This is a genomic window from Kitasatospora sp. NPDC096077 (assembly GCF_040303245.1).
Classification (GTDB): domain Bacteria; phylum Actinomycetota; class Actinomycetes; order Streptomycetales; family Streptomycetaceae; genus Kitasatospora.
The window spans coordinates 1-57202 of the sequence record NZ_JBEOSV010000034.1 but is presented as its reverse complement, the minus strand read 5'-3'; the positions used below and the strand labels follow the sequence as shown (position 1 = coordinate 57202).

The following is a 57202-nucleotide window of genomic DNA, read 5'->3' as shown; positions in this document are numbered from 1 at the left end:
TCGTCGCCGCGGCCATGGGCGTCCCCGTCGTCAAGACCGGCTCCCGGGCCTACACGAGCCGCTTCGGCTCCATCGACCTGCTCGAACGGCTCGGCATCACGCCGACCACCTCGTACGAGCACACCCAGGAGGTCCTGGAGCGCTGCGGCATCGCCTTCGCCGGGTTCTTCGTTTACCCGCAGGAGGTCACCCTCCTCGCCCGGGCAGTGGCGCCGCTGGACATACGCCGACTGGGCTCCTTCGTCAACACGCTCGGGCCCTTCCTCGCCGACATGCCGGTCCGCGCGCAGGTGACAGGCGTCTCCCGGCCCCGGCACGTGGAGGGGTTGCGGCACGCCGCCGAGTACGTCTCGCGCGCCACCGGCCGGTTTGTCTGGCTGGCTGTCAACGACGCCGGCGCCGACGAACTGCTCGGGTTCACCGCCAACCAGGTCCGGGCCTACGAGGACGGGGTCGAGAGCGAGTTCGCGCTGACCCCCGGCGAGCTCGGGCTCGGCAGCGGCCGCCTGGCCGACCTCGCCGTCCCCGAAGGCGGCGTGGACCGGGCCGCCGAGTTGTTCCTCGACGTACTCGCCGGGCGGTGCAGCCCGACGGTCCGCGAGACGGTCTGCCTCAACGCCGCGGCGCTCGCCGTGGCCGGCCGGCTGACCGGCGACTGGCACGAGGCGCTGGCAGCCGCCGACGCGGCGCTGCGGGACGGCTCGGCCCTCTCCCGGGTCGAACGACTGCGGTCTCCGGAGGCTGCGCATGCCTGATGCCATGCCCGTCACGGCCCTGAATCCCGATGCCCGTCCCGGCTTCTTCGCCGGGCGGAGCCCGGGGCGGGCGGGACTGGCCGTGTTCGCCAACGCCGGCGACCCGCCCCTTGCCGCGCTGCCGGAATTCACCGCGATGCTCGACGAGAACGGTGTCGACTGCCTGGAACTCGCCGTCCCGTTCCCCGGATCCGTCACCGACGGGCCGGTGATCCGCCGCTCCGCCGACCGCGCGCTGGCCGGCGGTGTCACACCGGACTCCGTCCTCGACGCGGTGGCCGCCGTTCGGCCGGGCCTACGCCGGCTGCGCATCGCCCTGCTCGTGGACTGGAGCCACAGCGTTAAGGGCACCGATCTGGGGGACGTGGCGCGGTCCGTCGCAGACGCGGGCTGCGACGCACTGCTGCTGCACGGGCTGCCGCCCCGGCTCCGCGCCGCCCACTACGCGGCGGCGCGCGGCGCCAAACTGCCGCTCGTCACCACCTGCTACGCGGTCTCGAACCCGCAGACCGTTTCCGAGGCCGCCCGGCACGCCTCCGCCTACGTCTACCTGGTCGCCCACTTCGGCCGCAGCGGCACGAGCGCTGCGGCCAACCCGGACCGCCTGGCCGCAGCGCTGACCGCGCTTCGCGCCGAGGCCACGGCCCCGGTCGCGGTCGGCTTCGGCATCCGCACCCGGGCCGACATCGCCGCGTTGGAGGGCCTCGGCGCGGACGCGGCGGTCGTCGGCAGCGCTGGCGTCGCCCGGATCGAACAAGCCCTCAGTGAAGGGCGCGACCCCGTCGAGGAGTTCGCCTCCTTCGTACGGGAGCTGCTCCGCCCGTCCCCTGAATACCCTGCGAAAGGAAACCCATCATGATCATCCGCAAGCTCGACGAGGTCCGCAGCGTCGACTGGGGCAACGGCTTCAGCCGCCGGTTCCTCACCGAGTCCGACGGCCTCGGCTACACCGTCACCGACACCATCGTCCGGGCCGGCACCAAATCCCGCCTGGAGTACCGCCGCCACCTTGAGGCCTGCTACTGCATCGAGGGCAGCGGCGAGGTCGTGGACACCGCCGGCGACTCGCACCCCATCACCCCGGGCACCCTCTACGCCCTCAACGAGCACGACGCGCACTGGCTGATCGCCAGTCCGCACGAAGACCTCCGCCTGGTCTGCATGTTCACCCCGGCGCTGCGCGGCGACGAGGTCCACAACCTCGAATCCCCCGAGTTCTCCCAGTACTGATGACCATCTGGACCGATGACCAGCAGCGGCTGCGGGAGGGTCTGCAGCCGCTGCTCGGCAAGATCAGCGAAGGGCACGTCGAACGCGACGCCGAGGCGGTCTTCCCCTGGGAGCAGTGGGACCTGTTGCGCGCGACGGGAATCCTCGGCCTGCCCTTCGAGGAACGCTGGGGAGGGCTCGGCCAGGACCTCGTGACCACCCTGTACGTCCTGGAAGGCCTGGGACAGGGCTGCCGCGACGCTGGGCTGAACTTCTCCGTGACCAGCCACATCGTCAGCACCGGTGTCCCGCTTCAGCGGTTCGGATCGGATGAGCTGAAGGAACGCCACCTGCCGCGCCTGTGCTCCGGGGAGCTCATCGGCGCTCACGCCATCAGCGAGTCGGAAAGCGGCTCGGACGCCCTGGCCATGCACACCCGGGCGGTCCGCGACGGCGACTCCTTCGTCCTGAACGGCAGCAAGGCCTTCGTCAGCAACGGGCCCGTCGCCGACCTGATCACCGTCTACGCCCGGACCAGCGACCGCCTGGGCCCGCTGAGCACCACCGCTTTCCTGGTGGACCGCGACACCCCCGGCCTGACGGTCGGCAAGCCGATCCCCAAGATGGGGCTGCGCACCTCGCCGCTGAGCGAGCTGTTCTTCGACGACTGCCGCATCCCCGCCTCGCGGGTGCTCGGCCGGCCGGGCGGCGGCTTCCTCGTCCTGGACCACGTGATGCGCTGGGAGATCCTCTGCTCCTTCGCCGTCAACGCGGGGGAGATGCGCGACCGTGTCGAACGGTGCGTCGAGTACGCCCGCACGCGTACCCAGTCCGGCAAGCCGATCGGCTCCTACCAGGCCGTCTCCCACAAGATCGTGGACATGGAGATCGGTGTGGAGACCGCCCGCTACTGGCTGTTCTCCGCCGCTCGCAAGATCGTCACTGGCGAGAACGCCGCCAAGGACGTGGCCATCGCCAAACTCGTCACCAGCGAGGCGAACCTCGCCTCCGCGCTCGCCGCCGTGCAGATCTTCGGCGGCAACGGCTACATGGCCGAGTACGGCATCGAGAAGGAGCTGCGCAACTCGGTCGGCGGAACCATCTACTCCGGGACCTCAGAGATCCAGCGCAACCGCATCGCCTCGATTCTCGGCCTCTGAACCCGACCCCGAACGAAAGCGGATCACACCACCATGAACCTCCAGTCCGGAGCCGGATCCGGAGCCGCAGCCGTGGCCACCGAGGCCCTGGCCGCGACCGAGTTCATCGACCACGACAGCCCCGAGGTCCGCGCCTTCGTCCGCGCCCGCGTCCCGGCGAGCGCCACCACCCCCACCGAGCAGGCAGTGGCGCTGTACTACGCCGTGCGCGACGGCATCCGCTACGAGGTGTACGGAGCAGACCTGTCCCGCGAGGGACTGCGCGCGAGCCGGGTGGCGACCACGGGCTCTGGCATGTGCCTGCACAAATCGGTGCTGTACACCGCCGGCCTGCGCTCGCTGGGGATCCCCGCCCGCCTGGTCCTCACCGACGTGCGCAACCACCTCGCCTCCGACCGGCTCAAACGGCTGCTCGGCGGCGACGTGTTCCACCAGCACGGCCTGGCTGCCGTGCACCTGCAGGACCGCTGGGTGAAGGCGACCCCGGTCTTCAACCGGACGCTGTGCCGGCTGTACCGGATGGCCCCGCTGGAGTTCGACGGTACGGCCGACAGCCTCCACCACCCCTTCGACGAGCAGGGACGCCAGCAGATGGAGTTCCTGCGCTTCCATGGCGAGTTCGACGACCTGCCCTACGCGCGGGTCATCGCCGACCTGCGGGCCGCGCACCCGGGACTGTTCGAGGGCGAGTGCCCCCGGTTCGTCGGCGGCTCCCTTGCTCGAGACGCCCACGACACGGCGGCGAGGGCCTAGTGTTCGTCAAGGTCTGCGGTGCGACCACTGCCGAGGAGGTCCGGGCCGTCGCAGACGCCGGCGCGGACCTCCTCGGCCTGTGGCACGGCGTCTCCCGCGGCCGCGCGGACCTGCCCGCCGGGCGGCTGGCCGAGCTGGCCGCAGAGGCCCGGGCCACCGGCCGGCTGCGGTCCGTACTGGTCACCTTCGGCTCCGACCCCACGGCCCTGGCCCGGATCGCCGCCGGTGCCGGCACCGACTGGGTCCAGCTCCACGGCTACCAGCGGCCCGCCCTGGTCCGCGCCCTGCGCGCGGAACTCCCCGAGCGGGTGCACATCGTCAAGGTGCTGCACGTCCGCGGAGGTTCATGCCCAGAGGCGAGCCTGATCCGAGCCTACGAACGAGCCGGAACCGACCTGTTCCTACTGGATTCGGCCACCGACGACGGGCGGGTCGGCAGCACCGCGCACACCCTGGACGACACCACGGCGGCCGCCCTGGCCGACCGCATGGAACGCTCTTTCCTGCTCGCAGGCGGCCTGCGCCCGGACAACCGGGACCGGTTCGGCGCCACTCTCGCGCACCCCGGATTCCTCGGCATCGACGTGGATTCCGCCGTCCGGGGCGACGCCGGCCTGCTCGACGGAGCGCAAACGGCGGACCTGGTCCGCGCCTGGAAGACACCTTGACCTTCACCGAAGCGCTCACCTCCGCCGACCGCCCCCTGATCATGGAGGTCAAACGGCAGGACGCCGACGGCAACGACCTGCTGGGCGGCCGGTCGGTCGCCGAGGTCGTCGCCCGCTACGAGGAGGCGGGTGCACCCTGCATCTCGGTGGTCACCGGACACTGGTTCGGTGGCACCGAGGAGCTGCTCGCCGAGGTCGCCGCGCTCACCGACCTGCCCCTGCTCCGCAAGGACTTCGTCACCAGCCGCAGGCAGCTCGCCCGCACCCACGAGCTCGGCGCCTCGGCGGTCCTGCTGACCGCGAAACTGCTGCCCGCCGATATCTTGGCCCGGCTGGCCGGACACGCCCTAGAGCTCGGGCTAACCCCCTTCGTGGAGGTCGCCGACGAGGCGGAGGCCGCCGCGGTGCCGCGCGGACCCCACTGCGTGGTCGCCGTCAACAACAAGGACATCGCCACCCGCGAACGGCTCCCCGGAGACCCGGACCGCAGCACGGACCTGCTGCCCGCAGTACTGCGCACCGGTACCCGCTGCGCGGTGAGCGCCAGCGGCATCGCCGACCCGGTCCGGGCCGCCCGGCTGCTGGACGCCGGATTCCACGGCCTGCTGATCGGCACCGGCCTGCTGCGCGCGCCCAGCCTGACGGCATGGAGCGCGCGGCTGGACCAGGCCCGCGCCTGAGCTCCGCGCGGCATCGACCGCCCCTCGACGAACGCTCCAGTACGCCCCGTGCTGCGGTCCGCAGGATGGGGCCAGCAAGTGGTTCCCCGCCCGTGGGCACCCAACCCGAATACGACCACCCGGAGTTGAATGTGGACAGCGCGCTGTACAAGACGAAAGTCACCGACGCCTTCAACGAGGCCGCGGCGACCTACGACCGGCTGGGCGTGGAGTTCTTCACGCCGATGGGCCGCAGGCTGGTGGAACTGGCCGCTCCGCAGCCGGGCCAGCGGCTCCTGGACATCGGGTGCGGCCTCGGCGCCACCCTGCTGCCCGCCGCCACGCGGATCGGCCCGAACGGCACCGCACTGGGCATCGACATCGCGGAGGCGATGGTCGAGGAGGCCGGCCGGGAGGCCGAGCGCCAGGGGATCCGCAACGTCGAACTGCGCGTGATGGACGGCGAGCACCCCGACCTGCCAGCCCGCTCCTTCGACCTGATGCTCGGCAGCTACAGCGTGATCTTCCTGCCGGACGCCCGGGCGGCACTCGCCCGCTACGCGGGGTTGCTGCGCGACGGCGGCCGGATCGCCTTCACCAGCCCCGTCTTCACCCGGGACACCTTCCCCTTCCTGCCCCCGATGTTCACCGAGCTGATCCCGATGTCTCTGCTGGAGCACCTGCCATCGGCCTGGCATCCAGAGCAGCTGCACCAGCAGCTGCACTCCTGGCTGGAGACCCCCGCGGACCTCACGGCCGCCCTGGACAAGGCCGGCTTCACCGATGTGCGGATCACCGACGAGAACGTCCACATGACCGCGGTGTCCGGCGAGGCCTGGGTGGACTGGTCGCACACGCAGGGCATGCGGCTGCTGTGGCAGCACTTGCCCGAGGACGAGGCCGCCGCCCTGCGCACGCGGCTCATCACCGCCCTCGACGCCCTGCGCGAGAACGGCGGCCCCGTTCACATCGAGGTCCCCGTCCGCTACGTGACGGCCACCGTTGCCCGCTGACACACCGGACGAGGAAGGCGGGGAACGGAGCGTACGGAACGGCGCCCGGCCGGGATGTCCCGGCCGGGCGCCGTTCCGTACGTCGTCGACGTCCTCAGACCACCGACAGGGCGCCGTCCACCGCGAGGACAGTGCCGTTGGCGTACGCCGCCTCGGGGCGTGCCAGCTGCACGATCCACCAGGCGATCTCCTCGGGGCGGCCCACCCGGCCGGACGGGATCTGCCCGGCCACCTGTTCCAGGAAGTCCCGGTAGGCCTCCTCGGGCATCCCGGCCCGGACGCCGAGTCCGGTGTCCACGACACCGGGCGCGACGCCCACGCAGCGGATGCCGCGCGGCGCCAGTTCCACCGCCCAGGTCCGGGTGAGGAAGTCCAGCGCCACCTTGGCCATGCCGTAGACGGAGTTCTGCGGCCAGGCCCGGCGGCCCAGCGAGCCGGCCGAACTGACATTGACCACCACGCCCCTGGTCTCCTTCAGGGCCCCCAGGGCGGCCTGTGTGAGGAAGACCGGGGCCAGCAGGTTCGTGCCGAGCTGGGCCCGGACCGTGTCCCGCTCCAGACCGTCAAGGGCGACGAACCCGGTGACGGCCGCGTTGTTGACCAGCACGTCGATCCGGCCGAACTCCTCCAGCGCCCGCTCCACGATCAGCCGGGGCGCGTCCTGGTCGTCGACGTCCGCCGCCAGCGTCCGGATCCGCTCGTGGCCGGCCGCGGTCTCCTTCAGCCTCGCCTCGGTCCGGCCGACGACCAGCACCCGGGCGCCGTCCTCGGCGAACGCCCGGGCACTCGCCGCACCAATCCCGGTGCCGCCGCCGGTGATGATCACGCACTTGCCCTCGAAATGCGCCGCCTGCGTCATCATCACCCTCAGGAGCACAGGGCGATGTTGACACCGCGGATGACGGCCTGCTCGGCCTCCGGGCCGAAGTTCTTGTCACCGATGGTGAACGACAGCTGGACGCGGGCCGACAGGTCGCGGGTGGTGGCCGCGAATGTAGCGTAACCGGGGATGCCAGCGCCGTGGCCCCACAGGTCGAGGCCGGCGTCGTTCGCCAGCTTCATGATGCCCAGGCCGTAGCCGATGCCCATCGGAAGGTTCTCGATCATGTCCTCGGGCAGCGCCGTGGTCATCTCAGTCAGCTCCGGCTCGTCCAGCAGCTTTCCGCTGAACAGGGCCGAGAAGAAGGTGTCCAGGTCGCGGGTGGTGGAGATGATCTCCCCGGCGCAGCCGGCCTCGGAGGGGTTCATCAGCGTGACGTCCACCGGCTCGCCGCCGATCTGCATGTAGCCGCGGGCGTGCGGGCCGGGGATGTTCGGGTCGTCGCCCGGCAGCACCGTCTCGGCCAGCTTCAGCGGCTCCAGCACCCGCTCGGTGATCTCGGTGCGGTAGGAGCGGCCGGTGACCTTCTCGATGAGCAGGCCGATGACGAAGTAGTTGGTGTTGCAGTACGCGAACTTGGAGCCGGGCTCGAACTCCAGCGGCTTGGCCGCGGCGATGGCGATCAGGTCGGCCGGCTCATAGTGCTTGTAGCGGTCACGCAGGAACCGGTCGCCCGGCTTCTGGAACGAGTCCGAGTAGTTGTACAGGCCGCTGGTGTGCTGCATCAGGTTGCGGATGGTGATCTTCTCGCCGTACGGCAGCAGGCCGGGCAGGTAGCTCTCCACCGTGTTGTCGAGGACGATCTTGCCCGCGGCGACCAGCTGGAGCACCACCACCGACACGAACGGCTTGGTGAGGCACGAGACTCGGAAGCGGCCGTCGGCCGGCACCGGCCGGTCGGTGCCCAGCTCGGCGACGCCCGAGGTCACGACGAACGCGTCGTCGCCCCGGGCGACCCGGAACTGGACGCCCGCCGCGCCCGCCGCGACCAGGCGGTCAGCCGCGCCCTGCACGGCTTCCTGAAGAGCCGAAGTCATCTTGCGAAACCCCCATCGGGTAGCAGTCGTCACATGTCCGATCGGATCGAGCCTCTTCGCGCCCCGTGGAGGTACGCCGGAGCCTCGGTGGAGCCGGACGGCACACGGAACCTTCCGGCGGGCCTGGCCCGCCCACCGTTCCTCAGCGGACCTTCAACCGAGCCGCGAGTCGGTGCGGACAGACTCGGTGCGTCCGCCGAACGCGTGTGAGGAGACCGGCCGTGCCGTCACGCACCACCGCCCCCGTCATTGCCCCCGCTCCGCCGCCCGCCCGGACGGCGGAGATCGCCGACGGCGTCCACGCCTTTGTCCAGCCGCCCGGCGGATGGTGCCTGAACAACGCAGGCGTGATCGTCTCCGAGGGCCTGAGCGTCCTCGTCGACACCGTCGCGACCGAGTCCCGGGCCCGCGCCCTGCGGAAGGCCGCGCTGCGCCTCAACCCGGCTGCCCCGAAGGCCGTCGTCAACACCCACTTCCACGGCGACCACGGCTTCGGCAACTTCCTCTTCCCCGAGGCGCTGGTCGTCGGTCACGAGCGCACCCGCTCGGAGATGATCGCCTCGGGCCTGCACCTGACGGGTCTGTGGCCCGACGTGGACTGGGGCGCCATCGAGCTGGTGCCGCCGGCCGTCACCTACCGGGACGCCCTCACCCTGCACGTCGGATCGCGTCGTGCCGAGGTGGTGCACGTGGGGCCGCGCGCCCACACCTCCAACGACTCCGTCGTGTGGTTGCCCGAGCAGCGGGTCCTGTTCACCGGGGACCTGGTGATGGCGGGGGTGACCCCGTTCTGCCTGATGGGATCGATCGCCGGCTCCCTGGCCGCCCTGGAGCGGCTCCGTGCGTTCGGCGCGACCACGGTCGTGCCCGGCCACGGCCCGGTCTCGGGCCCCGAGGTCTTCGACACCGTGGAGGGGTACCTGCGGCTGGTCCGGGATCTGGCCGAGCAGGGCCGCGCCGCGGGCCTCACCCCGATCGAGACCGCCCGGGAGAGCGACCTCGGGCCGTACGCCGATCTCCTCGACCCCGAGCGCCTGGTGCCCAACCTGCACCGCGCCTATGCGGAACTGGCCGGCACCGAGGCCGCGCAGGCGCTGGCGATGCCCGTCATGGAGACAGCGCTGCGCGAGATGATCGAGTACAACGGTGGGCTTCCCTGCTGCCTCGCCTGAGGTCCCGGGCGCGGGGCGGCCCTCCCGCCGCACCGGCACGTGCGGGCAGCGCCACGCGCCGTCGGGCGTCCACCGCGGCACGACCCAGGCGTGCTGGAAGCCGTCGCGGAGGCGGCATCACCGGTGTCGGCATCGTGGTGGGAGAGACCGCCGCGGAGATCCGCGCGGCCGTCGGCGACGGGTCAGCGTTCAGCCTCGACGTGACCTACCTGCCTCAGGAGACGCCCCTCGGGCTCGCCCACGCCGTCCTGATCGCCCTGTCCGGGGGCGGCCTCCGGGACCGGTTCAGCGGCCGGACCCGGAGGCCGCCGTACGCCGGATCCGCGCGAGCAGGTCCGCCTGGGCCAGCAACTCCACCTCGTCGCCAGCGCCGCCCGGCCGGCCGTGGACGGCGGCGGCGAACGCGGTGAGAGTCGCCGCTGCCTGGTCCTCGGCCGGCAGGGTCACCGTCTCGGTGCCCGAGGCCCGTTCGAGAAGGAGCCGGGGGCGGTGGTCGGCGGCCGGGGTGAACGCCCGGTCCACCGTGATCCGTCCCTCGCTGCCCCACAGCTCGTACCGCGACCGGTAGGCGTGCTCCATGCCGAAGGTCAGCTGCGCGCTGACGCCGTCGGCCCGACGCAGCAGCGCGGCACCGGAGGTCTCCACCCGTCGCCCGGGGGTGGCCGACAGCACCGCGCCGGCCACGTCGAGCTCCGTGCCGAGCAGGTGCACCGCGGCCCGTACCGGGTACAGGCCGATGTCGGCGAGGCAGCCGCCGTCCAGCTCCGGGTCGTAGCGGATGTCCCCCTCCGGGGGCGCGGGCACGGTGAACGCGGCGTGCAGCACGCGCGGCTCCCCGATCGCCCCGTCGGCCAGCAGTCGGCGCACCGCCGCATGTTGGCCGTGGTGGACGAACATCGTGTTCTCGCGCAGCACCAAGCCCAGGGCCCGGGCCCGCTCCAGCAGCGCGCGGGTCCGCGCCGGGTCCGTGGTCAGCGGTTTCTCGGCCAGGACGTGCTTGCCGGCGTCCAGGGCCGCCGCGACCCATCGGGCGTGCAGCGCGGCTGGCAGCGGCAGGTAGACGGCGTCCAGCGAGGGATCGGCGAGCAGCTCCGCGTACCCGGTGACGGGCCGGGCCCCGTAGGGCACCGCCGTGGCCGCGGCCCGGTCGGCCGACCGGCTGGCGACGGCGCGCAGTTCCACGGCGTAATGGGCGGCCATCGCGGGCAGCATCCGGCGGCGCGCGATCCCGGCGCAGCCGAGCACGCCCAGGCGCAGTACCGGGTCGGCGGCCGGGCCCGTCCCGCGTGCAGGCGACGCGGCCGGGGTTCCATGGGAGGGAACAGGCATGGCGGGACTCCAGTCGTCCTCGGTCGGGCTCGAACGCGCCAACGGTGGCCGGGGCGGCTCGGTCCTGACTCGATCCCGGGTCAAGAGGGGGGCGAGCGGCGTCGGTGAGGCTGCTGGTGGCCGCTGCGGCTGTCGCGGCCGACCCCGTACGGGGCCCCGTCAGGGGGTCCGGACGATCCGACGAGGGGACCCCATGTTCTCCAGCACGACGGCATTCCACCGCTGGTTCGAGCAGGTCTGCGCGGCGCAGACGTACGAGGTGACGAGGGTGCCCGTGGACCGGCTGGACGGCTGGTCGCGGGAGGAGGGGACCGGGAACCTGGTCCACCGCAGTGGGCGGTTCTTCTCCGTCCGGGGCCTCGCCGTCACGCGTTCGGGCCGCGCCGTGGACGCCTGGCAGCAGCCGATCATCGTCCAGCCGGAACAGGGCGTCCTCGGCATCCTGGTCAAGGAGTTCGACGGAGTGCCGCACTGCCTGCTCCAGGCGAAGATGGAGCCGGGCAACGCCGTCCTGGTCCAGCTCTCGCCGACCGTGCAGGCCACCCGGAGCAACTACACCGGCGTACACGGTGGCCGCCCGGTGCCCTACCTGGAGTACTTCCTGACGCCGGGTCGCGGCCGGGTCCTGTCCGACGCCCTCCAGTCCGAGCAGGCGTCCTGGTTCCTCGCCAAGCGCAACCGCAACATGGTCGTGCAGACCGACGAGGACGTCCCGCTCCTGGACGAGTTCTGCTGGCTGTCCTTCGACCAGATTGCCGAACTGCTGCAGACCGACGACCTGATCAACATGGACACCCGTACGGTGCTCTCCGGAGCCGTCGGCCTGCGCCGGCCCGCCGGGGCGGTGGGCGCCGGGCCCGACCCGGACTCGTTCCAGGGCGCGCTGGCCGCCTCGTGGGAGCCGCAGGGATGGCGCCTGAACGGCACCACCGAACTGCTGCGGCACCTGGCGCTGGCCAAGGAGCGCTGCACCCTCACCCGCGAGGTCGTCCCGCTGGCGGACACCGTGCACTGGTCGACGCGCGACGGGGTCGTCGTCCACGACGAGGGCCGCCACTTCACCGTGCTCGGCGTACGGGTGCAGGCCTCCAACCGGGAGGTGTCCGGCTGGTCCCAGCCCATGTTCATGCCGAACAGCCAGGGTGTGGCGGCCTTCCTGGCGAAGCGGGTGAACGGGGTACTGCACCTGCTGGTGCAGGCACGCGTGGAGACCGGGGCGCTGGCTCGCGTCGAGCTGGCCCCGACCGTGCAGTGCCAGCCCGCCGACTACGGTCCGGGAACAGCGCCGGTGTTCCTGGACACGGTGCTGTCCGCCGGGCCCGACCGGATCCGGTTCGACACCGTGCAGTCCGAGGAGGGCGGGCGCTTCTACCACGCCCGAATCCGCTACATGCTCGTCGAGACGGACGAGGACTTCCCGCTCCAGGTGCCGCCGCAGTTCACCTGGATGACGGTGCGCCAGCTCATCGGGTTCGTCCGGCACGGCAGCCACCTCAACGTGGAGGCGCGCACCCTGCTCGCCCTGCTCGGCTTCCAGCCCGCCGCCCCGGCTGCGGTCTGCGAGCGGGCCCTGGCCGGGGCGGTGCCGGATCACCGGTAGGTGTCGGTGACCGCCAGGCAGTCCTCGTAGCGCGGGAGCATGCTCCGCGTCTGAGCCTCGGCCAGTTTGACGGCGTGGGTGTCCCGCTCCGACCGGGTCAGCGGGAGGCCCTTCGGCCAGGGCAGGGCCAGGGCCGGATCGAACGGGTCGAGGGACTGCTCCAGGCCCGGCCGGTAGGGGGACGACACCAGGTAGGACATGACGGTGTCGTCCTCCAGGGCCAGGAATGCGTGTCCCACCCCGACCGGGAGGTAGACGGCGTGGAAGGACTCGGTGTCCATCGCTACCGTGTCCCAGACGCCGAACGTGGGGGAGCCCAGCCGGAGGTCGATCACGAAGTCCATCGCCCGGCCCCGGGCGCAGTGCACGTACTTCGCCTGTCCGGGCGGGGTGGTGGTGAAGTGCACCCCGCGCAGCACCCCCCGCGCCGACCGGTTGTAGTTGGTCTGTACGACGGGCATCGGGTGGCCCACGGCCCGGGTGAATTCCTCGCCCTGGAGCGGGGAGAGGAATATCCCGCGCTCGTCAGCGTGCACCCGCGGCGTGAACTCGAAGGCGCCCTCGACCTTCAGCGCCCGCGCGGTGATCGGGGCGGCGGTGTCCGGGGCGGTGCGCCCGTCGGTCTTCATCTGTCCTCCTGGCAAGGGGTGTTCGGTGTGGCTGCGGTCCGCCACAGTGTGGGGAACTGCTCTTGAGCCCCAGTCGACGCCGGCGCAGGCCCGGTGGCTCCAGCGGTACCCGAGCCGTACTGCGGCCGGTGCCCCGAGCATCGGCGGCAGTACGCGGGCGGGGTGCGCGCCGCCATCGGATCAGCCACCGAGAAAGGTGAACGATGACCGTTCCCAGCCGCCGGAGCTTCGTCGCCGGCACGCTCACGGCGGGCGCCGCCGCCGGGCTCGCCGCCGTCGGCATCTCCCCCGCCCACGCCCAGGACACCACCGCCCCCGGACAACCCCCTGAGCCCGGGGGCGGTGGGTCGCTCGTCACCCCGCAGGACCCGCGGTACGCGGCCCTGTCGACACGTGGCAGCAACAAGCGGTTCACCGCGCGACCGGACGCCTTCCGGCTCGTCACCACCACCGAGGAGGTGGCGCGCGCGGTCGGCGACGCCGTCCGCGCGGGCAAGCGGATCGCGGTCCGCAGCGGAGGCCACTGCTACGAGAACGTCGTCGGCGACCCGGCCGTGCGGCTCGTCCTCGACCTCGGCGGGATGAACGCCGTCACCTACGATGCCCGCCGCCGCGCCTTCATGGTCGAGGCCGGCGCCCAGCTGATGGACGTCTACAAAAAGCTCCACTACGGCTGGGGCGTGACCCTGCCTGGCGGCGCCAGCGCGACCGTGGGCATGGGCGGCCACGTCACCGGCGGCGGCTACGGCGCGCTGTCGCGCGCCTTCGGCCTGGCCGCGGACCACCTGTACGCCGTCGAGGTGGTCGTCGTCGATGCGGCCGGCCGGGCCCGCAGGGTCGTCGCGACCCGGGAGCGAACGGATCCCTGCCACGACCTGTGGTGGGCCCACACCGGCGGCGGCGGCGGCAACTTCGGCGTCGTCACCCGCTACTGGTTCCGCTCGCCGGACGCCCCCCGCTCCTGCACCGACCCGTCCCGGCTGCTGCCGCGCCCGCCGGGCAACGTCCTGGCCGCCCGGGTTCGCTTCCCGCGCGAGGGCATGGACCGGGTGTCGTTCCGCCGCCTGATCCGCAACCACGGCCGCTGGCACGAGCACAACAGCGACGCTGGCTCCCCGTACGCCGGACTGTTCGGCGGGCTGGTCCTCTACGGCCGCCCCGAAACCGGTGGCCCGGGCCCGGCGGCCAACTGCTTCGCCCACATGGACGGCACCCGGCCGGACGCCGGGCGGCTGCTGCGGGACTACCTGCGCGCCGTCGCCGACGGCGTGGGCGCCTTCCCGCAGTTCTCCGAGATCAGCGACCAGCCCTGGCTCACCGCGGCCGAGCACCTGTCCGCGGCCCAGGACAGCGATGTCGGCCGCCACAAGATCAAGTCGGCGTACCTGCGCCGCGGCCACAGCGACGCCCAGGCCGATGTCCTCTACACGTACCTCAATAGCACCGGCAACCGGCACGACTCCGCCTCGGTGTCCTTCCAGTCCTACGGCGGCCGGATCAACACGGTCGCGGACGGCGCCACCGCCTCCTCGCACCGCGACTCGGTCCTCATGGCGCTCTACATGAACACCTGGCACGACCCCGACGCCGACCCTGCGGCCGTCGACTGGCTGCGCCGGCTGTACCGCGACGTGTTCGGGGCGAGCGGCGGCGTCCCGATGCCGGGCCGCGACAGCGACGGCTGCTACATCAACTACCCCGACGTCGACATGGCCGACCCGCAGTGGAACACCGCTGGGGTGCCCTGGCACCGCCTCTACTACAAGAACGCCTACCCGCGGCTCCAGCGCATCAAGGCCACCTGGGACCCCCGCAACGTCTTCAGCCACACGCTGTCCGTCAGGGCGGAGCACGTCCGGTGAAGGTGCTGTTCGTCTCCTTCCCGTACAACACCCACTACTTCTCGATGGTTCCGCTGGCCTCCGCGCTGCGCACTGCAGGCCACGAGGTCCGGGTGGCGAGCCACCCCGACCTGACCGACCACATCACCGCGGCTGGCCTGACCGCTGTTCCAGTCGGCGTCGCCGGCTGGTACCTCGACGACCCGTGGGCGCCCGAACTCCTCGGCCAGGCCCTCGAAGAGGGCTCCGACCTCGTGCAGGGCTTCGACTTCACCGGCGAGGACCGCTCCCAGTGGACCCACGAGTCGCTGCTGGCCCTGGAGGCCGTCGCGGTACCCGCTCTGTACGCCTCGGTGAGCAACGACCCGATGCTCGACGACCTCGTCGCATACGCCCGGCACTGGGGCCCTGACCTGGTCGTCTGGGAGCAGCACACCTTCGCCGGCCCGGTCGTTGCCCGCGCCGTGGGAGCCGCGCACGCCCGCCTGCTGCACGGCATGGACATCACGGTCCGGGCCCGGCAGGAGTTCCTGCGGCTGAACGCGGCGCTGCCGCCGGGCACCGCCCAGGACCCCACTGCGGAGTGGCTGGGCCGGGTGATGGACCGTTACGCGCCCGGACTCGGCTTCGACGAGGAGATGGTCACCGGGCAGTGGACCGTGGACATCACCCCGCCCAGCTCCCGCTTCGACCTCGGCCTGCGCACGGTCGGCGTGCGCTACGTCCCGCACAACGGCGCCTCCGTGGTGCCGGACTGGCTGCGGGCGACGGCCGAGCGGCGTCGGGTCTGCCTGACACTGGGGGTCTCCGGCGAGATCGACCACGCCTCCTTTTCCTTCGGCTCGGTGCTCGACGCGCTCTCCGACGTGGACGCCGAGATCATCGCCACGCTCGGCGCGCAGGACCGCGAAGTGCTCGGCACGATTCCCGGCAACGCCCGCCTGGTGGACTTCGTACCGCTCAACGACCTGCTGCCGACCTGCTCGGCCGTCGTCCACCACGGCGGCATCGGCACCCGCTCTACCGCCGAACTCCACGGCGTGCCCCAGATCGTGCTTCCCTACGGCTGGGACACGGTCGCCAAAGCCCGCCGGGTGGAGGAACTGGGGTACGGGCTGTGCCTGCCCGCCCACGAGCTGACCGTGGACGGGCTGCGCGCCGCAGTCCTTCGGTTGCTGGAGGAACCCTCGTTCACCGAGGTGGCGGCGAAGGTCCGCGCCGAGGTCCTTGCCGAGCCGACGCCGAACGACATCGTGCCGGTCATGGAGCGGCTGGTGGCCTCGGCCCGTCAGACGACCGAGGCGGCGCCGTCGACCGCCACCACCGTGCCGCTGGTGTAGCCCGCCTCGGGTCGTGCCAGCCGGACGATCCACCACGCCACGTCCTCGGGCCGGCCCACCCGGCCCGAGGGCGTGCGGGCGGCCGCCTCTGCCTGGTGGCGGGCGATGTCCTCGGCGCTCCAGCCCATGCGCTCGCCGATCCCCGTGTCGGTCTCGCCCGGGGCGACGCCCACGGCGCGGATCCCGCGCGGCGCCAGCTCTACCGCCCAGGTGCGGACCAGGAAGTCCAGCGCGACCTTGGTGGCCCCGTACACGGACAGGCCCGGGAACGCCCGGCGTCCCAGCGTGGCCGCGGTGCTCACGCACACCACCGTGCCGCTGGCGGCCTCCAGGGCGGGCAGCGCTGCCTGCGTCAGGAACAGTGGCGCGAGGAGGTTCGTCTCCAACTGGGTCCGCGCGTGCCCGCGGGTGAGGGACCCGGCCGGCTCGGGCAGCACGGCCGCAGCGTTGTGCACGAGCACGTCGATCCGGCCAGAGGACTCCACCGCCGCGGCCACGATGTGCTCCGCGGCGTCCGGTGCCGTGATGTCGGCTGTCAGGGTTCGGATGCCGACGTGCCCGGCGGCCGTCTGCGCGAGGGTCTCGGCGGTGCGCCCCACGACCAGGACCTCGGCACCGTCGGCGGCGAAGGCCCGCGCGGTCGCCCGCCCGATGCCCGTACCGCCCCCGGTGACGAGGACCGTGCGCCGTACCGCACCACTGCTGGGGGAATTCGTCATACCCACGGACGCTAGCCACCTGTACTCAACGGCGGCTCTAGCGCCCGTTGGGAAGGTGTCCGGGCAAAGCACCGGCCGGATTGCATCCCCGCGCGTCCGGCCCCTGGGAGCCCCGGCGCCCGTCTCACTCATCCGCCCTCCGCCGATTCCGGGCGGTCCCCTGTCGACTCTCTCAGGAGGCAAGGCATGTCCGTGCACACGTCTGAACTCTCGGCGCCGGCGCCACCCGGGCGCGGTGCGGTACGCGCGGGCGTTGCCCTCGGACTGCTTGCCGGCTGCAATGCGATGGTCCTGCTCGATGAGTCGATGGTGCAGATCGCTCTGCCCGGTATGAGCCAGGACCTCGGCCTCACCCCCGTCGACCTCGGCTGGGTCATCAGTGCTTACCTGCTGGCCTTCGGCGGACTGCTGCTGCTCGGCGGACGGATGGGCGACCTGCTGGGCCGCCGCAGGGTCTTCCTCGCCGGTGTTGCCCTGTTCACGGTGGCCGCGGCGCTGCGCGGGGCGGCGACTTCCGGAGATTTCCTGATCGCCGTGCGGGCCCTGCAGGGGGTCGGCTCCGCCCTGGCCGCGCCCAGTGCGCTGGCCCTGGTCCTGAGCATGTTCGGCGAAGGGGCCCCGCGGAAGCGGGCGATCGCCGTCTACACGGCTGTCGGCGCCGCCAGCACTGCTGGCGGGCTGCTGCTGGCGGGCATGCTCTCCGCGGTCAGCTCCTGGCGCTGGGTGCTGCTGCTGAACGTGCCGCTCGGCCTGCTGATCCTGCTGCTGGCGCCGCTGGTGGTTGAGGAGACCAGGCCGAGCCGCGGCCGGTTCGACCTGCCGGGTGCGCTGATGTCTACTCTGGGCGCCGTCGGTCTGGTCCTCGGCCTGACCCGGGCCGCCGAACACCCGTGGACGGATGTGACCGTCGCCGGCCCGGCCGCCGCTGGCGTGGCGCTGCTGCTCGTCTTCATCGTCATCGAGCGCAGGGCCCAGCAGCCCATCGTGGTGCTGCGTTTGTTCGACGACCGGAACCGGATCTGGGCGTACGTCGGCACCTTCGCCGTCCAGGGCGCTTTGATCGGCACGGGCTTCCTCCTCATCCAGTTCTTCCCGCAGTTCGCCGACTACAGCCCGCTGCTCTCGGCCGTGGCCCTGACCCCGGTGACCGCCGCGATGATCTCGATGTCGGGTGCGGCGGTCTGGCTGGAGCGCCGGTTCGGGCCGCGCAAGCTGCTGCTGACCGGCACCGTGCTGCTGATCGTCTCGAACCTCTGGCTCTCCCGCCTGACCCCGGACTTCGGCTACGGGGAGGACGTGCTACCGGCGCTGCTGCTGTTCGGCTGCGGCATGGCCTTGTGTGTCGTCCCGTCCACCATCCTCGCCACCTCCGGTCTGCACAGCGACGAAGCCGGTGCCGCCTCCAGCGTGCAGAACGCGCTGCAGACGGTCGGCGCCTCGCTGGGGCTCGCGATCCTGGTAACCGCCGGCACCAACGCCGGCCGCGGCGCCGAGCAGGCCCTGCCGGCCGGGGCCCCGGCCGAGGAGGCCGCAGGCCACGTGTTCATGGAGAGCATGTCGGCCGGCTTCGTGGCCGGCGCCGGCCTCGCCGTGGCCGCGTTCCTTGCCGCCTTGTTCATCCGACCTTCCGGTGCCGCCGTCGCGCGCACCGCGGACTTCTGACAGAAAGGAGAAACAGCCGTGCGGTTCGGCTCCATGGCGCGCTTCGGCGTCGTCGGCCTGATGTGGGGCATCAGCTACTTCTGGATCAAAGTCGTCTTCCAGGGCCTGAACTCGGCGCAGTTCAGCTTCTTCCGGATCCTGGTCGGTGCCGTGGCCATGCTCGGCGTGCTGCTGGTCAGCGGCACCCGGCTGCCGCGCCGGCCCGCCGTCTGGGGCCGGCTGGTGTTCATCGCCTTCCTGGCCAACGCGCTGCCCGTGCTGCTGGTCGAGCTCGTGGACGACGCCCTGGGCGCCGACACGGGCATGGTCTCGGTGTTCAACGCGAGTGTGCCGCTGTGCGTGGTCGCGCTCTTCCTGGTGCGCCGCCGCGCCGGCCGCATCCCGGCCACGCTGGTGGCGGGCCTGCTCGTCGGCTTCGCCGGCGTCCTGGTCCTGTACGCGCCCTGGAACGCGGGTGCCCAGTGGCTCTCGGCGGCCGCGGCCGTCAACGCCGTCGCGGCGCTGGCCTACGGCTGGTCCATGCTGCTGATGGAGAAGCTGATGAAGCCGGCCGCCGAGGACGGCCAGGACATGCCCCCCTTGGTGCTGGCCACCTCGCAGGCGGTCATCGGGGTCGGCTGGGCCGCAATCAACCTGCCCAACGGCGGCTTCGACCGCGCCCCGCAGTTCTCCGCGGCCGTCATCGGCGCACTCCTCGTGCTCGGCATCCTCAACACCGGGCTGGTGTACATGTGCTTCGCCCAGCTGATCCGCGACGAGGGCGCGGCCAAGGCCTCCAGCGTGCTGTACGTCGTGCCCGTGGTCCTCACCCTGGGCATGGTCGTGATGGAGAACCACCAGCCCACCGGCCGCGAGGTGCTGGGCATGGCGATCATCCTGGCCGGCGTGGTGCTCGCCCGGATCCCGCGGCGCGGCGCCGTCCCCGCCGCCGACGGCCCTCTGGTGCGGTCCGCGGCCGAGCCGACCTCCGCGGCCCGCTGACCCGGCCGGCCGTCCATACCGAAGAAAGGACCACACCTTGATCACCTTCATCAACCGCTTCACGGTCACCGGACCGACCGAGGAGTTCGAGCAGGCCTTCGACAAGACTTCCGAGTTCTTCACAGCCCAGCCGGGGTTCGTCCGCCACCGCCTGATGCGGCACACCGACGACCCCAACGCGTACGCCAACCTGGCCGAATGGGAGGACGAGGAATCCTTCCGCAAGGCCCTGCAGCAGCCCGAGTTCGTCGCCCACCGCGCGGCGCTGCAGGCGCTCAGCACCAGTGACCCGAACCTCTACATCCCGCTGTACGAGCGCGTCGCCCGAGCTTGACCCTGTCGGGGATCTCGAAGGAACCGGCTACATCGAAGCGGCCCGCCTCGCGGGTGTCGACGAGCACACGGGCAAGCGACGGCGCAACGGCCGCAGCATCCTCGCAGCGAAGAACAGAGCGGCGCCACCAGCCAACCCGGTGGCGCCGCTGCCTGTGTCCGAGCCGCCGGTCTCATCGCACTGTCCGAGCGAGACCGGGCGCATCCACGTCGCCAACCGCCTCCGGGAGAATACCGGCGTCCGGGCCGGCGCTGCCGACCCCGACAGCCGCCCACACAAGACGCTCGGCTGACAAACGTCGGCCGAGCGTCTGTCACACCGGTCGTGTGCTGCCACGATTCCTTGAATCCGCCACCGCAGGGGCCCTCGGCATCTGTCCGGGGGCGGTCAGAACAGGGCTGGGACCGTTAGCAGCCCCCCCGTCACCGGCGTCCGTGGGCGCCGCACCGCGGGGCCGGCCGCACGCAGCCCGGGACGGGCCGCCGCGAGCGCCACCACCACCGTCTCGGCGACGATCCCGGCGAACGGCTCCAGCGGCACCCCGTACGGCGCGGGGACCAGCAGCCGCGGGCCGGCGCCGGCCGTCTCGGCCCTGCGCGGGTCGAAGACGTCCGGCCGGTCGAAGACCTCCGGGTCCCGGTTGGCCGCACCGATCAGGACGGCCACCTGCTCCCCGGCCGCGATCCGCTGCCCGGCCGCCTCCGTGTCCGCCGCCGCGGTGAACACGTGCACCTTCACCGGCGGGTCGTGACGCAGTGTCTCCGCCACCACCGCGGCCGCCCCGTCCGGCCCCCGGTCGGCGAGCAGCTCCCACTGCCCCGGCCCGGTGACCAGCGCGTGCAGCGCCCCGGCGATGAGTTCCTGCGCGACACGCGCCTCCACCACCACCCGCAGCACAGCTGCCTCGCCCAGCAGCCCGCGCAGGGCGGAGACGGCGGCCGGCAGCCGGGCGGCGTCCCCGTACGACGGCGGCGCCAGCGCCGCATCGAGCGCGGGGGCGGCCGCCGCGCAGGCCTCGGCCAGCCGCTCGCGGTCCGCCCCGGTCAGACCGTGTAGGTCCGCCAGTACCTCGACAGGGACCCGGGCGGCGACCTCGGCGACCAGGTCCACCTTCCCGCGCAGCCCTGCCAGGAGCCGCTCGCAGGCCGGCCCCGCCAGGGCCCGGACCCAGTCGGCGCCGGGCCGGTCCGCAGGATCCGGGGCGGGCAGCCCCTGGTCCCAGGTCACGGCCACCTGCGGCTGGGCCACGGCCGCGGGCAGCGGGCCGCCCTCCGGCACCGGCAGGGCCAGCAGCTCGGCGGCAGTGGCGTACCGGGCGGCCACCCAGGTGCCCAGACGACTGCGCCATAGCGGCCCGGCCTCCCGGTTGAGGGCGTACAGCTCCCGCGGGTCCGGGCCGTGGTGCCCGCGCAGCAGTGCGGCGTACGGGTCGCCCTGCGCCCCGTACAACCAGTGGATTCCCTGGACGAGCTGGAGTCGGCGGCCCAGCTCCTTCTCCGCCACAACCATCTACGGCTCCCCTCTCCCTCGCGGGCGCGTCCGCGCCGCGGGCACCGCGCAGGCTAGGCGGGCACAGCGGAGGATCGGTCGAGCGAGGGCCCCGCCCGCCGCTCCGCTCCGGTTCCAGGGGAGCTTGACCGGGCGTGGGGATGATCATACTCCGTTGTTCAGTCGATCCTGGAGGTGGGTCGGTCGTGCCGAACCCCAACACATCCGAGGACCCAGTGGCGGATCCAGCCGCGCTGCTCCGAGGCATGGTGCGCATCCGCCGCATCGAGGAGGAGCTGGCGGACCTCTACCGCGATGAGCAGGAGATGCGCACCCCGGTGCACTTCTCGGTAGGTCAGGAGGCCGCCGCCGTCGGGGTCTGCGCCGCCCTGCGCGAGGACGACCTCGTCTACACCGGGCACCGCAGCCACGCCGCCTACCTCGCCAAGGGCGGGGACCTCACCGGCATGGTTGCCGAACTCTACGGCAAGGAAACGGGCTGCTCGGGCGGGCGCGGCGGGTCGGTGCACCTGACCGACCGGGCCGTCGGCTTCGCCGGATCGGCCGCGATCCTCGGCGAGATGATCTCCGTGGCCACCGGTGCCGCGTGGGCTCTGGCCAAGCAGGGCTCCTCGCAGGTCGTGGCCACCTTCTTCGGGGACGGAGCCAGCGAGGAGGGCGTCTTCCACGAGTCCCTCAACTTCGCCGCGGTCCACCGGATCCCGGTCGTCTTCGTCTGTGAGAACAACTCCTACTCGATCTCCTCCCCGCTCAGCGCCCGCCAGCCGGCGAACTCCGCGACCACCGGGATCACCGAGCGGGCCCGGGCATACGGGATCGCCGCCGAGCGCGTCGACGGCAACGACGTGTCCCTCGTCCACGAGGCCATGCTGCGGGCCACCGTCCATTGCCGGGCCGGCCAGGGTCCCTACCTCCTGGAGCTGGACACTTACCGCTGGCGCGAGCACGTCGGCCCGGGCTTCGATACCGGGATCGACCGCCCCGAGTCCGAGGTGGAGGGCTGGCTGGAGCGCTGCCCGGTCCGCCGGAGCACGGCGGCACTGCGCGCCGACGTACCGGACATCGAAGAGCACGTCGCCCGCTGGGACCAGGAGTTCCGCGACGAGACGCGGCTCGCGGTCACCGCTGCCAAGGCGGCGCCCTTCCCCAGTGCGGACCGGCTGACCGACGGGGCCTACGGGCGTCCGGTTGACGCGAGCTGACAGGAGATCACGATGACACGGAAGCTCACGTACTGGCAGGCGATCGCCGAGGGCACCGTCCAGGCCATGGAGGCCGACCCGGGCATCATCATCGCCGGGCAGAACGTCGACGACCACAAGGGCTCCTACGGCACCACCGGCCCGGCCTTCGAACGCTTCGGCGCCCAGCGGGTGATCGACACCCCCAACAGCGAGAACGCCGTCGCCGGCATCTGCATCGGCGCAGCCGACCAGGGCCTGCGCCCCCTCGTGGTGCACACCCGGGCCGACTTCATGTTCCTGGCCATGGACGCGATGATCAACCTGGCGTCCAAGTGGCGCTACATGTACGGGGACAAGGGCGGTGTGCCGGTCGTCATGCGCGGTGTCGTCGGCCGCGGCTGGGGCCAGGGTGCCACCCACTCGCAGAGCCTGCACGCGACGTTCGGCCACTTCCCCGGCCTGTACGTCGCCGCCCCGGCCTCCCCGGCCGACGCCAAGGGCCTGCTGGCCGCCGCCCTGGAGGCGGACACCCCCGTGGTGCTGATGGAGAACCGCTCGCTCTACCCGATCGAGGGCGAGGTGCCCGAGGAACTCACGCCCGTGCCCTTCGGCGTGGGCCGCATCGTCCGTCACGGCACCGACGTGACCGTGGTGGCCGCCTCCTTGATGGTCCACGAGGCGGAGCGCGCCGCCGACCTGCTCGCCGGGCGGGGCGTCAGCGTCGAGGTGGTGGACGTGCGCAGCATCCGGCCGCTGGACGAGGACATCATCTGCGAGTCGGTCGCCCGGACCGGCCGCGTCGTGGTGGCCGACACGAGCTGGGCACGCTACGGCTTCTCGGCCGAGGTGGCCGCAGTGATCGCCGAGCGCATCCCGGGCGAGCTGCGCGCCCCGGTCCGCAGGATCACTCCCCCCGACTGCCCCGCTCCGGTGTCCTGGCCGCTGGAGGAGGCGTTCCACCCCAGCGCCGCGAAGATCGCCGAAGCCTGTCTCGACCTGGTGGGCTGGGACGGGGCCGCCGTGCCCGTACTGACCGGCGTGGACGCCGGGTTCAGCGGACCGTACTGATCCGCATCCGTACGAAAGGAACCGGACGTGGAATCGAGCGAGTCGGCCGTGGTCGAGCGGGCCACTGGCCGACCCTCCGCATGCCCGCACCACCCGCACCGACCTTCCAGGAGAATCAGATGGCCCTGAGCTTCCGAGCCCTGGCGACAACCGCTGCCGGCGCACTTCTGCTGCCCCTGCTCGGAAGCCCCGCAGCAGCCTCCACCGCATCGGCCGCCCACTCCGGCGGGCCGGCCGGGGTGAACTGCGCGCCGTTCACCTCCCAGGTGGCCGTCACCGAGGGCGCCCCCGCCGACCAACGGATCGCCGGCACGCTCTGCACCCCGCGCGCCGCACGTGCCACCACGGTCCAACTGCTGCTGCACGGCGGCACCTACAACCGGGACTACTGGACCGTGCACGGCCGGACCGGCGGCCCCTCCTACGTGGAGGCCGCCGCCGGGGCCGGCCACGCCGTCCTGGCGTTCGACCGGCTGGGCACCGGGGCCAGCTCCGCTCCGCACAGCTCCCGCTTCACCGACAGTACCCACGAGCTGGTGACCCTCCAGCTCATCCGCACGCTGCGCGACCGCGGCTACCGGAAGGTCGTCCTGGTCGGCCACTCCTTCGGCTCGACGGTGGCTCGCATGGTCGCGGTCAAGCACCCCGACGTCGTCGACGGACTCATCCTCACCGGCGAAGGCACCCCGCCCAACACAGCGGCGTTCGAGCAGATGGGACACCTATACGTGCCCGCCGGACAGCACCCGCTGCTGGCCCGGCGCGGTCTCGACGACGGCTACCTCGCCCTGCGGCCCGGCGGCAAGGCCGCCTGGTTCTACGACCGCCGGACCACCGAACCGTACGTGCTGCTCCACGACGAACTCACCACCGAACCGGATGTCTACCCCGCCGACCCGGCCTATGGCGACATCTCCCTCAACCAGCGGATCCGCGTTCCCGTACTCGTCGTCGTCGGCCAGGACGACAAGCTCATCTGCGGTGGCCAGGGTTCCGACTGCTCCAGCTCGGCCGCGCTGAAGGCCTCCGCCGCCCCCCTGTACGGACCCGAGGCCCGGCTGGAAGCCCTCGCCGTTCCGGCCACCGGACACAGCCTCAATGTGCACCGCACCGCCCCTCTGTGGTACGCCTACGCACAGAACTGGGCGAAACGCCGTGTGGACGGCGGACGTTGACCGGACGACGAACCAGGGGGCGGAACAGATGGTGTGGATGTCGCGTGAGCAGGCCGACCTGCTGGCGCAGTGCGCGGTAGCCTTCGAGCCGGGCGATCCGGCGCGTACCGGAAGACTCGTGTTCCGGTACCCCGACGGCTGGGCCGGCCCCGGCCTCGCCGCACAGCCGCCCATCGGCGAACCCGGCGAAGCTGACCTGGTCACCGCCAACGGCGGCACTCTCGCCATACGCCGCTGCCCGGTTCTGCGCCTGACCGTCGCCCAGGCACTGCCCACCCTCACCCTGGCCCGCCGGCTCCACACCGAAGCGAACGCCGACGGGAGCACAAACGGCACCGCGGATGTCACCCCCAGCCCGTCCGCCGCGTTCTGGGGCGCCGCCACCGCCCTCGGCCTGCACCTCGCCGCCCGCGAACGGCTGCTCCCCGGCGTCTCCGCCACCGGCTACGACACCTGGCGCGCCGGCCCGATCGCCCCGGAGGACGTCCGGCGCATGCACGAACTGGCCGCCGCGGCACCGGCCGAGGCGCTCGCCGTCCCGCTGCCCGTCCCGCCGGGCGGCCCGTTGCTACTGCCCAACGCCCCCGCCCTGCTGCGCTCCTTCGTCGACGCGGTCGCCGACACCCTGCCGCGCACCGCCGCCGCACCCGCCGCCACCGGCCGCCCGGCCTTCGCCGCCGTCGAACCCCAGTACGTCCCCCAGCTGCGCGCCTGGGCCGAGGAGATCTCCGCCGGCCTCGACTCGGGCGTGCGGCTGGCCCTGCGCCTGGACCTGGTGCCCGCCGCCGGCGACGGCGGGCAGCCCGCCCTGCGCCTGGTGCCCCAGGTGTCCAGCCTGGCCGACCCGACCCTCAGCGCCGACGCCGACGAGCTGTTCGCCGCGGCCGAGGCAGCCGGGTTCGGGCCGCGGGCCCAAGCCGACACCGTCCTCGCCGTACGGCGGGCCGCCGACGTCTGGCAGCCCCTTTCCCGCCTGCTGCCGGTGCCCTCCACACTGGACCTCGCCGACCACGAGGTCCAGGACCTGCTTGGCGAAACCGCCGGCCGACTCGCCGCCCACGGCGTCGAGGTGCTCTGGCCCGCGGAGGCCATCCGTTCCCTCACCAGCCGTGCCGTCGTCGGCGGCAAGCGGACCCCGCCCATCGACCTGCGGTCCTTCTTCGGCGGTGGCACCACGGTCGACCTGCGCTGGCAGCTCGACCTCGACGGGGAAGCCCTCACCGAGCAGGAGACAGCCGAGATCGCCGCCGCCGGCCAGCCGCTGGTCCTGCTGCGCGGGCAGTGGGTGTTCATCGGCGCCGACCTCGCCCGCAAGGCCGCCGAACGCGACCTCAAACCGCTCACCGCCATCGAGGCGCTCGCCGTCGCCCTCACCGGCTATACCGAGATCGGCGGCAAACAGGTGCGGGTCGCGTCCAGCGACTGGCTGCTCGCCCTGCGCCGGCGCCTGACCGAACCCGACGGCAGAAACGAAGCGGTCGAGCAGCCCGCTGCGCTCGCGGCCACCCTGCGCGACTACCAACTGCGCGGCCTGCGCTGGATGGACCGCCTCACCTCGCTCGGTCTCGGCGGCTGCCTCGCCGACGACATGGGCCTGGGCAAGACCGTCCAGCTGATCTCGCTGCACCTGCTGCGCCAGGAGCACCCGGACAGCGCCGGCCCCACCCTCGTCGTCTGCCCCGCCTCTCTGCTGGGCAACTGGCAGCGCGAGGTCGGCAAGTTCGCCCCCGGCACGCCCGTGCGCCGCTACCACGGCCCCGACCGCACCCTGGACGGCGCCGACTCGGGCTTCGTCCTGACCACCTACGGCACCATGCGCCTGGACGCCGAGCGGCTCGGCGCGCACCGCTGGAGCGCGGTCGTCGCCGATGAGGCCCAGCACGTCAAGAACCCGCACTCCAGCACCGCGAAGGCGCTGCGGCTGATCCCCGCCGACGCCAGGATCGCCCTGACCGGCACCCCGGTCGAGAACAACCTCTCCGAACTCTGGGCTGTCCTCGACTGGACCACCCCCGGGCTCCTCGGCGGCCACGGCCACTTCCGCAGCCGCTGGATCGCCGCCATCGAGGCCGAACGCAAGGAACGCGCAGAGTTCGGACCGCCGCCGGGAGAGGAGGGGGAGTACGGCCCCACCGCACAGCGACTGGCCGAACTGGTCCGGCCGTTCATGCTCCGCCGCAAGAAGTCGGACCCGGGCATCGCCCCCGAACTCCCACCGAAGACCGAGACGGACCGCCCGGTCTGCCTCACCCCTGAGCAACGGACCCTGTACGAGACCCAGGTCCGTGAGGTCATGGCGCAGATCAAGGCCACCAAGGGCATCGCCCGGAGCGGTCTGGTGCTCAAACTGCTCACCGGTCTGAAGCAGATCTGCAACCACCCCGCGCAGTTCCTCAAGGAGGCGGAAGGCGCCCGGCTGGCCGGCCGTTCCGGCAAGCTGGAGCTGCTCGACGAACTGCTGGAGACCATCATCTCCGAGGACGGGGCTGTGCTGGTCTTCACCCAGTACGTCACCATGGCACGGCTGTTGGAGGCGCACCTGCGCGAGCGCGGCGTCCCCACCCTGCTGCTGCACGGTGGCACCCCGGTGCCGCGCCGCGAGGAGATGGTCCGTCAGTTCCAGGACGGGGAGGTGCCCGTCTTCCTGCTGTCCCTCAAGGCCGCCGGCACCGGACTCAACCTCACCCGCGCCGACCACGTCGTGCACTACGACCGCTGGTGGAACCCGGCGGTGGAGGCCCAGGCCACCGACCGCGCCTATCGCATCGGGCAGACGCGCACCGTACAGGTGCACCGGATGATCGCCGAGGGTACGGTCGAGGACCGCATCGCCGTCCTGCTCGAGGCGAAGCAGGGCCTGGCGGACGCCGTGTTGGGCTCCGGGGAGCAGGCACTGACGCAGCTGACCAACGACGAGCTGGCCAACCTGGTCGAACTGAGGAGCGCGGGATGAGCGGGGACGAGACGGGCGCACGGGGCTTTCCGGCCTTTGCCGCGCGCCGGGGCAGCCGGGCACGCGGCCAGTCCTGGTGGGGCAAAGCCTGGGCGGACGCGCTGGAGGACACCTCCCTGGACAGGGAGACGCTGAAGACGGGCCGGGCCTTCGCGCGCACCGGCCGGCTCGGGCCGATCACGGTCAGCCCCGGTCGCATCTCCACTGCCAGCTATGAAGGTGACACCCTGTTCAAGACGGTGCTCACCCTGGAGAAGCTCGACGAGGACGAGTGGGAGTCGCTCTGGGAGAAGGCCGCCGAGCGGCCGGACGTCGCCGAGGAGCTGCTCGCCGGGCAACTGCCGCCCGACCTGCTGGAGGCCGCCGAGGACGCACGGGTGCGGCTGCTGCCCGGCTACGGCGACTTGGAGGCGGACTGCGACTGTGAGGCGTTCGAGCACCCCTGCAAGCACGCAGCCGCGCTCTGCTACCAGGCGTCCTGGCTGCTGGACGAGGACGCGATGCTGCTGCTCCTGTTGCGGGGGTCCGGCGCGCAGGAGGCGCGGGAGGAACTCCGGTCCGTCCTGCTGATGCAGGCGATCGTCGGCGGTCTCGGCGACGAGGACGCCGACGGGGCGGAGGAGGGAGCCGAGGCCGGTTCGCAGGCCGCCGCGGCGCAGCTGCCGGACGGCACTCCCGCCGAGGAGGTCTTCGGCCGTGAGCCCGCGGCGCTACCCGAGCTGCCGCCGCTGCCCGGGCCGCCCGTACGCCAGGACGCGTCCTCGGCCGGGGCCGACCCGCTGGAGCAGCTGGTCACCGACGCGGCCGTGCGCGCCCGTGAACTGCTCGCCTACACCCACGGTTTCACCGCCACGCCGCCGGCGCCGCTCGATCTCTGGCGGGACTGCGTACGGATCGCGGCGACCCACCCCGGGGCGAGGGTCCTGGCCCGCGTGCGGGAGGCCTGCGGCAGCCCGGAGCAGCTGGACCGGGCGGCCGAGGCGTGGCGGCTGGGCGGGAACGCCGGGCTGGACGTGCTGGAGCAGGCGTGGACGCCGCCGAGGCAGGACACCGCCCGGGCGAGCACCGCGCTCGCCGCGGGCTGGGAGCAGAACGAACTCCCCGAGCTGGAGGTGCGGGAGAACCGCTGGACGCTGGTCGGCAGCGGGCTCCAGCTGCGCTACGGCCGGGACGGCCGCTGGTACCCCTACCGAAAGGAGGACGGCCGGTGGTGGCCGGCCGCCGCACCGCACCACGACCCGGCCGAGGTCCTCGCCGAGCTCCTCGGCGGCTGAACCGCCGACGCCGTGCGCAGCGTACGGACCCGGGACGGACACACAGTGGCGTTTTCTAGCGGTCGCCGCAACACGTGGTCGGTTGTCTAGGCCGCGAGGAACTTAGCCAGACGCTCGGCTGGGGTTTCCCAGCCGAGCCTTTTGCGTGGGCGGGGGTTGAACTGGTCGGCGGCGGCCGCCAGGTGCTCGGGGGTGTGGACCGAGAGGTCGGTGCCCTTGGGGAGGTACTGCCGCAGCAGGCCGTTGGTGTTCTCGTTGGAGCCGCGCTGCCAGGGGCTGGCGGGGTCGCAGAAGTAGACCGGGATGTCGGTGGCGAGGCTGAACTCCGCGTGTTTGACCATCTCGCTGCCCTGGTTCCGCTTCAGCTGAGTCGGGAGCGTTCGGGCGGTGGCCACCAGGGCGTCACGGACGGTCTCGGCCGTGTGGTCGCCGGGCAGGTGCAGCAGCATCACGAAGCGGGTGGAACGCTCGACCAGGGTGCCGATCGCGGACTTCTGCTCCTTGCCGAGGATGAGATCGCCCTCCCAGTGCCCGGGGACGGCTCGGTCCTCGGCCTCGGCAGGACCCTCGCTGATCATGACCATCGGGTCGGTGAAGCGGGAACGCCTGCAGTTGGCCTGCCGCTGGGGCTTGCTGCGGGCCCGGCCGGAGCGCAGGGCGCCGGCGAGCTCGCGCCGCAGCTCGCCGCGGCCCTGAATGTAGAGCGCCTGGTAGACAGTCTCGTGGACCACGCGCATCTCCGGCCGGTCGGGGAACTGTCGGCGTAGAGCGTGGCATATCTGCTCCGGGCTCCACCGCTCGTCCAGCATCGCCTGGACGGCGTCCCGCAGTTCGGGGTTCCCGGTGATCCTGCGGGGTTTGGGACGGGGCCAGCGGGCGTCCGCCCTGGCCTGGGCGGCATACGGACGGTAGTGCCACTGCCCGCGAGTGCTGTCGGTGCGGTTGCGGCGGATCTCCCGGCTGATGGTGGACGGGCTGCGGCCCAGCTCGGCGGCGATGGCCCGCACGGTGGCCTTGTCCCGCAGCCGGTCAGCGATGTAGATCCGCTCGTCCTCGCTCAGATACCGGGAATCACCGGAAGGCGGCACCACCGTGCGAATCGGTGGTGCCGCCTTCTGCCGCTGCTCGGCTCCGCGGCCGTGACGCCACTTCTGGCCGGTCCGGCGGGTGATGCCGACGATGCAGCACGCCTCGGTGTTCGTGTAGCCCTGCTGCATGAGCCGGGAGTATGCCGTCCGCTCCCGGCTCAGCTTCATAGGCCCCTGGGCCGTCCGGTCCCTACGGATCTCGAAGTCCAATGCATCTTGCAACGACTCCTAGAACCCAAGAGTTTTGTCCCGGGCCCTTATGCGCTACAGGTCCACCACGACGCGGCCGCCGTGGGCCCGCGAGACGCACGGGTACATCACGTCGGTACGCCCGCGCTCGGCGGGGGAGAGCACGTGGTCGCGGTGTTCGGGGGTACCCCGCAGCACGCGCAGCTCGCAGCTGCCGCACAGGCCGTCCTCGCAGGAGGCGGCGAGTCCGGGCGACTCCTCCCGCAGGGCCTCCAGCGCCGACTGGTCGGCCCGGACGCTCACCACCGTGCCGGTGCTGCCGAGTTCGACCTCGAACGGCAGGTTCTCACCCACGGCGGTGTCCGTGGCGGCCACGAACCGCTCCAGGTGCAGGCTCCCTGTGGGACAGGCGCTGTCCATCAGCTTCTCGACGGCCCGCATCAGCCCGTCCGGGCCGCAGCAGTACACCGCCGTGCCTGCCGGGCTCGCCGACAGGTGCTCGGCAAGGTCGGGACGGTCCGTCAGGTCGCGCGCGTACACGGAGACCCGTTGCGCTGCGTACCGCTCCAGCCGCGGCAGGAACGCCATGGAGGCGCGGCTGCGGCCCACGTACAGCAGCCGCCAGGGGGTGCCCAGCCGTTCGGCCTGCTCGATCATGGGCAGGAGGGGGACGATCCCGATGCCGCCCGCGACGAACAGGTAGGCGGGGGCGTCGGCCAGCGGGAAGTGGTTGCGCGGGCCGCGTACGGCGATGCGGTCGCCCACGGACAGGGTGTGGACCTCAGCCGAGCCGCCTCTGCCCTCCAGTTCCCGCAGCACCGCCACCTGGTACGCCGAGCCGTCCGCGGGGTCGCCGTGCAGGGAGTACTGGCGCACCTTCCCCGAGGGCAGGACGAGGTCGATGTGCGCACCCGCCCGCCACGGCTCGGTGGCGGCCCGGGACACGGGAGCCAGCCGCAGGCCCACGACGCCCTCGGCCAGCCGGTCGGCGGCCTCGACGATCACCGGGACGTCCGCGACCCGCAGCGGGCCGGCGCCCGGACCGGAACCCCGGCCGGAGGACGGGGCGGGCGAACCCGCGCGGCTCTGTGCGTACCGGCGCCCGCGGCGGGTACGCCCCCACGGCTTGTAGACCGAGACGAAGCCCAGGAACAGCAGCCCGCAGAAGAGCGGCGGCACTGTCCAGGCGAGCAGGGTGCCCTCCGGCCCCGGCCGGTAGACCCCGTCCTCGGACGCGGCCGCCTTCTCGGCGGCGGTCAGCACCAGCGGATGGGTGTACACCCAGGCGATCATCGCGACGGCCAGGGTGATGACCCACTTGACCACCACCCACCAGTGGCGCAGCAGGCCCCACGGCGTCCCGCGCCCCAGCAGCACGCCGGTGACCCCGCAGACCAGGCTGATCACCGAGACGGTGCTCTCGTCGAAGACGTACATCGCGTAGTACGCGCCCTTGGCCACACCGGGATCCGAGGTGAGGTAGCCGATGAGCGCGAGCGTGGCCATCGACATGGACAGGCCCATCCAGCCGACCGATGACGTGATGTGCAGGGCGAGGGTCAGCTTCCGCCCCCTGGAGCTCAGCCGGGACTCCTTCCGTCCCGCTCCGGACGGGCTTTCGGGCTGCTGCTCCTCCTTCCTGATCGCCTCCTCGGGCCTGTCGGGGGTGGATGTGGGCAAGGACCGGTGCCGAGTCGGGGTTGCCAAGGCGGTCTCGCTCTCCTCTTGCGTTTCGTGCGTGTCAGGTGCCGTTGCCGTCAGGCCGTGGGCACCTCGATGCCCTTGAGGTATGTCGCGAAGGACTGCAGCCCCGGGTGCTCGGCCCGCAGCGACTCGATGTCGGCCTGGTATCCGTGGAACTGGAACCACTCGAACATCAGGGCGATATCGGGGGCGTTGGGGATGTACGGGTTGTTCGCCACCGCGTCCAGCGCCAGCTCCTCGAACCGGGCCGGCAGGCCCGAGCGCGCCGAGAACGCCTGCGCGATCTCCGTCGCGGTCAGGGCGTCACCGGCGATCTCCACCGCCCGGCCGACGTACGCCTCCGGCCGGTCGAAGGCCTCGGCGGCGAACCAGCCGATGTCGTCTACCGCGATGAACTGCACCCGGGTGTCGGGCCGCAGCGCCAGCCGCACCAGCAGCGTGCCGTCCACCAGCTCCGGCCCGTGGGCGGCGAAGTTGTCCATGAAGAACGTCGGGCGCAGCACCGTCAACGGCACACCCGTGCGCTCCAGGTACCGCTCGATGCCCCGCTTGGAGTCGAAGTGCGGGACCCCGCTCTCCCGGTCCGCGCCGCCCACGGACGTGTACACCACGTGGCCGATTCCGGCCGCCTCCGCGGCCCGTGCGAGCGCCCGGCCCTGGCGGACCTCGCCGCCCAGCCCGGCCGGGGTCATGAAGTTCTGCACGGCGAACAGGCCGTGGAAGCCCTTCAGCGCCGACCGCAGCGAGGACTCGTCGTCCAGGTCGCCGCGGACCAGTTCCACGCCCAGGTCCGCGAGCGCTCGCGCCCGCTCCGAGGCCGGGTCCCGCACCAGCGCCGACACCGACCGGCCGCGGCGGATCAGCTCACGGGCCACCGCCCCGCCCTGCAGACCGGTCGCACCGGTCACCAGGATCCTGCTCATCTGACAATCCCCTTCGGATTCGGGTTCCGGCTGCTCACTCGAACAGAGCCGCGTTCTCGACGGCCCACCGGCGGTAGGGGCGCGGCTCGCGTCCGGTGAGGTCACGCACCGCGCGGGTGGGCTTGGCCCACGGCACCTCGGGGCTGCGCAGGGCCGCCACGTTGGTCTCGGCGGCCGGGCGGTCCCCGGTGATCCCGGTGAACACGTCCACCACCTCCTCGGGCGGCGCCACCGAGAACTCCAGCTCCCGTCCCAGTACTTCGCCCAGGATCCGGGCCTGATCCTCGGAGGTCAGCGTCTCCGGGCCGGTGAGCAGGTACGACTTCCCCAGGTGGCCGTTCTGCGTGAGCGCGACCACCGCGACCGAGGCGATGTCGTACTCGTCGATCGGAGCACCGGGGTTGTTTCCGATCCAGCAGCGCACCGAGTCGGTCTCGCGGACCGTACGGATCCACCAGGAGGTGTTGGCGTGGAACGGGCCCGGCCGCAGGAAGGTCCACGGCACCCCAGACTCCTCGATCGCCACCTCGGAGGCCCGGTGCTCCTGCGAGATGCCGTGCGGCAATGGGTGCTCGATGCCGGCGGAGGACAGCAGCACGATCTGGGAGGTGCCGGCCGCGCGGGCGGCAGCTGCCACGTTCGCTGCCTCTCCGGCGACGTCGCCGGAGAGCACCACCAGGGCTGCGGCTACCCCGTCGAAGGCGGCTGCGAGCGAGGCGGGGTCGGCGGGGCTGCCCGCCGCCACCTCCACGCCCGCGGGCAGGTTCGCCTCCTCGGGGTTGCGGCTCAGCGCACGGACCGGGTGGTCCAGCGCGAGCAGCTGGTCGACGGCCTCGCGGCCGACCTTGCCAGTGGCTCCGGTGACGAGGAACATGCTCAGTCCCTCCAGCCCTGCGGCTCCGGCCACGGGGAGCCGAGCTGCCGGTACGTGCCCTGGTAGTCCGGCCAGTCGCGGTGGTCGCGGATCTTGCCGTCGACGAAGCGGATCAGGTGGATCTGCTCGCCGGAGAAGACCCGGCCGGTGGCGGCCATGCCGACGAGGTCGCCCACGTGGCGGCCGTAGAGGACGAGGTAGGCGCGCACCCATTCGCCGCGCTCCTCCAGCTGCACCTCCTCCAGGCGGGCCTCCTGGGAGAACGTCATCCGCAGCCACTTGACGGCCATGGCGAAGGAATCGGGACCACGCAGGTCCATGTGCTCCATCGAGGCCGGATTGAGGTAATCCGGGTGGATGTATTCCGCCACGTCGTCGGTATTTCCGGTGTTGTAGGCCTGGATCATCCGGCGCACAGCGTCTATCTGGCCGCTCATCGCATTCCTTCCTCGGAATATGTCCCAGCTCTCCGGGTCTTTCGCAATCTTGGTGGAAAAGAAGGCGTCCGGACAACCTCCGGGAATATGCGAGTCATGTCTCATCGGCGAGAATCGAACAATCCTGGAAGGGAACTCGAAGGAATGTGCAGCAGACTTCGAGGAGATTTCGAGCGAGGCTCTGCGGCCGTGGCGCGGGCCCGGCCCTCAAGTGCCGCTCGGCCAGCCGTCGAGCGCTTGGAGAGATGGTCGGACGCGTCCATGCCCTTGACGGAGGTAGACCAATGACGACAGAGACCAACACGGTGGCCCTGGTCACCGGCGGCACCAGCGGGATCGGGCTGGCCGTGGTGCGCGACCTCGCCCGCCGCGGTCACCGGGTCTTCCTCTGCTCCCGAACCGAGCAGCAGGTCAAGGAGACGGTGGCGGAACTGCGTGCCGAGGGCCTGGAAGTGGCCGGCACCGTCGCCGACGTCCGCGACCCCGGGTCGGTCAAGGCGCTCGTCGCGGCCGCCGTCGAAGCCTTCGGCCCGATCGGCATCCTCGTCAACAACGCCGGCCGCAGCGGCGGCGGTCCCACCGCCGACCTCACCGACGAGCTGTGGGACGACGTCATCACCACCAATCTCACCAGCGTCTTCCGGATGACCCGAGAGGTCATCAAGAACGGCGGCATGGAAGGCTCCGGCCGTGGCCGGATCATCAACATCGCCTCCACCGCCGGCAAGCAGGGTGTCGTGCTCGGCGCCCCCTACTCCGCCTCCAAGCACGGTGTCGTCGGCTTCACCAAGGCCCTCGGCAACGAGCTCGCCCCCAACGGCATCACCGTGAACGCCGTCTGCCCGGGATACGTCGAGACCCCGATGGCCCAGCGCGTGCGCTCGGGCTACGCGGCCGCGTACGGCACATCCGAAGAGCAGATCATGCAGAAGTTCACCGCCAAGATCCCGCTCGGCCGGTACTCCACCCCGGAGGAGGTCGCCGGTCTGGTCGGCTACCTGACCACCGACACGGCCGCCTCCATCACCTCCCAGGCCCTAAACGTCTGCGGCGGCCTCGGCAACTTCTGACCCGGGAAGGAGAAGCCAACGACAGCGACAACGCCCCCCCGGGCGACAGGCTTCCAGCCGGAGGCACCACAGCAGGCCCACGTCCGGACTCGCAGATCACGGACCTACACGAATGTTCGACTCCGTCGCCGATTTGATGGTGAACGGAGAGTCTGTGAATACAGTGTTTTCGGGATCGGGGTACCTCGTCGCCAGCACCCCCTCGGACGGTACGGAGAACCCAGGACGGGCCTTCACATCCGACTCGATCGTGGCCGGTACACCGGGCGGCCCCGACGACCCGCCCTCCCGCCGGGTCACGACGGCCGCCCCGCACCGGGGGATGGTTGCTCCGTACGAGGGACCGGCCTCTGCGGGATCTCACGACAATCTCGTCCGGGCTCGGGGCGAGACGGTGATGCCGCGGCCTCCGGCCGGGGCCGGCAGTGGTGGCCGAGTGGCGCGAGTTGGCGGGGTGGCGAGCCTGACAAACTGACCGGCAGCGGGCGGCCACCGACGGCGCGATCGGCCAGGGTACGGGTATAGCGGCTGTGCACCCGTGTCGAATCCCGGCCGCACTCCGGATAGGCAACCATCAACTCGCGGGTGCGGGCCGAGATCCGAACCACGCCGCCCTCCACCCGCACCGCATCGAGGTGCGGGAACACAACCCGTATGAGGTCATCACACTCGCCGAGAATGCCGGAACGCATGACGGAGCGTCACCGGCGTACGCTCGCATGCCCCGGCTTCACGGAAATCTTGCCAGGGCCCCTCATGTGCAGAGGTGCGTACGGGTTCAAATGCAGAGGTTCCCCGGCATGTCGTGATGTCGGGTTCATGAGGTAGGTCACCCTTCGCTCGAGTGTGTGATGAAAGGAGCGAAAGGTGACCCGTCTCTATGATCCTGCAGACGGACGACGCCCTCGGGGTGCGAACCGGGCATCCCATCAAAAGGACCAGATCAGCGCCTACTTCGTTGCTTTTTCGGCGAGTACTACCGGAACCCCGAGGTAGCGCACCCGCCTCCTGGACGGCGGCCTGACGGCCATCACACCCCCGGACCCCAAACCCCGGGCACCGAGACGGCGGGACGGCAGCGAGGAGCCGTCGTCACCGGCTCCATGCGACACGCGAGGTATCACCCGATGACGTGGACCAGACGCAGCGACCCAAGCGACCCGAACAGGCAGGGACGGCGGCGAGGAGGGCGGCCAGGACGGGTGTCCTGCGCGAGAGAGGGCGGCCGCGGTCGCCGCCGAGATCGCCGCGATGCCCGCCCCCGCGACCGTCGTCGAACAGCTGGCCGGGGAGGCCACCGCGTACTCCACCGGAGCTCCGAGCTGATTCGATGCGCCCGGGGGAGGCTCGAAACCTCTGGATCGCATCGGTCCCGCAAAGGAGTCAGCTGTCCATGCGTGGCATCATCCTCGCCGGCGGAAGCGGAAGCCGGCTGCACCCGATCACCCAGGGTGTCTCCAAACAACTACTGCCCGTCTACGACAAGCCGATGGTGTACTACCCGCTGTCGGTGCTCATGCTGGCCGGCATCCGGGAGATCCTCCTCATCTCGGCGCCCCGCGACCTGCCGCTGTTCCAGCGGCTGCTGGGCGACGGCTCGGCGCTGGGCCTGAACATCCGCTACGCCGAGCAGTCCCAACCGCGCGGCATCGCCGAGGCGTTCACGCTAGGCGCCGATTTCATCGGCGGCGAGCCGTGCGCCCTGATCCTGGGCGACAACATCTTCCACGGGAACCGGTTCTCCGAAGTGCTGCGCCCACACACCTCGATCGCCGAGGGCTGCGTGCTCTTCGGCTACCCCGTGGCGGACCCCCAGCGCTACGGGATCGGCGAGGTCGACGCCTACGGGCGCCTGGTCTCCATCGAGGAGAAGCCCAGGAACCCGCGGTCGAACCTGGCCGTCACCGGCCTGTACTTCTACGACCGCGACGTCGTGGAGATCGCACGCGAGCTGCACCCGTCCGCCCGCGGCGAGCTGGAGATCACCGACGTCAACCGGCGCTACCTGGAGGCGGGCACGGCCCGACTGGTCGAACTCGGCCGGGGTTTCGCCTGGCTCGACACCGGCACCCACGACTCGCTGATGGACGCCGGCCAGTACATCCAGACCCTCGAACGCCGCCAGGGCATCCGCATCGCCTGCCTGGAGGAGGTCGCGCTGCGGATGGGCTTCATCGACGTGGACGCCTGCTACCGGCTGGGCGAGGCACTCGCCGGTTCGGGCTACGGCCAGTACGTCATGGACACTGCGGTGTCGACCGGGGCCCGGCTGGAACAGGCCCTGGCGGCCAAGTGAGGGACACCCAATCCTCGATCGACAGTGGAAGGACAGGACGTTATGAGAATCCTGGTGACCGGGGCGGCCGGGTTCATCGGCTCCCACTACGTTCGCACGCTCGTCGACGGCGGCTATCCCGGCGAGGAGGCCTCCCACGTCACGGTGGTCGACAAGCTCACCTACGCGGGCAACCGGGCCAACCTGCCGCTCGGCCATCCCCGGCTCACCCTGGTGGAGGGGGACGTCTGCGACCTGCCGCTGCTGCTGGAGGTGCTGCCGGGGCACGACGCGGTGCTGCACTTCGCCGCCGAGTCGCACGTCGACCGCTCGCTGCACTCCGCCGCGGAGTTCGTACGCACCAACGTCGCCGGGACCCAGACTCTGCTGGACGCGTGCCTGCGCACCGGCGTCCAGCGGGTCGTGCACGTCTCCACCGACGAGGTGTACGGATCGATCGACGAGGGCTCGTGGACGGAGCGGAGCCCGCTGCTGCCCAACTCCCCCTACGCGGCCTCGAAGGCCTCCTCCGACCTGATCGCCCGCTCCTACTGGCGCACCCACGGCCTGGACCTGTCGATCACCCGCTGTTGCAACAACTACGGGCCCTACCAACACCCGGAGAAGCTGATCCCGCGCTTCACCACCAACCTGCTCCAGGGCCGCCGACTGCCCCTGTACGGCAGCGGCGACAACGTCCGGGAGTGGCTGCACGTAGACGACCACTGCCGTGCGCTGCACCTGGTGCTGACCAGGGGCCGGGCCGGCGAGGTCTACAACATCGGCGGCGGCCACGAGCGGACCAACCGGCGGCTTACCGAGCTGCTGCTGGACCTGTTCGAGGCGGACTGGAGCGCGGTCGAGCAGGTGGCCGACCGCAAGGGCCACGACCTGCGGTACTCCCTGGACGACGGCAAGATCTGCACCGAGCTGGGCTACGCGCCGCGGATCGACTTCGAGGAGGGCCTGGCGGCGACGGTGGCCTGGTATCGGGACAACCCCGGCTGGTGGAAGCCGCTGCTCAACGAGGCGGCGCGGTGACGGCCCCGGACCCGGCCGCCGGGCGCACCGGCCCGCAGCTCCTGGTGGTCGGTGCCGGCCCGGTCGGCCTGAGCGCCGCCCACGAGCTGGCCCGGCACCGCGTCGCGGTGCGGCTGGTGGACGCCGCCCGGGGCCCCGCCACCACCAGACGGGCCCTGGCCACGCACGCCCGGACCCTGGAGACCTACAACCAGATGGGGGTCCTGGACGAGCTGCTGCCGCGCGGGCAGCGGGTCGAGCACTTCACCCTGCACCGGGGCGGCCGGCGGCTGGTGCGCTTCGACACCGACCACAGCCGGCTGACCAGGTCGCCGAACACACCGGCGGTACCGTCCGCAAGGCCCTGGTCGACCAGGGCATCAAGAACCAGGTCACCGCACACGGCACCAGCCTGGGCATCGACGTCGAGATCATCGAACACAACCCGCAGGACCGCCGGTTCGTCCCGCAGCCGAAACACTGGAGGGTCGAACAGACCTTCGGGATCCTGATACTGCGCCGACGCCTGATCCGCGACTACGCGCACCGCCCTTCCTCCTCCGCCTCACGCGTCTACTGGGCGATGAGGCGTTGTCACGTTGTCGGTGGTGCGGTCGATCGGTGGTGTGTTGGGATGTGCCGAGGCCGGGGATGGTCTGCTGTTCAGGCCGTGGCGGACAGGCCGGTGGCGCTGGTGACGTGGTTCCGGATCGAGAACCTGATGGTTATTTCGCGGCGGTTGCGGGTGGCGGTCATGAGGTGTCGGCCGGGCCGGAAGTGCAGGCTGATGCCGGTGAACGCGGCGAGGAACCGCTGTGCTCCGCCGACGATGCGGAAGCCTTTCATCGCGCGTTCGCGCTGCCTGGTGGGCTGGTGCGAGTTCTCGGCCCGTTGTTCAGCCTCTTGTGGGAGCGGTGCTCCACCGGGGGCATCACCTCACGATGCGCGGCACCGTAGGAACGGAGCTTGTCCGTCACGATCACCCCTGGCGCCCGTCCGGTGATCTTGAGGAGTCGGCGGAAGGAACGCCTTGTCGCGACGGTTCTGGACGAGAATGTCGAGGACGTTGCCGTCCTGGTCGACGGCCCACCACAGGTACTTCCGCTCGCCGTTGACCTTGATGAAGACCTCGTCGAGGTACCACTTGCCACCCGGCTACGGGCCCCGTCGGCGCAAGGCGTTGGCGTAGGCCTGGCCGAACTTCAGGCACCACCGCCGTACGGTCTCGTAGGAGACGACCACACCCCGCTGGAGCACCAGCTCCTCGACCTCACGGAACGACAGCGGGAACCGGAAGTACAGCCGCACAGTGCGCGATGACCTCCACCGGGTACCGGTGGTTCCTGTACGACGGCGCCACGACAGACACGACGACCCCCTCCCTGGAAACGATCAGTCCGAAGATCATCCCATCCCGCCGCCAACAAAGTGACAGTGCCCGAGGAACGCTTCCGCTTGCGGCCTGGCCGGGGAAGAGGGTCAGTGCGTCCGTTTCTCGATCAGAGCCGCCAGACCGTCCAGGACCCGGCCCAGGCCGAACTCGTAGGCACGCGCCGGACTGTACGCACCACTGTGGGCCTCGCCCGCTGCCGCACCCACCCGTGCGGCGGTCGGGTAGCGCTCCGGGTCGAACACTCGGGCGAGCAACTCGGCGTTGCCCGCCCACCATTGCTTGTCGCTCATCGCACTGTCCTGCTGGACGGCTCGCTCGTCGGCGGCCATCCGGGCAAAGGTCTGCACGAATCCCAGCAGATGGGTCAGCGCGGCATTCAGTTCGACATCGTCTAGGCCTGTGCTGTCCAGCGCCTGCAGCTCGTACTCGTACTTGGCCATCAGGCCGGGGCCGAGCGGTGGGCGGCTGGTGGAGACGGCCGCCATCCAGGGGTGGGCTCGGCAGAGCGCACGATTGTCGTCGGCGACGGCGGCGGCTCGGGCACGCCAGCCGTCGTCGGCCGGCATGCTGCGCGGCATCCGGGCGTAAACGGTGTCCACCATCAGATCGAGCAGCTCAGCCTTGCCGGGGACGTAGGTGTAGAGCGCCATCGGTGAGAGGCCGAGCACCTGGGCGACTCGCCGCATGGTAACAGCCTCGACGCCCTCGGCGTCCGCGAGCTCGATGGCCGCCATAGCGACCTGCGCCGTCGAGAGTGCCGGGCGGGGGCCGCGCCGACCGGCTGTGGTCGTCGTTCCCCACAGCAAGGCGAGGGTGCGTGCAGGGTCTTCCGCTCCGCTCCGGTTCGTGGCCATGCGGAGATCCTGCCACACAATTCTCCGTACTATGTATAGCGTTCGCGGTGCGGAGAGTCGTGAACCGGATCCCGACCGGAGGACCCGCTCTCGAAGATCAACAGATCCGCCGTCGCGCGTGCTGGCCTGGCGTTTGAGGGGGTGTATTGGGCAGGTGTTTTGGGAGCCGCCCGGACGACGAGATCGAGGGCCACTTGCGAGCTTGTGAAGCGGTCTCGATTGAAGGGCGCGGCAGGATGCCGGCATCGCCACTTTCGGGTGACCGTGTCCAGCGTCGACAGGGCGGTGGGGCAGGGGTCAACATTCCCAGAATGTGTAGCGCGCTTGACATTCAAAGCGGGTGAGAGCATGCTGAATGTCAAGCGCGCTACACATTCGGTGGCGCTGGCGAAGGGGAGACGGTCATGTCGGACACCATCACCGCAGGGCAGGTCCGCGAGCTGTGGGACGCCCCTGCCCTCACGGCGGTCATTGACCGGGGCGAGGACCTCGCCCCGGTGACGAAGGACGACCTGGCGGTGCTCGCCGACCAGCTCGACACCGACGACCAGGGTCGCCCACTGGAGGACCAGTGGGACGTTCTGGCCGACCAGCTCAACAGCGACGCCGGAGCGGAGCCGACCACGGGGCCGGCCGCCGACGTCCTCCAGGCCGTCGAGGACGCCCGCCGCTACCGGGACAAGGTGAAGGCCGACGCCGACGACGAGTTCAACTCGCTGATCCGCTCCGCGATGCTCAACCGGAAGGCCACCAAGGTGAAGGTCGCGGAGCTGGAGAAGGCCGCGGGCCTGACCCGCGCGCGGCTCTACCAGATCCGCGACGGGCGCCGCTGACCCGTGGACCCCCTCGACGCCGCCTCCCACCTGGTCACCCGGCGGGAAGCCGAACCGATCCTCGGCTACGCCCCCGGCAGCCTGAAGACCGTGATGCAGCAGCAGCGCGGCTGCTGGCCCGACCCGGTCGCCTGCCGCCGCCGCGGCCGCGCGCTGCTGTGGGAGCTGGACGCTCTGCTCGCCGTTGCCCGTCCGGCCGCCGAGGTGCGCTCACGGCGCCCGGACGGCGCCGACGTCGACGGGTTGGTGACCTGCCTGGCCTGCGGGCGTCGATTCCGGTCCCTGGCACCGCACCTCGCCCGCGTCCACGACATGTCGGCCACCGCCTACCGCGCGGAGTACGCGCTGCCCGCCGGCACCGTACTGATGGCCACCGACGTCCGGCGCTCGCTGTCGCGGACCCGCCGCGAGGCGATGGCCGCCGACCCGGACCTGCTCGACCCGATGCGGGCAGCAACGCCTCCCCTGGACGTACTCGCCCGCCGCTCGGCTGCCGCACGCGCGGGCACGAACGGCCTTCCCGCGGTGCGCGCCGCGCGGCGATCCGCAGCCCTGCGCACCGTTCAGGCCGCCCAGCAGGCCCGCCGAGACGCCCTCGAAGCGACCGCACGGGCAGCCGGCTTCGCGTCGATGACCGAGGCGATCGAGGCCACCCGCGACCTGCCGAGCCGTGCCGCGGCCGCCCGGATCGGCGTCGGCGCCAGCACCGTGAAGCGCTGGCGGCAACGGCCCCGTCGGCCCGCTCAACCGTGACGAGCGGTTCGGCCAACTGCAGCATCCGAGTTCAGCAGTACAGCGCCAGAGGGCACCCGGCACGACCGCTGCTGCCTGGACTCGGGTGGCTCCCGTTCTCATTACCGAAGTGGCTCTCGTTCAGCCTGTCGAAAACAGAGGGGGTGTTGCTCGGATGTGGGATGGGCGTTTGTCACGTTGTCGGTGGTGCGGTCGATCGATGGTGTGCCGGGATGTGTCCAGGCCCCTGGTCGGCCTCGACCTGCGGGCCACGACCCTCACCACCCGCATCGCCGCCCTGGTCCGTGACACCGGCACCGGCGGCCAGAAGTTCCTCGACCGCGCCGCCGTCCTCGACGCCGAGGTCCGTGCCTCCGATGTCCGGGCCGCCCGCACCACCCTCGCCCTCGCCTTCCACCATGCTGTCCTCGACGACGACCACGGCCTGGACCACGCGATCCGCGACCTCGACCAGCTCACCCGCGGCCACAACTACGACTACGACATCGCGGCATTCATGGCCAGCCGCGAACTCCAGTACCCCTCCCCCGCCCGTCGGCGCCAGGACTTCACCTGGGCGGAAATAAAGAAGATCGACCGGGCCATCGACCACGGTGAACGGACCATCACCCTCACCTCAACCGACCGCGAGATCACCCTCGACCTGCCACCGGGACACCGCTGACACGACCAGCACCGTCCGCCCCCCGCGTGCACCCGTGAGCCGAGTACAGCCGCCCTCCCCGGGAAACCTGTGACCACTCGGGAGGGAAACCGCATGATCACAACGAAGAGCACCTCGGACCCACTGAAAGCACTGCTGCGCCTGCTCGAGGCACTGGACGACGAGCAGCTCGCGAGATCCTGGGAGACCACAGAAGTCCGGCTGCGCGCCGAGGCCCGCCGCTCATTCCAGGCGATGCTGCCGATGGCGCGGGCGAGCGCGAAGACCGCGCCAGAGGACCTCGCCTCCGCCCGGCTGATCGTCGCCCGGGACGAAGCACTCGCAGATCTGGCCGTCCTCGCCCGCGACACCGCCACCGCCAGCCGTATCCGGATCCGGCTCGTCCTCGGCCAGAACGGCAACAACCCCAACGACAACAAGCACCGGCGCGACCTCGCCCACCTGATCGGCGAGCGCACCACCACCGTGCTGCGCATGCTCTACCACTGCCCGCATCCCGATCCCGTGGCAGTCCTCCCCCGGGCCCGGGCCGCCCTGGAACCGGTCCTGCAGTGGAGCGCGAACACGCGCATCCTGTACGGACAGACCCCGCAGCTCAAGATCTGGGCCACCGCCCTCGGCCACGCCACCGACACATTGACCCCAACGCCCGCCATGTAGCCACCACGGAGTCACCGCCCGAAGACCGGCGCGGACCGCAGTGCGTGGTGCCCACAGCCGGAAAGGCTTCGTGTCCGCGACCGCGCCACGGTGCGCCGGGGGCACCATGGCCTGCCTCAGCTGCCGGGCCCGATTCCTCTCGTCTGCGGTGAGCGGGCCGGCTCGCCACGTGTCCATGCCGCTCGCGTCGAGCGTCGGATACACCCTGCCGGAGGCCACGACCTCCAGTCCCAGGCGGATCACCTGACGCCAGACCCCGACCGAGTGCACCTCCTTATCCCCTGTCCGGGGAGATGAGGCAGTTCGCCAGCAACCGCAACGGCACCTGCCAGCACACCACCTGCTGAGGGCCGACGCCCGCGCACGCTCAGGGCAGCACCAGGTGGCCGCGCACGCCTGCATGGGCCTGGGGCAGCGCGTGTCCATCGGTAGCCCGTCCGATCGGTAGACCAGGAACCGGGGGGCCGCCTCCTGCACGTCGATCGTCAGCTCTGCCCCCTGCTGCCAAAGGTCCGTCGGCTGTCTGCCCGGCAGCACGGCTGCCGCCACCGGAGCAGGGTCTGAGTGCGTGGTCCCGTTCCCAGGGACTGAAGGTCCGGTGGTCGTCGGTCCCTGGCCTGACGAGGGTCAGGCCTCACCGGCAGGGACCGTCCTGGGGCCGTCGCCTTTGGGTCCCTGCCGGATCCAACTTCGGTCCCTGTCTCATTTTTGCAGGTCAGAAGCCCTACGGACCTCTATCGAGGGACTGAAGGGACTGAACCTCCCGATTATGAGCGGTTCTTTGAACTAGGGGATGGTGCTCACATGTAGGCGCGCGTAGGTACGATCCATAAGAGTTCTGGCCATAATTGGAAAGTTGAGTCCCTTCAGTCCCTGATGGCGGGCGTGCATGCCACTTGAGCTGGTGCTTTTACGGCAGGGACTAACGGCAGGAACCTCGGCGCGGCTCAGACCCTCCGGGGAGCCGACAGTCCCTTGCCTGTCGGGACGGACGAGCAAGGGACTGGAGGGACCGAACTTCAGTTATTGGTTCAGCCAACCGGCGTGTCCGGCGGACCTCAGCGTGTCGACCGATACAGTTCGGGAGTTCGGTCCCTTCGGTCTCTCCTATAACGGGCAAAGTACCCTGCTCCACCCCAGCCTGGAGGGCTGTTCGTTTCCGGAGCGCGGCAGCCGGACGCGGGCGGTGGCGGGGTGACGGGTAACCACCTCGGACACTGACCGCGCTAGGCTCTGGATCTCATTCCAGATTTCGGTCCCTTCGGTCCCTTGGGTCCCTTGCCCCCAGGTGGCCAAGGGACCCAAGGGACCGACCTCCAGTGAAGGACGAGCGTGCACGTTGAGCTGAGCGGTGAAGCCTCCGCGAAGCCCACGAGCGGGATCGTGGTGGCTCGCTGGTGCGCGGCCCAGGGCTGGCCGGTCCATCCGCTCTCGCCGGGGCGCAAGACCCCTGCGGGAAGCTGCAGGCGCTGCCGGGAGACCAGGGACGATCCACTGACCTGCGTGTGCATTCGGGAAGGCCGGTACTGCCACGGCTTCCAGGCAGCCACCACCGAGCTGTCCCTGGTGGACGCCTGGTGGCAGGAGAACCCGGACTTCGGGGTGGGTGTGGCCTGCGGGCCCGCAGGCCTGGTCGTCCTCGACGTCGACGTCCACACCAAGGGGGTTCCGGTCCGCTCGCTCCTGCTACCCGGGATCAGCATCCATGAGCAGGTCAACCTCGACGGCCTGACCACGGGATACGACACCCTGGCGCTGCTGGCCGCCTACCGCAGCCAGAGCGACCCGGCGCAGGACCCTTCGACCCTGCGGGTGCGCACCCCCTCGGGCGGACTGCACATCTGGTACCGCAGCACCCTGCCCTTCCGCTGCTCCACCGGATCCAGCTCGCGGGCCGCGCTGGCCTGGCAGGTCGACGTGAGGGCCACAGGCGGGTACATCGTCGCTCCGGGCACCCGAACGCCCGCCGGCACCTATCAGGTGGTCGGCACCGCCCGGCAACCCGCACCGCTGCCGTCCTGGCTCGCCGACGAGCTCATTCGCACCGGTCACCACAACGCTGAAGTCGAAAGCCAGGACCTGGCCCAACTGCCACCGGGCCCCTCCGCCCGGCGGCGCAGCCCCGCAGCGGCCGCGCGCACCCTCGCGCCGCTGCTGGAGGAGGTGTCCGAATGCGGCCGGGTGCCCGAGGGCGCCAGCTTCACAGAGAAGCTGAACCGGGCGGCCTACACCGCAGGCGGACTCGTCGCGGCCGGACACCTCGACCACGGCCAGGCCGTCACCCTGCTGAGCGAGGCAGCGCTGGCCGCCCGCCCCCGGCAGGTGCGCCGGATCGACGACCTGATCACCGCTTCCCTCGCGGCGGGTTCCCATCGCCCGCTCCACCTCAAAGGAGGACGACGTCGATGAGCGCCGCTGACACCCCGGGCGGGTTCGACGCCGCTGCCGCGGCCCAGCAGATGCTGCTGCTCGAAATGCAGCCCACCGCCCCGGCCCCGCTGCCGGCCCAGAAAGCCGTCACGGCCGAAGGCGGCCACGAGGGGTGCGGGCTGCTGCCGGGTTCGCTGACCGACCGGGGCAACGCCAAGCTGTTCATCCGCCTGTACCAGGGCGTCTTCCGTCACGTCGAGGGGAACGGCTGGTACGAGTGGGCGGGCTACCGCTGGGAGCGGGGCGCCGAGAAGGCGGTCCTGTGGGCCGCCGGGGAGCTCGCCGAGCAGATGCCCGTGAGCGATCCGGACCTGATCTACACGGACCGGGAGATCGCCCTGCACCGCCGGCGTGCCAGCTCCACCGCCGGCATCAAGGCCTTCCTGGAGCAGGCCCGGTCCTCACCGGACCTGTCGATGGCGGCCGAGGACCTCGACAGCGACCCCTGGGCGCTGTGCACCCCGGCAGGGGTCGTCGACCTGCGCACCGGCGAACTCCACAAGCCGGCGCCCACCAACGGTAACCATTCCCGGGCTACCAGCGTTGCCCCGCACGACACGCCCACGCCCCGCTGGAACCGGTTCCTCGGTGAGACGTTCGGCGCCGACCAGGCCGGCCGGGAGATGATCGACTTCCTGCACGTCCTGCTCGGCTACTCCATCACCGGCGACGTCGGCGGCCAGGTGCTCCCGTTCCTGTACGGGGACGGCGCGAACGGGAAGAGCGTCTTGTTGGACGTCGTCCTCCAGGTCCTCGGCGACTACGCCGACGCGGCCCCGCCCGGCTTCCTGATGGACCGCGGGGCTTTCAGCGAGCACAGCACCGAGCTGACCGAGCTCCACGGCCGGCGCCTGATGGTCTGCTCCGAGCTCAAGGCGACCGACCGCTTCGACGAGGCCCGGGTCAAGCTGCTCACCGGCGGCGACAAGATCAAGGCCCGGCGGATGCGCCAGGACTACTTCTCGTTCCGCCCGACCCACCACCTGTGGCTGCAGGGCAACCACCGGCCGGAGGTGACCACGGGCGGATTCGCCTTCTGGCGCCGCATCCGGCTCGTACCGTTCGAGAACACCGTCCGCGACGAAGACAAGATCGACAACCTCGCCGCCGAACTCGTCCGCGACGAAGGACCCGGCATCCTCCACTGGCTCGTCCAGGGCGCCCACCGCTACAACACCCTGCGGGAACAGCGCCAGGCCGGGGCCAACCTGCCCGACCCGCTCGAAGGGCCCACCCGGGTGCGCCTGGCGACGGACGCCTACGCCACCACCGAGGACACCATCGGGCGGTTCCTCGACGAGTGCTGCACGCGGGAGAGCGAGGAAGCCGACCTGCGTGTCGAGCAAGGCCAGCTCTACGCCGCGTACGCGTCCTGGTGCAACGCGGGTGAGGGGAGTCCTCCCACCACGAAACGGGCCTTCGCGACCCGGGTGCGCAACGAGCTCGGCATGGCCACTCCGAACGACATGGTGAAGTCCAACGGACGCAAGTTCTACCCGGGCATCGGGCTTCTCGCCCACGCCGACTGACCCCCGCCTCAGGGCGGCGCCCGCAGGCGGAACCAGAGCTCCGTGCCGGGCCGCCTATGTCCCGGGCTCCTCGCACTCTAGGATTTAGGAACGAGCGCGATGCTCCTACCAGCCACCCATCCCCGGCCCGCAGTCACGAAGGAAGGCCCCAGGTCATGAGCTCGCTACTGGACGGCAGCGTTCTCAGCCACGAGGAAGAGGTGGTGTGGCTCGAAGACCTGTCCGCGCTCGACTACGTACGCCAGACCATCGACAAGACTCCCCGCCGCCGGGGCAAGCCCCGCTGGATGCGGGACGGACGCATGGTCGGCTACGCCGAGCTCGACGGCGGAGCGGAAGCCGACCCCGACAGCGGTCTGCACCGCCGCCGCGTCTTCTTCCTGCTGCCTCACGACCGCGACCTCGACCCTGATGGCCTCTATGCCGCCGGCGCACCGGGCGAGGCCGTCGATCCCCGTACCGTCAGACCTCGGACCGTCGGGCAGAAGACCCCACGCTCGCAGCGCGGAATCAGCGCCTGACCGCCCGAAGGTCAGGCCACCCGAGAATCCGCAATCACGGATCCGTCCACACCCCTGCCTGGTCACGGATGCGCTGCTGTCGGTGTGAGGTCTCAGGAGATGCTTGACGTCTTGGCATCAGGACATGCTTGACGGGCTGTCGGGCTTGGTGCCTACGCCTCGGACGTGGAGGCGGGTTATGGGCCCGGTGGTCTTGCGGGGCCTGATAGCGAGTTCCTCCTCGCCGTGCAGGATCCGCAAGTGGGTGTCCTCGATGACGACGGTGACGAGCTTCCCGGCGTGCCGCGGACCGAGCTTGATCGACTGCCGCGCGACCATGATCCGGCCGCTCGCGTGGACACGTCGCTGGGCTCGGATGGAGCCGGCGGGAAGTGGTGGCGGCGGGAGTGCAGTCGAGGCCGTCCGTGCGCCGGGCAGCTGCGCGAGTTGGTCCGCGCTGATCGGGCAGGGCCACGTTCCCACCAGGGCGTTGTCGGCGATGGCGTGCATGAGATGTCCGTCCAGCCGCAGGACGATCGTGCGCCCGCCCAGGGCGAAGCCGACCACGCACTTGGTGTTCGCGATGGAGATGTGGCCGTCGCGGTGCACCTTGCGGTCGACCTCGACGGCCTGACCAGCGGCCAGCACTGTCTTGCCCTTGGCCCGGGGCAGGGCGGCGGTGGCGGGCTCGGGACGACCAGGTCGGGCGCCGCGCATGGCCAGGTAGGCCAGATCCTCAGGCAGCAGGCGGGAGCTGACAGTCCGCACGAGGTGACCGTCGAGGAGAACGTGGACGCTCCGTAGGTCCACCCAGACCGTCAGCGTCCGCCCTGCCAGTCCCTGGTTCACTGCGACACGCTGCTTGCCCGGGACCAGGCTGAGCTCACCGCCGGGCGGCACGCGCAACTCGAACTCGACGGCACCCTCGCCCGGGGCGTCCGCTGGTGGCTCGATCACGTCGATCCGCAGCTCCGGCACCGGTTCCGGGTCGACGGCAGGAGCCGGCGGGGCTGTCTCGCGTGCGGGGCCGTGCGGCCGGAACAGGCTGGCTGGGACAGCCATGTCCAGTGCCTGGTGCGGTCGCTGGTGATTGTAGGCGCGGACCCAGGAGTCGATGGCCTCTTGGGCGGCAGCCAGGGACTCGAACGGTGCTACGTGATCGAGGAGTTCGGCGCGCAGGGTCTTGTGGAAGCGTTCGATCTTGCCGGTCGTTGTGGGCGAGCGCGGCTTGGTGTGCTTCTGGGTGATTCCGTTCTCGCGGCAGACCCGTTCGAAGAGCACCTCGACCGGTTGGGGGCGGTTGTGACGGCCGGTGAACTGTTTGCCGTTGTCGGTCAGCACCTCGAAGGGCACTCCGTAGCGGCGCATCGCCGCTGAGAACGCCCCGCAGACCGCACGTCCGCTCGGCACCGCCACCACCGAGGCGATCACGATGAACCGCGAGTGGTCATCGATGCCGGTCACCATCTTGCACTCGCGGCCGTCGGCCAGCGGCACCCCGCCGACTAGGTCGAGCTGCCACAGGTGCATCGGAGCCTCGCGCTGCCAACGTTTGTAAACGCGCGAATGCCGTTGCTCCTGCGGCTGTGTCAGCCCATTGCGGTCCAGAACCCGGTGCACGGTCGCTCGGGACGGCGCCGGATCCAGGCCGCGCAGGCTCAGCTCGTGGCTGATCCGCCGGGCGCCCCAGCGCGGGTGCTGCCGCCGGACATCGCAGATCAGCGCTTCTACCTCGGCCGCCAACCGGGTCGGGCTGGTCCTGGGCCGGCGCGACCGGTCGGCAAGCCCGGGCAGGCCCGCCTCCTCGAACCTCTTCCGCCACGTGTGGAGCGATTGCCGGGACGTGCCGTAGCGCGCAGCTACCTCCCCGATCGGCGAGCCGCCAAGCACCTCCCGCACCGCCCGATACCGGTACTCCACCGTCGCCTGCTGATCCACGATCCCCGCCCAACGCCACCGATCCGAGCCAGGCGTAGAAGATCACCGATCACACGGACGGTCAACCATGTCCTGAGAACGAATGGTCAACGATGTCCTGAGACCTCACACCGAGAGCTGCCGCTTTCCCCTGCGCCTTCCCCACCTGGTGCCCTCCCCTGACACGCCGGCACGGCCGAAAGGATGCCCAGCCGTCACAGGCTTCAAGCCGGTTCCCGACCCCCGTGGACGGGACCGGGCCACCGGCCGGTACAGCCGGTGCCGTCGCACACCGACCGGACGCGCTCGGGGCCGGTCGGCGCGAGGACCTGGACCCGCCCCCGCTTGCTCCCCGCCTCGTTCGACGGTGCCGGTCGGCGGGCGGGTGGTGGAGCGGTCTGGGGCACGCGGCACCGGCGAGGGTCGTCGGCGGCCGCATCGGGCGCGCGGTGCCGCGTCGGCGCGGTGAGGGCTCGGCCACCGAGGGAGGGTGTTCGTCCCCGCGGTGTTGTGAAGCAGGCGGCTGGTGCTGGGCTCAATCACCGGCAGGGGCGCCCACGGGGCCGGAGCACGCGCCGCGGCCCGGTGGGCGTCGTGCGGCGCGTCTACTTCTTGGGGCATCCGGCGGCGGCAGCCTGCGTGTCCAAGTCCTTGTTCAGGGCGTCACGCTCGGCCTTGCTCAGTGCCTTGTTGGGGTAGGTCATGTCGACGTCGTGGGGCTGGCCGGACGCCGTGACCGTCATCTGGGCCCGGACCTGGTCCGGGACCAGCGTGCTGTTGTTCGGGTAGTGGGCAGAGACCCGGTAGGTGGTGGCCGGGGCTCCCCACTGGCGCAGGCACCGCACGACGGCGGTCTCGAAGGCGAGGAAGACAACACGGTTGACCGAGGTGCCCTGCATGGGCACCAAGTTCTCACGGACGCTGGGGCCGTTGAACCGGTCGGCGATCAGGTGCCCGCCGTCGTACCCGGTCAGGCCGTCCCGGTCCGCGTAGTGGCCCACTCTCGCCGTGCACGCGCTGTCGCGCCCGCCGGGCTGCTCCACGAGCGTGCCCGCCGGCGCGAGGGCGCTGTCCGGCCGCCCCTGGGCATCGGCGTGAAGCTGGTAGCCGTTGATGGTCGTGGTGCCGGACGGCACCGTCTCCCCGGGGCAGTCGAGGAGCGCCGCGGACGCGGCCGACGCGGGCATCACGAGGGATCCCGCCAGCACCCCGACGATGCCGAGCAGCGCGCCGGCCCGCAGCAGGGACCGCAGCCGGCCACCCGGGCGCGCGGCCGCGGCAGGGCGGACAGGGGCAGGGGCGGGAGCGGCGGTGGAGGTGGGGACCGGAGCGGGCACGGCTCTCCTTCTGGGCTCGGCACCCCGGCAGCCCCGGCCGGGCCCCGGTGGTGCTGAACACACCGGTGAGGCCCGGTGTGCGCGGTACGCGTACAGGGACTACGGGGCAACCGGACTTCGCCGGCTGACACGTCGACAGCGCGGCACCGCCTGAGCGGATCGCATACGACGCTGTGCAGCATCATCGCAGCGCCGGCACCGGCACAAGGCCGGAACAACAAAACAGGCACAGGAACTGACGACCGGCCACAAGCCCAGGCAGGCCAGCCCTCCCACAACCGGGGCAGGCCCGCACCCCAGGAACGCGCCTGCCCACTCACCACCGCCAACGGCCCGTGGCTTCAGGCGGTCGCTCATCCCTGCCGATGGTTGTCGGAGCTGAGCGGGCGTTCGGTGACACGCCCGCGGCCGCCCCGGGACCGGTGCCGGGCGGTCAGTGCCAGCCGACGGTCAGATGGCCGAGCACCGTGACGAGCGCCGAGGAGATGGTGCCGCCCAGGGCCGCGGCGATGTAGGCACCCGTGAACCTGCCGGGATCCCGCCAGGCCGGGACAGGACGGGTACTACGGCGGGTCGTGGCGCGCGGGTTCCTGTTCACGGATCTCCGTCCTTCCCTGCGGCCCCGCCGGCCGAACAGCCGGCGGGGGCGTTCGCGAGATCGCGGCCCCGTGGCCGCCGACCATCTCACACGGGAAGGTCTCCTCCGCCAGGGTTCAGCGGACCGTCACCGTCGAGGCCGCGGCACGAGCCCGCGCTCCGGACGCTCCACCGGGTCGGGCCGCAAACTGTCCACCAGCGGCGAGGACCGCAGGACGTGGTGGTAGCCGGCTGCGCCGCCGCCACCCAGGGATTCCAGGTAGAACACCCGCAGGATCACCGCGAGCCCAGGCCGCCTCTGTCCCGTATCCAGGACTACAGGCGTGGCCTTGTCGAACCAGGGTCGAGGAGAGAGGAGTCGTCGCGGCCGGGTGTGGATGAGAGCCACAGGCGCAGGAGCCAGTGCTCGGCGCTGTGAGGGATGGCCTCGGCGCCGACCGGGCGGCGCGTGTCCGTTGGCGCGCTGCGCCACGCGTCGAGGTTGTACCGGCCGGGCGGAACGGTCAGGTGACGCGGGGCGGGCAGGTGCGAGACGCCGGAGCACAGGGCCAGGCGACCGCCGTCGAGGGCGACGGCCAGGCGGATGTGGTCGGCGGGTGGGCCGGCAAGGTCGGGCGGCTGGCCTGACCAGAGTTCGAGGGTGACGTCGGGGTAGTGGTCGGCCAGCGCGCTGTTGAGGGTGGCCGCGCCCGCGCCGACGGTGGCGAGGGTGCCGCGCTCGGGCGTGGGCGGCTGGTCGTCGGGGTCGCCGGTGCGCGGGGCCGCGGTGTCCACGAGGTGAAAGAGGTGGTCCTCGGCGCGGACCTCCTGCCGCAGGGCGGCGAGGAGGTACGGCGGGCCGGCCGGGTTCACGGCGTCCTCCCCTGCGGGCAGTCCCGGTCCGCCGTCGGCGGGGGTCAGGGCGCGGTGGCGACGTAGAAGGGGTCGTTGGTCTCGTCGCTGCCCAGGATCCGCCGGCCGGTGTAGAAGGCGCCGAGGGTGCCTCCGGCCGACCGGTTGTCGGAGTCGTCGATCGGGTCGACCGAGTAGTCGTCGGTGAGGTTGTCCGCGCCCTCAAGGGTGGACGCGAACGGGTACTCGTCGCAGTCCAGCCCGCGGCCGGCGTAGCCGGGGTAGTACGTGTTGCAGGCGGCGACCGCGGTGTCGCGGTGGCCGTCGATCAGGGTGGGATCGGCGGTGCGGTGCAGCGGGCTGGTGCCGGGCGCGCCGGGGATGGACTTGCCGGGCTTGGGGGGCACGGTCTGGTCGGGGTGGTACTGGGCGAGGTTGATGTGCGCGACGGACTCCGGGGTGTCGGAGTGGTGGAACGTCACCGTCTCGGTGACCCAGGGGAAGACGCAGCCCTCGCCCGCGTAGGTGCTGGTGAGGTACGGCGCGGAGTCGCAGCGGATCTTGCTGTCGGGCCCGTCGGTGGTGTCGGGTCCGGTGTCGCCTCCGGTGAGGGCGAAGTGCCAGGCCAGGTTGGCGTAGCTGATCGCGGCTGCGCCCAGGCCGGCTGTCGCGGGCTGGGTGAAGGAGTAGTAGCGGCTGGTGACCGTTCCTTCGGCGATCCACTGGCCGATGGTCTCGATGTTGGGGCCGCCGAAGCCGTCGGCGACCGTGCAGGGCCCGAAGCCGTCGGCCGCTTTGCAGGTCACGTCGGCGGACAGCAGCAGCTCGGCGATGTCGCCGTCCAGGGTCCAGTTGTTGAGGACCTGGACGACGTCGACCTCGCGGCCGCCGTTGCGCCCGTACTGCAGGTCGGTGATCTCGACGGTGGCGGTGCCGACGGTCACGCAGATGAACAGGTAGCAGTCCTGGTTGACCAGCTTCAGGTTGAGGGCCTGGCAGGCCGCGAAGCGGGACTTGCCCCAGCCGGTGCCCCCGAACGCGTCGTCGTGCCCGCGGCACTCGTCGACGGTCATCAGGTCCGGACCGGTGACCGGGATGCGCAGCTGCGGGGGGACGCGGTCGGCGGGTGCCGGCCGGCCGGGGGCCGGTTCGCGTCCGGTCAGCCGGCCGCCCGGGGTGCCGGGTTTGGTGGAGTGGTCCGGGGAGATGGAGATCAGGTGGCGGTGGTAGTGGCGGGGCTCATCCCCTCGGGGGGTGGCGGCACCGGCGACCTGGGCCTGGCCGGTCGTGGCGAGGGCGGCGAGCACCGCCGCCAGGGCGACAAGGACGCGGACGGCGCGCTGGCGGCGGCCCGGCCGGAAGAGGGTTCGGGGCGGGGTGGGTTCCTGGCGGGCCATCGGCCCCTCCATCCTGTGACGGGTCGGCTGACGGGGCGTGCCGGGCTACCGGGGGTCAGCGTCCGTGCGCGGCGATGCGCCAGGTCTGGTGCGAGTTCCCGGTCTCCGTCAGCGTCTCGTCCGAGATGATCTGCCGCGTGTAGTGGTCGCGGTAGAAGCGGTCGCCGGCCTCGAACGCGGCGACGTCGTTCTCGCACACGCCCTCGCGCGGGCAGTGGTCGACCCGGATCTTCAGCACCACCGTGCGGAAGTCCGGTGTCGCCTCGCCGTTCTGGTACCAGGCCCGCACCCGCCAGCCCGCCTTGCCGAAACCGCCGACCGGCTCCGCCTGCGCCACTGTGAACGACCACTGGGCCGCGTCCGTCCAGGCACACGCCTGCACCGAGACGTCGACCTCCGCCGCCTTCACGTAGTTGCCGTACCAGTCGAGCGTCTGCAGCTCATAACTCGGCGACGGCGCGCACGTGCCCTTCACCTCGTCAGCCCGGGCACCGCCCACAGGCCCTACCACTACGGCGCCGAGCGCCGTCAGCACACCGAACCCGGCAGCCGCCGACCGCCGCCACCCCAGACGTGTTCCCATCCCGTCCTCCAACAGGCCGCCGAACCACCCCACGGGAAACCCGGTCCGACCGCCCCGGCCAGGACCAACGCCTCCGCCCACACGTCATCAAAAAGCTACGCACAGAAACGGCCGTGGACGGGAAGCACTCAACCAAACCACCCGGACGAGGGAACCAACCGGCCCACGCCCCGGTCGGTACCACGAGCATCCCGGCGACGCGGACGACCTGCAGCGCCCGGGCCGCACCCGGGCAAGTTCTACCGGAGGTTCCACTCCTCGCGGGGCAGGGAGTGCCAGAGGTCGAGCCAGTTGTGCAGCAGGAAGCCCGAACATCGCACACTTCCCGGGCACCCCGGACGCCCCGGACGCCCAGGAGGTCACTGCGACTGCGCGGCCCTGGCCTGCTCGACCTCGTCGAGGTGGGACTCGCCCCAGGTCAGCAGGGGCTGCAGCGCCTGGCGGAGGGAGCGTCCGAGGTCGGTGAGCTCGTACTCGACGTGCGGCGGGACGACCGGGTAGACGGTGCGGTTCAGCAGGCCACTGCCCTCCAGCGAGCGCAGGTGCTGGGTGAGCACCTTGGGCGTGATCCCGACGACGGCCCGCTGCAGCGCGCTGTAGCGGGCCGTTCCCTCGGACAGCACGCACAGGATCGACAGCATCCACTTGTCGGCGATCAGGTCGAAGACCCGACGGGTGGTGCAGCCCTGCTCCAACGGCGCGGCGACGGCGCCGACGGCGGTCCCGGCGACGCCGGTCGGAGTGGTGCCGACTGACGTGGTGACGGGCGAGGTGGTGACACTATCCATCGGGATAGTATGGCACTTGAGAGTGCATACTTCCCGGCTGGTGCAGTACTCCCGAGACTGGATGCGTGACTACCTCTCCCTCCATACCCGACTCCCTGAACGCGCCCGGCAACCCGGCCGAGGCGCCGAAGCGCGGCACCACGCCAGTGCGCGGCTCCGCGGCGGTGCTGGCCGTCCTGTGCACCGCCCAGGCGCTCGACATCATGAACCTCTCCTCCGTCAACATGGCCCTGCCCGCGATGGCCAGGGACTGGCACGCCTCCCCCGGGCAGCTCTCCTGGGTGGTGTCGGCCTACTCCCTGATGTTCGCCGGCTTCCTGCTGGTGGCCGGTCGGGCCGCCGACCTGTACGGGCGGCGGCGGGCACTGCTGGGCGGGATGGCCGTGTTCGCCGCTGCGTCCGCCGTGGTGTGGGCGTCGCCTTCGCTGCTGCTCGCGGTGGCGGCCCGTGCCGTCCAGGGGGCCGGCGCCGCGGTGACCGTCTCGGCCGCGCTCGGGCTGATCGGCGCACTGTGGCGGGAGGAGCCGGGGCGGTCGCGGGCGCTGGGGGCGTTCGGGGCGATGGGCGGCGTCGGGCTCGCGTTCGGGCTGGTCGTCGGCGGGGCGCTGGCCGGCTCGGTCGGGTGGCGGGCGATGTTCGCCGTGAACGTCCTGGTGGTGGTCGTGCTCGTGGTCGCCGTGCTCGCGCTGATCCCCGCGGACGATCCCGGCGACCGGGCCCGCGGCCGCCTCGACCTGCCCGGTGCCGCGCTGGCGACGGGCGGTCTGCTGGGCCTGTCCTTCGCCTCGACCCGACTGGGCGGGGACGCGGCCGATCCGGCCGGCTGGGCGGCTGCGGTCGCCGCGGCAGCCCTCCTCGCGGGCTTCGCGCTCCGGCAGCGGCGGGTGGCCGAACCACTGGTCCCGCCGGCGGTGTGGCGGCGGCCGAACCTCGCCGCGGCCCTGGCCGTCGCCGTGTTCATGTACGCGGGCTGGGTCGGGGTGAACTACTTCGCCGCACTGCTCCTGCAGAACGTGCTCGGCTTCGGGCCGCTCGCCACCGGCGCGGCCTTCCTGCCGCTGGCCGTCGGCGGCACCCTGCTGCCCCTGGTCGCGGGACGCCTGGTGCCGCGGGTGGGCGTGCGCCGCCTCATGCTATTCGGACTGAGCTGCTCCACGGTCGGACTCGCCCTGTTCGCCCTGGTCGGGCCGGGCGCCGACTACTGGCTCGTGGTCCTGCCGATCCTGGTCGTCCTGATCGTCGGCCTCTCGCAGACCTTCGTCCCCGCGAACATCACCGCCCTGTCCGGCGCGGGGAGCGGCGAACAGGCCCTGGCCGGCGCCATGTTCAACACCGCGTTGCAGGTCGGGGGCGGGCTCGGCCTCGCCGTCCTGTCCACCGTGGCCACGACCGCCGACGACGTGCTGACCGGCTATCGGGCCGCCTTCCTGACCGCCGCCGGGCTCTCCCTGGCCGGACTGATCACCGTGCTGGCCGGCATCCGCGACCCCCGCCGCCCGTCCCGCTGACGCTCCGTCCCCGGACCCTGCCCGCTGACGCCCCGAGCGCGGACAGCCACTAGGGCGCGTATTCGGTCGTGATCAAGTGGTGCTTCTGGTGAGGTCTTTGATCCAGATCATTGCGCCGCGAAGGTGGAGGCCGGCGAGGTAGCT

Annotated in this window: 50 protein-coding genes and 3 pseudogenes (1 of these 53 cut by a window edge); 33 read left to right on the top strand and 20 right to left on the bottom strand. The window is 71.5% G+C overall.

Annotated features, from left to right (window positions below; all coding sequences use genetic code 11):
• The 8 genes from ABTZ03_RS26345 to ABTZ03_RS26310 all read left to right on the top strand — a co-directional run.
• Positions 1 to 755, top strand: partial view of an anthranilate phosphoribosyltransferase gene (locus tag ABTZ03_RS26345; protein WP_350515544.1) — the 3' portion only. Its footprint begins 289 nt before the window's first position; the window shows 755 of its 1044 coding nt (coding positions 290-1044); its start codon lies beyond the left edge, outside the window; its stop codon occupies positions 753 to 755.
• Entirely contained in the window at positions 748 to 1614 is an 867-nt protein-coding gene (trpA, locus tag ABTZ03_RS26340) for a tryptophan synthase subunit alpha (RefSeq protein WP_350515543.1), read from the top strand. The genes ABTZ03_RS26345 and trpA overlap by 8 nt, the downstream gene beginning before the upstream one ends.
• Complete coding sequence (locus ABTZ03_RS26335; protein ID WP_350515542.1) at positions 1611 to 1985, top strand: ectoine synthase; 375 nt, start codon at positions 1611 to 1613, stop codon at positions 1983 to 1985. The genes trpA and ABTZ03_RS26335 overlap by 4 nt, the downstream gene beginning before the upstream one ends.
• Positions 1985 to 3124 (top strand): acyl-CoA dehydrogenase family protein, encoded by a 1140-nt coding sequence (locus ABTZ03_RS26330; RefSeq protein WP_350515541.1) that lies wholly within the window; start codon positions 1985 to 1987, stop codon positions 3122 to 3124. Before ABTZ03_RS26335 ends, ABTZ03_RS26330 begins: the two co-directional genes overlap by 1 nt.
• A 72-nt stretch (positions 3125 to 3196) precedes the next feature.
• Complete coding sequence (locus ABTZ03_RS26325; RefSeq protein ID WP_350515540.1) at positions 3197 to 3877, top strand: transglutaminase-like domain-containing protein; 681 nt, start codon at positions 3197 to 3199, stop codon at positions 3875 to 3877.
• Positions 3877 to 4545 (top strand): phosphoribosylanthranilate isomerase, encoded by a 669-nt coding sequence (locus tag ABTZ03_RS26320; RefSeq protein WP_350515539.1) that lies wholly within the window; start codon positions 3877 to 3879, stop codon positions 4543 to 4545. Before ABTZ03_RS26325 ends, ABTZ03_RS26320 begins: the two co-directional genes overlap by 1 nt.
• The gene (locus tag ABTZ03_RS26315) at positions 4542 to 5225 is read left to right on the top strand and encodes a beta/alpha barrel domain-containing protein (RefSeq protein WP_350515538.1); all 684 of its coding nucleotides are present in this window, start codon (positions 4542 to 4544) and stop codon (positions 5223 to 5225) included. Before ABTZ03_RS26320 ends, ABTZ03_RS26315 begins: the two co-directional genes overlap by 4 nt.
• Positions 5226 to 5356: 131 nt before the next feature.
• Positions 5357 to 6217 carry a class I SAM-dependent methyltransferase gene (locus ABTZ03_RS26310; RefSeq protein ID WP_350515579.1) on the top strand — a complete coding sequence of 287 codons (861 nt, stop codon included), beginning with the start codon at positions 5357 to 5359 and terminating at the stop codon, positions 6215 to 6217.
• Positions 6218 to 6311: 94 nt separating this feature from the next.
• Here the strand turns inward: ABTZ03_RS26310 and ABTZ03_RS26305 are convergent, their stop codons facing one another.
• Together ABTZ03_RS26305 and ABTZ03_RS26300 are read right to left on the bottom strand one after the other, a co-directional pair.
• Positions 6312 to 7079 (bottom strand): SDR family NAD(P)-dependent oxidoreductase, encoded by a 768-nt coding sequence (locus tag ABTZ03_RS26305; protein ID WP_502894591.1) that lies wholly within the window; start codon positions 7077 to 7079, stop codon positions 6312 to 6314.
• Between the two features lie 5 nt (positions 7080 to 7084).
• Positions 7085 to 8134, bottom strand: a complete 1050-nt coding sequence (locus ABTZ03_RS26300) for a serine hydrolase domain-containing protein (RefSeq protein WP_350515536.1) — start codon at positions 8132 to 8134, stop codon at positions 7085 to 7087.
• A gap of 221 nt (positions 8135 to 8355) precedes the next feature.
• On the opposite strand from ABTZ03_RS26300, the gene ABTZ03_RS26295 reads away from it, so the two are divergent.
• Positions 8356 to 9306, top strand: a complete 951-nt coding sequence (locus tag ABTZ03_RS26295; protein ID WP_350515535.1) for an MBL fold metallo-hydrolase — start codon at positions 8356 to 8358, stop codon at positions 9304 to 9306.
• A gap of 285 nt (positions 9307 to 9591) precedes the next feature.
• Here the strand turns inward: ABTZ03_RS26295 and ABTZ03_RS26290 are convergent, their stop codons facing one another.
• The gene (locus tag ABTZ03_RS26290) at positions 9592 to 10635 is read right to left on the bottom strand and encodes a Gfo/Idh/MocA family protein (RefSeq protein ID WP_350515534.1); all 1044 of its coding nucleotides are present in this window, start codon (positions 10633 to 10635) and stop codon (positions 9592 to 9594) included.
• A gap of 193 nt (positions 10636 to 10828) precedes the next feature.
• Here ABTZ03_RS26290 and ABTZ03_RS26285 point away from each other — a divergent pair, with 193 nt between their 5' ends.
• Positions 10829 to 12235 carry an NDP-hexose 2,3-dehydratase family protein gene (locus ABTZ03_RS26285; RefSeq protein WP_350515533.1) on the top strand — a complete coding sequence of 469 codons (1407 nt, stop codon included), beginning with the start codon at positions 10829 to 10831 and terminating at the stop codon, positions 12233 to 12235.
• Here ABTZ03_RS26285 and ABTZ03_RS26280 read toward each other — a convergent pair.
• Positions 12226 to 12864: a dTDP-4-dehydrorhamnose 3,5-epimerase family protein gene (locus tag ABTZ03_RS26280; RefSeq protein ID WP_350515532.1), complete on the bottom strand. Its 639-nt coding sequence runs from the start codon at positions 12862 to 12864 to the stop codon at positions 12226 to 12228. The genes ABTZ03_RS26285 and ABTZ03_RS26280 overlap by 10 nt on opposite strands.
• Positions 12865 to 13067: 203 nt before the next feature.
• Between ABTZ03_RS26280 and ABTZ03_RS26275 the strand changes: the two genes are divergently transcribed.
• A complete protein-coding gene (locus ABTZ03_RS26275) occupies positions 13068 to 14726 on the top strand; it encodes an FAD-binding oxidoreductase (protein ID WP_350515531.1) in 1659 nt (552 codons plus the stop codon).
• On the top strand, positions 14723 to 16045 hold the full coding sequence (locus ABTZ03_RS26270; protein WP_350515530.1) for an activator-dependent family glycosyltransferase: 1323 nt from the start codon (positions 14723 to 14725) through the stop codon (positions 16043 to 16045). The genes ABTZ03_RS26275 and ABTZ03_RS26270 overlap by 4 nt, the downstream gene beginning before the upstream one ends.
• Here the strand turns inward: ABTZ03_RS26270 and ABTZ03_RS26265 are convergent.
• On the bottom strand, positions 15994 to 16764 hold the full coding sequence (locus tag ABTZ03_RS26265; RefSeq protein WP_350515529.1) for an SDR family NAD(P)-dependent oxidoreductase: 771 nt from the start codon (positions 16762 to 16764) through the stop codon (positions 15994 to 15996). The two genes, ABTZ03_RS26270 and ABTZ03_RS26265, sit on opposite strands and share 52 nt — an antisense overlap.
• A gap of 186 nt (positions 16765 to 16950) precedes the next feature.
• Between ABTZ03_RS26265 and ABTZ03_RS26260 the strand changes: the two genes are divergently transcribed.
• Genes ABTZ03_RS26260 through ABTZ03_RS26250 form a run of 3 tightly spaced genes read left to right on the top strand, consistent with a single transcriptional unit; the run spans position 16951 to position 19741 of the window.
• Positions 16951 to 18426 (top strand): MFS transporter, encoded by a 1476-nt coding sequence (locus ABTZ03_RS26260; protein ID WP_350515528.1) that lies wholly within the window; start codon positions 16951 to 16953, stop codon positions 18424 to 18426.
• Positions 18427 to 18444: 18 nt separating this feature from the next.
• Positions 18445 to 19407 (top strand): DMT family transporter, encoded by a 963-nt coding sequence (locus ABTZ03_RS26255; protein ID WP_350515527.1) that lies wholly within the window; start codon positions 18445 to 18447, stop codon positions 19405 to 19407.
• A 37-nt stretch (positions 19408 to 19444) separates the two neighbouring features.
• The gene (locus ABTZ03_RS26250) at positions 19445 to 19741 is read left to right on the top strand and encodes an antibiotic biosynthesis monooxygenase family protein (RefSeq protein WP_350515526.1); all 297 of its coding nucleotides are present in this window, start codon (positions 19445 to 19447) and stop codon (positions 19739 to 19741) included.
• 387 nt (positions 19742 to 20128) lie between these two features.
• Here the strand turns inward: ABTZ03_RS26250 and ABTZ03_RS26245 are convergent, their stop codons facing one another.
• Entirely contained in the window at positions 20129 to 21250 is a 1122-nt protein-coding gene (locus ABTZ03_RS26245) for a cytochrome P450 family protein (protein ID WP_350515525.1), read from the bottom strand.
• A gap of 245 nt (positions 21251 to 21495) precedes the next feature.
• Here ABTZ03_RS26245 and ABTZ03_RS26240 point away from each other — a divergent pair, with 245 nt between their 5' ends.
• From ABTZ03_RS26240 to ABTZ03_RS26220, 5 genes are all read left to right on the top strand, one after another.
• Positions 21496 to 22452 carry a thiamine pyrophosphate-dependent dehydrogenase E1 component subunit alpha gene (locus ABTZ03_RS26240; RefSeq protein ID WP_350515524.1) on the top strand — a complete coding sequence of 319 codons (957 nt, stop codon included), beginning with the start codon at positions 21496 to 21498 and terminating at the stop codon, positions 22450 to 22452.
• 12 nt (positions 22453 to 22464) lie between these two features.
• A complete protein-coding gene (locus ABTZ03_RS26235; RefSeq protein WP_350515523.1) occupies positions 22465 to 23502 on the top strand; it encodes an alpha-ketoacid dehydrogenase subunit beta in 1038 nt (345 codons plus the stop codon).
• A 119-nt stretch (positions 23503 to 23621) separates the two neighbouring features.
• Positions 23622 to 24677, top strand: coding sequence for an alpha/beta fold hydrolase (locus tag ABTZ03_RS26230; RefSeq protein ID WP_350515522.1), 1056 nt, complete (start codon positions 23622 to 23624; stop codon positions 24675 to 24677).
• Positions 24678 to 24705: 28 nt separating this feature from the next.
• Positions 24706 to 27630 carry an SCO1167/SCO6262 family helicase gene (locus ABTZ03_RS26225; RefSeq protein ID WP_350515521.1) on the top strand — a complete coding sequence of 975 codons (2925 nt, stop codon included), beginning with the start codon at positions 24706 to 24708 and terminating at the stop codon, positions 27628 to 27630.
• Positions 27627 to 28904 (top strand): SWIM zinc finger family protein, encoded by a 1278-nt coding sequence (locus tag ABTZ03_RS26220; protein ID WP_350515520.1) that lies wholly within the window; start codon positions 27627 to 27629, stop codon positions 28902 to 28904. The genes ABTZ03_RS26225 and ABTZ03_RS26220 overlap by 4 nt, the downstream gene beginning before the upstream one ends.
• 86 nt (positions 28905 to 28990) lie before the next feature.
• Here the strand turns inward: ABTZ03_RS26220 and ABTZ03_RS26215 are convergent, their stop codons facing one another.
• The 5 genes from ABTZ03_RS26215 to ABTZ03_RS26195 all read right to left on the bottom strand — a co-directional run bounded on the left by ABTZ03_RS26215 (position 28991) and on the right by ABTZ03_RS26195 (position 34119).
• On the bottom strand, positions 28991 to 30160 hold the full coding sequence (locus tag ABTZ03_RS26215; RefSeq protein WP_502894586.1) for an IS30 family transposase: 1170 nt from the start codon (positions 30158 to 30160) through the stop codon (positions 28991 to 28993).
• 96 nt (positions 30161 to 30256) lie between these two features.
• On the bottom strand, positions 30257 to 31861 hold the full coding sequence (locus tag ABTZ03_RS26210; RefSeq protein WP_350515519.1) for a PDR/VanB family oxidoreductase: 1605 nt from the start codon (positions 31859 to 31861) through the stop codon (positions 30257 to 30259).
• Positions 31862 to 31938: 77 nt separating this feature from the next.
• On the bottom strand, positions 31939 to 32808 hold the full coding sequence (locus ABTZ03_RS26205) for an NmrA/HSCARG family protein (RefSeq protein WP_350515518.1): 870 nt from the start codon (positions 32806 to 32808) through the stop codon (positions 31939 to 31941).
• Between the two features lie 34 nt (positions 32809 to 32842).
• Positions 32843 to 33682: an NAD(P)H-binding protein gene (locus ABTZ03_RS26200; protein WP_350515517.1), complete on the bottom strand. Its 840-nt coding sequence runs from the start codon at positions 33680 to 33682 to the stop codon at positions 32843 to 32845.
• Between the two features lie 2 nt (positions 33683 to 33684).
• A complete protein-coding gene (locus ABTZ03_RS26195; RefSeq protein ID WP_350515516.1) occupies positions 33685 to 34119 on the bottom strand; it encodes a SnoaL/DnrD family polyketide biosynthesis methyl ester cyclase in 435 nt (144 codons plus the stop codon).
• Between the two features lie 284 nt (positions 34120 to 34403).
• On the opposite strand from ABTZ03_RS26195, the gene fabG reads away from it, so the two are divergent.
• The 5 genes and pseudogenes from fabG to ABTZ03_RS26170 form a co-directional block, all read left to right on the top strand.
• A complete protein-coding gene (fabG, locus tag ABTZ03_RS26190) occupies positions 34404 to 35189 on the top strand; it encodes a 3-oxoacyl-ACP reductase FabG (RefSeq protein ID WP_350515515.1) in 786 nt (261 codons plus the stop codon).
• Positions 35190 to 36582: 1393 nt separating this feature from the next.
• Positions 36583 to 37485: a glucose-1-phosphate thymidylyltransferase RfbA gene (rfbA, locus tag ABTZ03_RS26185; RefSeq protein ID WP_350515514.1), complete on the top strand. Its 903-nt coding sequence runs from the start codon at positions 36583 to 36585 to the stop codon at positions 37483 to 37485.
• Between the two features lie 42 nt (positions 37486 to 37527).
• Positions 37528 to 38505, top strand: coding sequence for a dTDP-glucose 4,6-dehydratase (gene rfbB, locus ABTZ03_RS26180; RefSeq protein WP_502894585.1), 978 nt, complete (start codon positions 37528 to 37530; stop codon positions 38503 to 38505).
• Positions 38472 to 38723, top strand: a pseudogene (locus tag ABTZ03_RS26175) (FAD-dependent oxidoreductase); the annotation flags it as partial. The gene rfbB and the pseudogene ABTZ03_RS26175, both read left to right, overlap by 34 nt.
• 83 nt (positions 38724 to 38806) lie before the next feature.
• Positions 38807 to 39070 (top strand): annotated as a pseudogene (locus tag ABTZ03_RS26170) (IS5/IS1182 family transposase); the annotation flags it as partial.
• A gap of 77 nt (positions 39071 to 39147) precedes the next feature.
• On the opposite strand, the pseudogene ABTZ03_RS26165 reads toward ABTZ03_RS26170, so the two are convergent.
• Positions 39148 to 39892: pseudogene (locus ABTZ03_RS26165) on the bottom strand (IS6 family transposase).
• Between the two features lie 71 nt (positions 39893 to 39963).
• Entirely contained in the window at positions 39964 to 40731 is a 768-nt protein-coding gene (locus tag ABTZ03_RS26160) for a TetR/AcrR family transcriptional regulator (protein ID WP_350515513.1), read from the bottom strand.
• 404 nt (positions 40732 to 41135) lie between these two features.
• Here ABTZ03_RS26160 and ABTZ03_RS26155 point away from each other — a divergent pair, with 404 nt between their 5' ends.
• From ABTZ03_RS26155 to ABTZ03_RS26125, 7 genes are all read left to right on the top strand, one after another.
• Positions 41136 to 41564 (top strand): hypothetical protein, encoded by a 429-nt coding sequence (locus tag ABTZ03_RS26155; RefSeq protein ID WP_350515512.1) that lies wholly within the window; start codon positions 41136 to 41138, stop codon positions 41562 to 41564.
• Between the two features lie 3 nt (positions 41565 to 41567).
• On the top strand, positions 41568 to 42317 hold the full coding sequence (locus ABTZ03_RS26150) for a MucR family transcriptional regulator (protein ID WP_350515511.1): 750 nt from the start codon (positions 41568 to 41570) through the stop codon (positions 42315 to 42317).
• A 214-nt stretch (positions 42318 to 42531) separates the two neighbouring features.
• The gene (locus tag ABTZ03_RS26145; protein WP_350515510.1) at positions 42532 to 42981 is read left to right on the top strand and encodes a hypothetical protein; all 450 of its coding nucleotides are present in this window, start codon (positions 42532 to 42534) and stop codon (positions 42979 to 42981) included.
• Between the two features lie 93 nt (positions 42982 to 43074).
• Positions 43075 to 43641, top strand: coding sequence for a hypothetical protein (locus ABTZ03_RS26140; RefSeq protein ID WP_350515509.1), 567 nt, complete (start codon positions 43075 to 43077; stop codon positions 43639 to 43641).
• A 1386-nt stretch (positions 43642 to 45027) separates the two neighbouring features.
• A complete protein-coding gene (locus ABTZ03_RS26135; protein WP_502894590.1) occupies positions 45028 to 46050 on the top strand; it encodes a bifunctional DNA primase/polymerase in 1023 nt (340 codons plus the stop codon).
• On the top strand, positions 46047 to 47600 hold the full coding sequence (locus ABTZ03_RS26130; protein ID WP_350515507.1) for a DNA primase family protein: 1554 nt from the start codon (positions 46047 to 46049) through the stop codon (positions 47598 to 47600). Before ABTZ03_RS26135 ends, ABTZ03_RS26130 begins: the two co-directional genes overlap by 4 nt.
• A gap of 155 nt (positions 47601 to 47755) precedes the next feature.
• Positions 47756 to 48121, top strand: coding sequence for a DUF6009 family protein (locus tag ABTZ03_RS26125; protein ID WP_350515506.1), 366 nt, complete (start codon positions 47756 to 47758; stop codon positions 48119 to 48121).
• Between the two features lie 117 nt (positions 48122 to 48238).
• On the opposite strand, the gene ABTZ03_RS26120 is transcribed toward ABTZ03_RS26125, so the two are convergent.
• The 7 genes from ABTZ03_RS26120 to ABTZ03_RS26090 all read right to left on the bottom strand — a co-directional run bounded on the left by ABTZ03_RS26120 (position 48239) and on the right by ABTZ03_RS26090 (position 55550).
• Positions 48239 to 50041: an IS481 family transposase gene (locus ABTZ03_RS26120; protein WP_502894589.1), complete on the bottom strand. Its 1803-nt coding sequence runs from the start codon at positions 50039 to 50041 to the stop codon at positions 48239 to 48241.
• Between the two features lie 581 nt (positions 50042 to 50622).
• Complete coding sequence (locus ABTZ03_RS26115) at positions 50623 to 51354, bottom strand: DNA/RNA non-specific endonuclease (protein WP_350515504.1); 732 nt, start codon at positions 51352 to 51354, stop codon at positions 50623 to 50625.
• A gap of 433 nt (positions 51355 to 51787) precedes the next feature.
• Complete coding sequence (locus ABTZ03_RS26110; RefSeq protein WP_350515503.1) at positions 51788 to 51952, bottom strand: hypothetical protein; 165 nt, start codon at positions 51950 to 51952, stop codon at positions 51788 to 51790.
• Between the two features lie 314 nt (positions 51953 to 52266).
• Positions 52267 to 52803: a hypothetical protein gene (locus ABTZ03_RS26105; RefSeq protein ID WP_350515502.1), complete on the bottom strand. Its 537-nt coding sequence runs from the start codon at positions 52801 to 52803 to the stop codon at positions 52267 to 52269.
• A gap of 44 nt (positions 52804 to 52847) precedes the next feature.
• Entirely contained in the window at positions 52848 to 54179 is a 1332-nt protein-coding gene (locus tag ABTZ03_RS26100) for a NucA/NucB deoxyribonuclease domain-containing protein (protein WP_350515501.1), read from the bottom strand.
• Positions 54180 to 54234: 55 nt separating this feature from the next.
• Positions 54235 to 54654, bottom strand: a complete 420-nt coding sequence (locus ABTZ03_RS26095; protein WP_350515500.1) for a hypothetical protein — start codon at positions 54652 to 54654, stop codon at positions 54235 to 54237.
• Positions 54655 to 55121: 467 nt separating this feature from the next.
• Positions 55122 to 55550 carry a winged helix-turn-helix transcriptional regulator gene (locus ABTZ03_RS26090; protein ID WP_350515499.1) on the bottom strand — a complete coding sequence of 143 codons (429 nt, stop codon included), beginning with the start codon at positions 55548 to 55550 and terminating at the stop codon, positions 55122 to 55124.
• A gap of 65 nt (positions 55551 to 55615) precedes the next feature.
• Here ABTZ03_RS26090 and ABTZ03_RS26085 point away from each other — a divergent pair, with 65 nt between their 5' ends.
• The gene (locus ABTZ03_RS26085; protein WP_350515498.1) at positions 55616 to 57058 is read left to right on the top strand and encodes an MFS transporter; all 1443 of its coding nucleotides are present in this window, start codon (positions 55616 to 55618) and stop codon (positions 57056 to 57058) included.
• Positions 57059 to 57202 lie beyond the last annotated feature (144 nt).

Coding starts and splice junctions, on each gene's coding strand:
- trpA (WP_350515543.1), top strand. CDS start 748: ATGCCTGATGCCATGCCCGTCACGGCCCTGAATCCCGATGCCCGTCCC.
- ABTZ03_RS26335 (WP_350515542.1), top strand. CDS start 1,611: ATGATCATCCGCAAGCTCGACGAGGTCCGCAGCGTCGACTGGGGCAAC.
- ABTZ03_RS26330 (WP_350515541.1), top strand. CDS start 1,985: ATGACCATCTGGACCGATGACCAGCAGCGGCTGCGGGAGGGTCTGCAG.
- ABTZ03_RS26305 (WP_502894591.1), bottom strand. CDS start 7,079: ATGATGACGCAGGCGGCGCATTTCGAGGGCAAGTGCGTGATCATCACC.
- ABTZ03_RS26300 (WP_350515536.1), bottom strand. CDS start 8,134: ATGACTTCGGCTCTTCAGGAAGCCGTGCAGGGCGCGGCTGACCGCCTG.
- ABTZ03_RS26290 (WP_350515534.1), bottom strand. CDS start 10,635: ATGCCTGTTCCCTCCCATGGAACCCCGGCCGCGTCGCCTGCACGCGGG.
- ABTZ03_RS26285 (WP_350515533.1), top strand. CDS start 10,829: ATGTTCTCCAGCACGACGGCATTCCACCGCTGGTTCGAGCAGGTCTGC.
- ABTZ03_RS26280 (WP_350515532.1), bottom strand. CDS start 12,864: ATGAAGACCGACGGGCGCACCGCCCCGGACACCGCCGCCCCGATCACC.
- ABTZ03_RS26275 (WP_350515531.1), top strand. CDS start 13,068: ATGACCGTTCCCAGCCGCCGGAGCTTCGTCGCCGGCACGCTCACGGCG.
- ABTZ03_RS26265 (WP_350515529.1), bottom strand. CDS start 16,764: ATGACGAATTCCCCCAGCAGTGGTGCGGTACGGCGCACGGTCCTCGTC.
- ABTZ03_RS26260 (WP_350515528.1), top strand. CDS start 16,951: ATGTCCGTGCACACGTCTGAACTCTCGGCGCCGGCGCCACCCGGGCGC.
- ABTZ03_RS26245 (WP_350515525.1), bottom strand. CDS start 21,250: ATGGTTGTGGCGGAGAAGGAGCTGGGCCGCCGACTCCAGCTCGTCCAG.
- ABTZ03_RS26240 (WP_350515524.1), top strand. CDS start 21,496: ATGGTGCGCATCCGCCGCATCGAGGAGGAGCTGGCGGACCTCTACCGC.
- ABTZ03_RS26235 (WP_350515523.1), top strand. CDS start 22,465: ATGACACGGAAGCTCACGTACTGGCAGGCGATCGCCGAGGGCACCGTC.
- ABTZ03_RS26230 (WP_350515522.1), top strand. CDS start 23,622: ATGGCCCTGAGCTTCCGAGCCCTGGCGACAACCGCTGCCGGCGCACTT.
- ABTZ03_RS26225 (WP_350515521.1), top strand. CDS start 24,706: ATGGTGTGGATGTCGCGTGAGCAGGCCGACCTGCTGGCGCAGTGCGCG.
- ABTZ03_RS26220 (WP_350515520.1), top strand. CDS start 27,627: ATGAGCGGGGACGAGACGGGCGCACGGGGCTTTCCGGCCTTTGCCGCG.
- ABTZ03_RS26215 (WP_502894586.1), bottom strand. CDS start 30,160: ATGAAGCTGAGCCGGGAGCGGACGGCATACTCCCGGCTCATGCAGCAG.
- ABTZ03_RS26205 (WP_350515518.1), bottom strand. CDS start 32,808: ATGAGCAGGATCCTGGTGACCGGTGCGACCGGTCTGCAGGGCGGGGCG.
- ABTZ03_RS26200 (WP_350515517.1), bottom strand. CDS start 33,682: ATGTTCCTCGTCACCGGAGCCACTGGCAAGGTCGGCCGCGAGGCCGTC.
- ABTZ03_RS26195 (WP_350515516.1), bottom strand. CDS start 34,119: ATGAGCGGCCAGATAGACGCTGTGCGCCGGATGATCCAGGCCTACAAC.
- fabG (WP_350515515.1), top strand. CDS start 34,404: ATGACGACAGAGACCAACACGGTGGCCCTGGTCACCGGCGGCACCAGC.
- rfbA (WP_350515514.1), top strand. CDS start 36,583: ATGCGTGGCATCATCCTCGCCGGCGGAAGCGGAAGCCGGCTGCACCCG.
- rfbB (WP_502894585.1), top strand. CDS start 37,528: ATGAGAATCCTGGTGACCGGGGCGGCCGGGTTCATCGGCTCCCACTAC.
- ABTZ03_RS26160 (WP_350515513.1), bottom strand. CDS start 40,731: ATGGCCACGAACCGGAGCGGAGCGGAAGACCCTGCACGCACCCTCGCC.
- ABTZ03_RS26155 (WP_350515512.1), top strand. CDS start 41,136: ATGTCGGACACCATCACCGCAGGGCAGGTCCGCGAGCTGTGGGACGCC.
- ABTZ03_RS26140 (WP_350515509.1), top strand. CDS start 43,075: ATGATCACAACGAAGAGCACCTCGGACCCACTGAAAGCACTGCTGCGC.
- ABTZ03_RS26130 (WP_350515507.1), top strand. CDS start 46,047: ATGAGCGCCGCTGACACCCCGGGCGGGTTCGACGCCGCTGCCGCGGCC.
- ABTZ03_RS26125 (WP_350515506.1), top strand. CDS start 47,756: ATGAGCTCGCTACTGGACGGCAGCGTTCTCAGCCACGAGGAAGAGGTG.
- ABTZ03_RS26100 (WP_350515501.1), bottom strand. CDS start 54,179: ATGGCCCGCCAGGAACCCACCCCGCCCCGAACCCTCTTCCGGCCGGGC.
- ABTZ03_RS26090 (WP_350515499.1), bottom strand. CDS start 55,550: ATGGATAGTGTCACCACCTCGCCCGTCACCACGTCAGTCGGCACCACT.